The organism is Microcoleus sp. MON1_C1, from assembly GCF_036701945.1.
Classification (GTDB): Bacteria; Cyanobacteriota; Cyanobacteriia; order Cyanobacteriales; family Microcoleaceae; genus Microcoleus.
The window spans coordinates 1-40,682 of record NZ_JAUBRO010000057.1; the positions used below are offsets into that span (position 1 = coordinate 1).

Sequence of the window (40,682 nt, forward strand, 5' to 3'; positions counted from 1 at the left end):
ACCCTCATTCTCTCCTTAACGGTGGCTCTAGTTCTTCTTTTGCCACCGTTCTCATCTTTGGTTAGTCTAAACTACAGTTAGTAAGGAAGAAGCAACAACTAAACCAGCAGTAGCTATACAGGCGGTTAGTGGTTGGGCGAAGTTGGTTTTCATAAGAGTAATACCTTTTTTATATCGTTTGGGGATTGACTTTATTGATTTCTTCTGGTATCTATTTACATCATCTATCCTATAAAGGTATTTGTATATACCTTTTTGCTACCTTTACCAAAACAATATTTTGCGAGGTTTATTCTTAAAGTTTTCGTAAACTTGGTTGTATCGCAAACGCTAGGATGGCTGTTGCTTAGGAATTCCACGGCTAACTATCTGTTATTGCAACTTTCGGTATCATCGGCTGTCACAATGGGAAATTGCGTAATATCACTAAGCAGTAAGTGTGTATTTATACAAAAATTGAGAGCGGTTTGTCGATCGCACGTTCTTGAGTCCGCGCACCATTTCCAAAATTGTTGAGCGTGAAGTCGGTTTCGATCGTCGGACGCTCAAACAATTTACCAATTACCAATTACCAATTACCAATTCCCAATTCCCAATTCCCAACTTGCGTTATTTCTGTTTTAGGACTACCAACGTAATGTCGTCAAAAACTTTCTGCTTGTCAATATGTTGCCGCACATCATCAATTACTGCTTGTCGAATTTCTTCAACCTTTTTGTGGCGATGTTCTTTCGCCACTTTGCACAATCTTTCTATGCCGTAATACACTCGATTTATATTTACAGCTTCGGTAATTCCATCTGTGTAAAGCACTACTACATCCCCTGGATTAAGATGCACTTGAATTTGGGAAACAAAACCCGAAATATCTTCCTCTAATCCCAGGGGAAAACCGAGTTCCATTGTATCGATCAGTTCGATGTTACCATCAGTACGGACTACGATAACTTCTTCATGTTGACCGCTGAGGCTGAAGTTACTATCTTGATAATCTAACAAAGCCAAGGTCATGTTTTTAGACGAGTCGATGCGCTCGATATTGGCATAAAGGGTGCGGTTTAACACATCAAGAAACTTCACCGGATCGGTTTCGTTCATTTGTTGGAGAGTGCGGACGGCGGTTTGCGCCATAATCATTAATACGCCACTTTCTAAACCATGTCCCGTAACATCGCCGATGCTAATTTTTACCGTATCATTTTGGGTTAGCACGTCGTAGTAGTCGCCGCCAACTTCATCGGCAGGTTGCATATATCCAGCTATTTCTAATCCTTTAATTTTATCCAGTTCTGATTGTTTGGGCAAGATCATTTGTTGCAGTCGTTTGGTGACTTCCAACTCAGCACTGAGGCGGATGTTTTCGGCTTGAAGTTTGTTGTTGAGGGCGCTAATTTCCTGGTTTGCTTGGGCGAGTTGAGCGGTGCGCTCTTCTACTTTTTGTTCCTGCGTGTGGTAAAGGAAGGCATTTTCTAGCGAGATTGCTGCTTGAGAAGAGATCAGTTTTAAAACTTCCAGCCGCGTCGGAGTGAAAGCGCTAGTTGCCAAATTATTTTCAAAGTAAAGTAAACCCATCATTTTGCCTTGATTGATGATGGGAATACATAAGACTGACTTGGGTTGATGCGTCCTGATATAAGGGTCTGTTCTAAAAGCTCCTTCAGCCTTAGCATTATTTAAAACGACAGTTTTGAGAGTCTTTTCCACATAATAAATAACGCTTAAGGGAACAACTTGCTCTAGTTCAATCTGGGGAGATAACAACACATTAATATCGCTGTCCTCAACTTCCCCAGCGGCTGCGATCGCAAAACCTTCTGACTGATTCAAAATCAGAAATCCTTTTTGAGCGCCAGCATTATTGAGCGCAATTTTCATAAATTGTAAAATCAGTTCGCTTAAAACAATTTGCCCAGAGATGATTTTGGAAAATTTAAGCACAGAAAGTAGCTCTAATCCTTCCAAGCTACCTCCTATTGTTAATGTCGTGGTATTAAAATCAAGACCGAGATTTTTTTGAGCTGTTATTCTCCCAAATATTTTTGGATACCTTGACTCTAAATCTTGGGCTTTTGCCGTAGCTCCCCAGCGAATATAAGCGTAGTAGGATTCGTTCAGATAGAACCGACTCATATGTTCGCGATCGCAAGCAAAATGAAATTCTCCAGCCAGTTCTTTAGCAATAGCTTCATCTTCCAGGCGTTCGTACTCTATCGCTCCCGATATCGCTCTTTCGTACAAGTTAATTGCTTGCTCATTTTGTCCCAAAATCCGCGCTTTTTCTGCCTCGATCAGGTCGTACTTGTGCTGATAGTTCATCGGCGCGTCTTGCGCCCAGCCTTTCATTTTTTCCTGATGAGATTCTACCAATTCCAGATATTGCTGTTGCTCCCTCGGCGCAGCGCTGTTGTAATTAGCGAGCAGGATCAGCGAATAATAGAAGTAGTGAGCGGGAAACGTCATCATGCCGCTATCGCCTCTGAGGTGTTCGTGAGCTGCCAAAATGCAGGCAAGAGCCTGGGAATAATCTTTAAATAAATAACAGAGAAAGGCTTTGGCCTGGTAAACTAATAACAGCGTTGTTACATTTTTGGTTTCCTGCAAATATACCAGCATCGCTGCTTCATCAAAACTTTTGCCTTGCAGCAGCATTTTATCTGATGATAATCCTTGCAAATTTAAGGTCAGTTGATGCCATACCTTAATGAAATTGAGCGGAAATTCCTGTTTGATTTTATTTAAAAATTTGATATATTCGCTAATTTTTACATCGACCATTTCTAAGCGTTCGCCGCTCAATAATAGGTTGGTACAATAGTGGAGTACGCAATAGCCTGCATATTGGTAATCTCCCGTTTCCAAACCGGCTTGAATCGCCTCTTCTAACGGTGCAATACTTTCCTTAGCCTGCTCTTTCCAATGGGATATCAAACCGTAAAATGGCGCATAAACTCGACATTTGAGTTTGTTGTCAGGAAAAATATCTAGGAGTTTAATCGCCAACTGCCCGCAGTAATATCCCGCGCCCAAGTCTGCCATCGGCCCGCACAAAATTATGCCGTAATTTGCGTAAGCGATCGCTGCCAGAGCTGAATGACCCCGTTCCACACAAAGATTGACCTTCGTTAAAACGATCTGAACAAAGGTTGAAGGCGCTGAGATCGAAGCAGCTGCCGTTGCCGTTATCAAGATTCGCAGAGCTGCTAGCAAATAGGGATCGGTCATTTCGGGAAGGTTTTCTAACTCTTCTAATCTCGGCATCTGCACGGAACTGCTGCCCTCGCTGGGCAGAGGAGCTAGGGAAACTCCGAGCATCTCTACCGCTTGCAGTCCGGTTTCAAGGGCTTTGGATAGCTGGTTTTGAGCGATATAAAATTCAACTTTTAGCTCGTAAACTTTCACCTTTTCGAGCAGGGTTGTTGCCTGTTGCAGCGCTATTTCTGCCAGTGCAGCAGCTCTCTCGAAGTTGGTACACAAGTATTCTGCTTCTACAGCTTCTATATAGAGGTTGAGCGTGAGTTCGTAATTGCTTTGCCAGCTAGAAGCTGCCAGGAGTTCCATGCCCGCATTAAAATAATTGGCAGCCGCTTCGGAGGCTGTTGCTGCTTTAGCTTTCCGACCTGCGGCGAGATTCAGGGCAGCGAGTTGGTTTTTTTCTGACTGCTCGGTGATGAACTCGCTGCCGATATTCAGTTGATTGACGATCGCAAAAATGTTTTCTTCTTGCTGAGATGGGGTCGTATTTTTCAGCAGCAGTTGACCAATTTTGAGGTGAGTTAATTTTTTTTGGTCTTCGGCAATGAGAGAATAAGCTGCTTGCTGTACGCGATCGTGCAAAAACTTGTAAGGAATTTGCACAGATGCAGTTTGACGGCTGGCGATATCGTCAAGGTGCAAATTCTCTGCCAGTTCGCGGTCAAAAAAGAGCGGAATTTTGTAGGCGTCGTTCAAGGGGAGAATCAAACCTGCCTCTAGGGCAGACCACAGTTGATTTGCCGTTTCTACAGGAGATTCTTCATTGACGATCGCCAAAACATCTAAATAAAATCTGCTGCCGATACAAGCTGCTAACTGCAAAATCTTTTGACTTGCTTCCGGCAGCCTTTGAATCTGCTTTACCATTAACTCGACAACGTTATAATCCGCAATTCCTATCGCTTGAATTTCATCTATTTCCCACTCCCATTGGCCACTATTAAAATTGTAAGCTAACAGCTTTTCTTCATAAAGATATTTTAGCAGTTGATTTAAAAAGAAAGGATTGCCTTGAGTTTTGTTAAATAGCAGAGCGGATAGGCTTTGGGATTTTTGGCTTTCCTTGAGAGTGTCGGCAACTATTTGATTGACATCAGTAATACTCAAAGGTGCGAGGGTAATTGTTGTTAAATTAGCTGAATTTTCTTGAATATTTTTCAAAGTTTGCATCAAAGGATGCGTCGGACTGACTTCATTATCTCGATAAGCACCAATCATCAGTAGATATTGGCTGTCGGGGTTAGTCACCAGCAGTTGAATTAACTTGAGCGACGATAAATCAGCCCACTGCAAATCATCTAGAAAAATAACCAGCGGGTGTTCTGGTTGAGTAAAAACTTGAATAAAGCTGGCAAACACCCGATTAAATCGATTTTGAGCTTCAGTTGCTCCCACTTCTGGCACGGGCGGCTGTTCGCCAACGATCAGTTCAACTTCGGGAATAACTTCTGTAATAATTCGGCCTTGCTGGCCTAACGCGTTTAAGAGTTTTTGTTTCCAATTCTCTATCTGTTGCGGACTCTCAGTTAATAGCTGGCGCATCAGTTCCGATAAAGCTTCTATCAGAGAAGCGTAAGGAATGTTGCGCTTAAATTGGTCAAATTTACCCGCAATGAAATAGCCATGCTGCCGGACAATCGGTTTGTGAACTTCATTAACTACAGCAGTTTTCCCAATGCCTGAATAGCCAGCTACTAGCATCATTTCCGCTGTCCCATTACTGATGCGGTCGAAGGCGGCTAGGAGTGTCTGAACTTGTTCAAATCGACCGTAGAGTTTCTGCGGAATTTGCAATTGACTTGATAAATCTTCTTGACCAATTTGAAAGTTGTCAATTTTCCCTGTAGTTTCTAATTGAGTTAAACACTGTTCTAGATCGAACTTCAAACCTTCAGCACTTTGATAGCGTTCTTCAGCAGTTTTAGCCATCAATTTCATCACAATTTCAGAAATTGCTTGAGGAATCTGGCTGTTAATTTTTGCTGGTGGTACGGGTTGAATGGCAATGTGGGAGTAAACTAATTCGAGGGCGTCAGTGGTCGGAAAGGGCAGTTTCCCTGTTAGCATTTCATAAAACGTGACGCCTAAAGAGTAGAAATCCGTTCGGTAGTCGATTGCTCGATTCATCCGACCTGTTTGTTCTGGGGATAGGTAGGCAAGAGTTCCTTCTAATAAGTTGGGGTGGCTGAGGGATTGATTTTCTTTAGACAGGCGGGTGGCAATCCCAAAATCGGTAACTTTTACTTGATTTGTGGCCAAATTGACGATGATGTTTTGGGGTTTGATATCTTTGTGAATAATGCAACGATCGTGCAACTGAGCGAGGGTAGATGCTACCTGAATCGCGATCGCTAGAAAATCTCGTATTTGTGGCTGCTTAAATTGTTCGCTATCTGAGAGAGCAATTCCGCCAAAATCTTCCAAAATTAGGATAAATTTGCGGTTTCCCAATTCTTGTAATTCTAAAGGTTTAACTATACCCTCTATATTAAGGTTTTTGGAAATTTCATATTCCTGTCTTAAACGGGTGATTTCTTCTAGATTAGGATACTCGTTTTTGAGGATTTTCAATATCGCTGGCTGTCCGTCTGACTCTTTGATCCCTCGATAAATAACAGTATTAAGCCCTTGGTAAATTTGTGAAGTAATTTTATATCCGCGAATTGCTAACATAGGTGTCTTAATCTTGAAGTGATATCAGTGCCATCATATATAAAATACAATATAGCGATCGCGCCAACTGCTAGTCAGTTGAAACAGCGATCACTTTTGAGTTAGCAATCTGACTTGCGGAGCTAACTAACGCTACAGTCACCGCTGTCTTTTGGTACTCGCTTCGGATATACCCACTCGTTAAAGAACTCCTGAATTTCTTGAGGTTGCTGTTTGACTAAATATTCGTAATCTTGTTTCACCGGAATATTATAACTAGCCGTCCGTTTGCCAATCTTGGACAACCAAGTCGTGTGTACGGAAATCCCAAAATTAAGTTGTGGATGCCAGAGTTTGCATAGGGGGCCGCTCTTCAAATCCGCAGCGTCGAAAATCCAGATTTCATTGCCGTTGTCAGGTTGCTCATCTGTACCATTATAAACTACACATACAATATAGCCGTCTGTTGAGCCGCCTGTTCCGCCCGCGCGGGGGACAAATTGCGGCGAGTTGCCGAAATAACCTGTGTCAAATTCGTATGCGTCTTGAATCTGCAACCGATTTTCATTTGCTTCAAGGGTATCCAGATCTGCTATGTGCAGTCGTAACAAGTTAGATTTGATGCCTTTTTTGGTCAACTGGCGCACTTCATCGGCTGGTATTTCCCGATATTTATAGTTTTGATACATTTGGAATCCTTCTTCAGTGAAAATATCTTCCCAGCATCCAAAAAAGCTCCAGTAGATATTTTCAAAGTGTCCAGAAGGCGGATTTTCACGGTAAGCATAAAGTGCTGGTCCCCAAGTGTATTTGCAATATTCTTTACCGTTGGTCTGAGTATCCTGGCAATATTTGTTAGGCTGGTTGTCTGCATAAACTCCTGTCAAATCGCTTCTGGCAACTTTGATTTGTTTGGCATCCTTAGCATCGAGTACGTAGCATCCCATGCGACTAATATCTAATGGCCCTACTGTCATCCCAAACATATGGGGTAAGCCTCCATTGTTGTCTGAGTTGCTGAAATCGATCTCGCGAATCCATTCAGCTACATCCCAAGCGCATACGTGCGCTAAGTGCAGCGTGATTTGATCGTTCGGATTTTTATAGTCTGTGAGAAAGTGCGTGGTTTCGCGGGGAATGACAACCTGTCGCGCTACCACTTTCTTGACATCTGATTTCAGGTCAGTGCGGCGGACAATGTAGATCGTACTGTCGGGTAATTGCGGGCGATCGATTAAGTTGCTCAGCCATTTTTCTATTTCTTCATATTTTGGCTCGTTTGGCGCCGGAAGTATTTCTTCTAGTAAGAATTTAAAGGCAGTGTCCATCAGCACCACGTAGTCTTCAGTCAATCCTATCTGGTGCATACTCTGTTTAATTGCGATCGGGCAACCATTGGGGTGCGTTACCTGCCATTTATTAATCTTTTCTTTGCCATCCCAGGAAATCACATAGACAAAGTTGGCAAATATATTAAAACTTTGCAGCAGACTCCATAATAAATGAATTGTTTGTTTAAAGGCTGCTGCTAATTTTTGGAAAAAGTTTTTTTGGTCGGGAGCTTTCTGAAATCCTCGCGGGGAGGGATTTCTGATGCTGTCAATCAAACCGAATGCCCAATAGAGGACTGGACGCAATTGAGCAATAAAAGTGGAGAGCGATCGCCCGCTGTTGACAGTAAACATTTCCCCTGTGTTCTCGTCAAAACAAGGATGGGCTGAAGTCTGAACTAATTTAAACGGAAAAGGCGGTTGTAAGGGAAGCTTAGCTAATAGCGGATTAAAGGCTCTCCAATCTCGATCCCAACCCACCGGAGTGACTGCTTCCAGCGTTTTTGTATCAATTTCGTAGGGACGCCCTATATCCCAAGTTATCAGCAGTCTTTCGTTGTCTTCCTGAGAAAATTTCATGGGTAGAAATCCGGTGTTTAGCTGATTGCGAATCCCTAACTCGTCAGACATTCGCATGATGCCGCGATTTTTAAATCTCAGGTTAGGCTGGCATTTATTTGTGGCTGCGTCGGCATAGTAACAGGGGGTTTTAGCAATTCTAGTTGTGAGAAATACTCCTTCCTCAAGATTGTCAAAATCAAAGCGATAAACCATCCCGTCGCCGTTGTAAAATGGTGTGAAACCATCACGGGAAGGAAATACAATATCTTTGTTATCATCGCGATATTTGGAGTCAACAGAGCCTGTGGCTGAAATAATAAATACGTGGCCTTGCAATCCTGACGGAAGTTGTTTTCCGTCCTTAACTAGCAGTTTTAGCGGGCAATACTTGGCCTCTGGGTTATCTTCTCTTAGCCCAAACTCTACTCGACTAACTGACAATACTGATCGCGGGAAACTACTATTTTTTTCAACCTTATCGTCGTTTTCTACAGATTGGTTCATAGTTTTTATAGGGGTTAAATTAGAGATGAATTACACCTGCACTAATTGCTCTTAACTTAAGTTGCTAGTTATCTCAAACAGGCTGCTAATGGCTAATTCGAGTAAAAAACTTGATTAGCAAGCTGGCAATTAGCAACACCGCAGTTTATAACTAGAAACTTGCTTTATTAGTCACCGTAAGCGATTCAGCGAAAATCAACTCGACTTAAATAGTGAATTATAATTTTATCATATATTTTCTTCTCCCGTGTGGCTCTCTCGTACTTATGGTGATAACGTAAGCTAATAATTTAGCACGATCGAGGGTTTCAACGTTTAGTCTCAGATAGTTAGTATCATCTGCTACTTTTAACACCAAGCATCGGGGAGAGCCGAGGAAAAAATGATGTGATGATTAGATGTTTGCATCGACACTGATGTCATGAATGCTGCACTGGGGCAAGCGTAACAAGTCGCTTTAGCTGTCATATCAAAATGCGGCTGACCTAAAATGTGGTGCGCCACATTTCTGCGGCAACTGTTCAATTAATGCCATGATATAAATGTGTGGCAATGCTCATACTGACGATCGCCACCAACCAACAACCAATTTGGGCTAGAGCTACCAGAAAGTTGCCAGCCTCTGCGCTCTCAAATCGGTTCTATAAAACCGACACATAATGACGATAATTTTAACCAACGACGACGGCATCGACGCTCCAGGCATTCAGGCACTTTTGCAGGCTGTAGAAGGCAAAACAATTATGGTGGCTCCGCAGGGGCAATTGTCGGGCTGCGGGCATCAAGTGACGGCTCACAGTCCGATTCATGTCGATCGGCGATCGGAATTTGAGTATGCTGTAGGGGGAACACCGGCCGATTGCGTGCGTATTGCTCTTCATCACGTTTGTGCGAAGCCGGATTTGGTGCTTTCGGGTATTAACGCGGGCGGCAATTTGGGGGTTGACGTGTATATTTCGGGTACGGTTGCGGCTGTGCGGGAAGCAGCCATGCACGGTATTCCGGGCATCGCAATTTCCCACCGGATTAAAAGGCCGCTCGAAATAGACTGGGATGTCGCTACTCGCTGGACATCGCGGGTGTTGGCGGATTTGCTGAACCGGGAACTAAAGTCTGGGTGTTTCTGGAATGTGAATTTGCCGCATTTAGCGCCGGGAAGTGCGGAACCGGAAATTGTGTTTTGCCAGCCTTCGACGCAGCCGCTGCCGGTGGTGTACCGGATGGAGGGAGAATACTTTTATTATGCGGGAGAATATGGATCGCGCGCTCGGGCGGCGGGGACTGATGTTGACGTGTGTTTTGAGGGTAATATTGCAGTTACTGAGATATCGCTGTGATAGATTTGGGCGATCGAACTATATTTTTTTTCCACAAAGTCTAAATAGCCGATCTTAAATTCGATCAGCGACAGAATGTTTCATTTTCATAGCTAAAAACAGATTTCATTATACTTTGGGTTGAGGACTGCATATACCCTAGGTATAATAAACCTGTTTTCCTATTATCCAAAAATAGGATATTGTAATTTATTCAGAATTGATACTACTCAAACTTAAACACAATTAATCACAGTGCTGAGAGTGGCAGCTATCTCTACTTGCGGCCCTCGCTGCTACCATAATTTTTTTTGTCATCCTTCGGCTTAGCAACACCATCAGGTTGTTTCTTTGGCTTTTTGACTTCTTTGTTGCTTTTTCTTTCTTTTGACATAATCCTTCCTCAATTGTGACTCAGCATAACATAGATTGACACATTTGCCTAACTGTCCGTAGAGGGGGTGATCCTATACAGATACTACTTGCTGTTAGTTTTGTATCATCTGCAGTATATTATCTGCTAGGTTTTGAACGAATACCCTCTACCGTTAGGCATATCGATAAATTCCTCAGAAGTACCAGGTCTGAAATTACTTTTAACCCTGATCGACTCAAGGAAATATTGAAAAGCACGATCGTATAACTGCTGCGAGACAACCGAGAAAAATTCTCGCTGATTAAGCTGTTGTTCCACCTCTAATTTTTATGAAAAATGACAGTAGATAAAATATGGAGCTATGACCGTGCCAGCCTTCGGGACACCTGACGCAAACACAACTAACAAATTTGCAGTCTCCGTTTAAAAAAGCTGTTAGTCACAGTGGACAACAAGAATATTGATTTTAACTATTGATTAACAATTCGGACAGTGTTTGATAGCTTACCTACTGAGAATCACGGTTTCACGGATCTCAGTACCATCGCAACGCTTGCCGAAGCACACTAGAGATCCACGATAAATCAAGGGTTTCAGACTATGACCTCAAAAAGGTCGGGACTCTGGAAAAAGCACAAACTATAGCAATCCTCGCATCATTTGTGAATTTCTTACTCCGGAGCGAGCGGGTTCGGGGAGGGTTGGGGAGGGGTAAAAATTTACGACTCCTGCAAGGATTGCTATATATGTATAAATATAAAGTTAATTGTCAGCTTTCTTGAAAGTGCGAGCGCCTCCACTCCATTTGAGATAAAATATCTATAAAGAGTGTTTATTTCTAGATAAATTTCTGGTATTAGGAATCTGACCCGTATGGAAGTAACCGAGCTGCTCAAAGAGTACGAAAATGGAAACAGAGACTTTGCTGGCGCAAACCTCAGCGGAGCCAACCTCAGCGGAGCTATGTTGGTTGGCGTAAATTTTTCGAGGGCTAACCTGTCGGGAGCTAACCTGAGTCGGGCGCATCTCACTAAAGCAGAACTCAACGACGCAAACCTTTACAGGGCAAATCTGAGTTTTGCCAAAATGGGTCAAGCCAGACTAGCGGACGCAGATCTCACGAAGGCCAATCTCAGCGGAGCTTTCCTCGTCAAAGCAAAACTGCCCAGGGCAAAGTTGAGTGGCGCCCAACTCATAGGTAGCAACCTGGCGATCGCCATCCTCTGGAACGCCAATTTGTGTACAGCCGACCTGCAATTCATCAACCTGCGGGGCGCAAACCTCACGGGAGCAAACCTCAACTGGGCAAACTGCGGAGGGGCAAAACTCAGCGGTGCAAAGCTTTTTGGCGCTCAACTAACAGGCATCTATCTCAGCAAAGCTTACATCAATGGCATCGACCTCAGCAGGACGGATCTCAATGGCGTCAACCTGAGCGGAGCCAAACTGAACGGGGTAAACTTGGAAGGCTCGAACTTGTTAGCTGCCAATCTCAGCGGGGCTCAGTTGCGGGGCGTCAAGTTGATGGGAGCAGATTTAACCAGGGCAAATCTGGTGGGAGTTTCTTTGGTGCAGGCAAACCTTGATTGGGCTAGGCTGTGCTATGCAGACTTGAGCGAAGCCGACTTGAGCGGGGCAACATTCACGGGAACCAACTTTGAGGGTACTCAGTTAGCCGGATCGACAATGCCCCCATCTTTGAGCAATGATGTCTACTTAACGGCAGCACGTGGTGTCGCAGCTTAGGCAACGAACGCCAAAAATTAATTTCGCATCCGAGTGGACGACTCTCGCATTGGTTTAACTGTTTGATGCAGACATCATTACTTTTGTGAGAGTGTTGCACCGGCAAGAAATTTACTGATATTTGCGAGAGTTTGTAGCAGGACCATTAAGCTCACCCAATTAATTTCGCGACTCGCAAAGCAGAGGTAATGGCTCCTTCGTGCAAACCATCACCCAAATAAGCTCCTGCATGATAAGTGTTGTTTTCGCCATTAGTCTCGATAACTTCATTTCGATAGCGAAAAGACTCGACATTATATAGCGGCGTGTGATGTTTCTGAATGTGAATAATGTCTTTTTTGGCGATCGACTCCTCCAGTTGAAAAGCTAAACTGTACTCTCGTGGGGATGAGATGCCGCAAAGCTGATTCAAGCTGGCATTATATCCCCATCCCTTCTCCGTCTCGAAAAAATCAAATTCTGATAACTTGCGGATACCGTAGCGATCGTACATTGATGTATCCGAATGCAGCACAGTCGTTGCATAATTGGCTTTCCACGCCGAAAACCGCTTCATTTCCGCATCCGTCGGATCGGACAACAGCCTCATCACTTGGTCTGGTGGCATCGCAAAAACCACCTTATCAAATTCCTGACTCTCCCCATTAGAAAGCACAATTTTTACAGCATCAGCACTTCTGAAAGTCTGGGCAATCTCCACATTCAGCCGTATATCGCCCTTAAACCGCTCCAGAATCTTTTCAATGTAAGAATACACCCCGCCTTTAATCCTCACCCAGTTGACCAAGGCATAGTCGCGCAGAACAGGCAGGGCCAATTCGGCCGGAAAATTGTCGAGCGATTCAAACGGTATCGAGTAGCTGTACATCGTCAGCAACTTCAGCCAATAATTGCGGATGTTGGAGCTTTTTAAACTCTGAGAAAGCGGCACATCGTAGAAATCGTGCTGTTTAGCAAACCGCATTTTTAAAATAAATGCAGCCGATCGAGCGTAGATACTATCGAGCCGCAAATACTCGATCAGGCGTTGGATTCCGGTAAAATTTTTCCGGATAGAGACCTTAGACAAAAAGTGATCGCCATCTTTAAGAAACAGCGCGGAACCAATCTGCACGGGTTCTAATTCAACGCCTAGCTCCTGCATAAAAGCCGCGAAATTGTAAAACACAGTGGGAAATTCCAGCACCCCATTTTCTAATATTTCATTGCACTCCGATTGATTTGGCGCAACATTTTTGTTGAGCGTCCGAATGTGTCCACCTAAAATCGGCTGCTTTTCCAACACAGTGACGTGATGCCCCTGTTTATCGAGCCAGTAGGCTGCTGCCATACCGCTCGCTCCGCCCCCAACAATTGCAATTCTCATAGTTCACTCCTAGATTGATAGAAGGAATAAGAAAGAAAGAAGGAAGATGGAAGAAAGAAGGAAGATGGAAGATGGAAGATGGAATAAATTTTAGTTTCCAGGTTTTACCGGGAAACGCATTTCACTGTTGCTGTGCATCGTCATTTTTAAGAGGAGGCAGAGCCTCCTGAAATTCATTCCTTGGCAGAGCCAAGGAACGAGATAATGAGAGCAGAAACGAGAGATTTTTTAGATGAGGCAGAGCAAGAGTGAAATTCATTCCTTGGCAAAGCCAAGGAACGGGAGAAACAGGAAAATAACCTATTGCCAATTTTTCTTAGCCTAAAATCGCATCGCCGGATAACCGTTGATAAAGCAGCGCCCCCGTCCAAAATGTCGGTGCAAAGCCTGGATAGCCCGAGGAGGCGTTGCAGAAATAGAAATTGTTGAGGGATGTTTCATGATTTAGTCGATCGACCCCCATATTGCGCGGCGTCAGGCTGGAACCGTAGGAATTACCGTTAGGACACCAACAGAAGCGCTCGTTAGTCGTCGGACTTCCGGTAATATGAAAGACCATGTGTTTGCGGAAATTCGGAACATAGTGTTTTTCAACTACATCTAAAATCGAGTCCAGAATCTCTTGTTTCTTCTGTCTGTAAGCTTTGCGATCGCTATCCCAAAGTTGTTTAAAATAGCTGTAATTAGCAACAGTCAGAAATTCTACAATTTGACAATCTTCTGGACAATCCCCCCGCGCTTCCGTCAGTAAAGTTGGCGTTGTAATTGCAAAGCTGGGACGAGAAAAATCATTTTGCTCATACATTTGAGCAAAAGCTTCATTTAGATCCAGGTGTTCCGAATGAAACGTATTCCACTTGCCAAATCCATAGTCTCGGAGATCGATATCTTTGACAACGCAGTACACCATGTAGTTAGATGCAGAATACTCATAGTTGAGTTTTTGCCGCACTTTTTTAGAGAACAGTTCCTCTCCAATCATCTTGGCCGCTCTTTTCGGGTCAAGGTTGCAAATCACCGTGTCGCCCGTGAATTCATGGGTTTGATGCGTAGTCAAATCCATCGCTTCAACTCCCGTTACTGTTCTGTTTGTCACCCTAAAATTCGTGACTTCATGGTTTAGTAGAACTTTCCCCCCGTTGGATTCAATGACTTTAACTAAAGAATTGATGACATCTTCAAAATGCTGCGTCGGGTAAAATGCACCTTCTTGATAGCCTCTAAACAAGGCAATCCAAGCATAGAAAGAAAGCTGATTTGGGGGCAGCAAAAAATCCGGCCATTGCAGGGCTAATAGGGTTTGGGCGGCTTGCGGGAGTTGGAACTTGTCGAAAACGTCCTGAAGTGTACTGTTGAGGTGTTGGACGGCACAGAATACGTCACCGAAATTTTTGAGCAATTCAATTGGTTTGACGGGAGGAGCGAGTTTTCTGAGTCCGTTGCCGGTTTTCTCGACTTCGTTGACGAATTGGCGAATTCTCTCGCCCGCTTCGGGAAACAGCGCCGACAATCGCCGGATCAGTTCCTCTGGTTCCGAGGGAATATCCAGCGCATACCCAGGCATTCTCATGTGGTCGTAGCCATTCGGATCGTACCGTTCAAAGGTGACATCTCGATCGAGGCCGAGTTTTTTGAGAACTCGATTGACTGTATGTCCTTCGCCGCAGTCCCAAACGTAGTGGAATTGGGCATTAAAGGTGTATTTTTTGGCCATCGTAAAGGTGTGACCAAAGCCTCCGGGATGCTCGTGAGCTTCGAGGATGTGTACGGTTTTGCCGGAGTTTGCCATCAAAGCTCCGAAAACCAGTGCTGATAAACCACTGCCGACGATGAGGTAATCTGTTTTCATGGTAAATTTCCTCGATCGATTGAATGGGGCGATCGTTGTCTATTTAAACTAACTATCAATTCTGAGAAAATTCTGAAGTCCAGCAACAATTTTTTGAGGCGCGCTGGTTTAAGGATTGTATTAAGGTCTGAGAACGGTTGCTGTTAAGCTTAATCAAGTTGTTGCGGATAGAACTTATAGCTTCCGAGGCGGACTGGAAAGCCCGCCCCACAAGGGAAGAAATCGGGTTTATACCTTTGTTCTTAGTCTTAAGGTATAGTAGCTTACCTAATTAGCAGTATGTTAGTTAGAGGCGCGATCGCTTATTTGTGCGGGACAATCACATCAAAAAAAGCATCATCCAAATCATAACCAAACATCTGCGACATCGCCATCAACTTCGATTTACTGGGAATTCCCTGCTGATTCAACCAATCAGTCAACACAAAAATTTTGTTCATCAAAAACATTTCCAAAGCTTCAGGATTGTACTGAATACCTTGGGTGCGGTGGAACTGGTGCGGCACCAACATCGCGGCATAGCGCGCCAGTTCTCCCGCTTTCCAATCCAGCAAAAATGGCAGCCAAGGGTAACAAGCATCCAAGCGAATAAACCACAGCCGCACTTCGGGAATTTCCGAAATTTCTCGCGGATCTAACTCTTCGCGGGGATACTCAATTTCAAATTGTAGCTGTTGTTCGTTTTGGGCGATCGCTCCTTCGGCCAGCCACTTTTCAATCACAGTCCGCACCGGAGACAAATCTAAACTGTTTATGCGATCGGCATCTATCGCTATCATAATACTCATAAAATTTCAACCTTATAGCATTAAGTTTTATCTATAATACCACCAATCACCAATCACCAATTATATCAAATCCGTTAACTTCCCTACACCAGAACTATTGCACGCATTCGCCAAATATTTTAAAAAGAATCAGCATTAATCCCGGTTAATCTGCGGTTTCCGCCTTACCTCAAAGATTTATGCAAGATTTTCTACTACTCGTTGCCCAACCGTCACCCATTTTTCCCAAACTTGCTATCTTGTAAAGAATTACCAATCCCCTGGATAATTCCCCGCCCGATCAAACCAATTCCCCGCCCTATAACCTGAGTCAAAACGTAAACAACGCCAGCACCCAACAGCGAAATAACCGCGCGAACTCTAGGTGCGATCGCATCCCTGGTTTCCAGCAGCAAAGTCAAGGCTAACTGCCACCCAGAAAGCTGTGCTAACTCATGATTTCTCGGAGAATAAATAGAAATTTTCTTAATTCCCGAATCGCCCAAAACAAACAGCCAAAACCTGCTTTCAAAAATAGCTTTCGGTTCCACAAAATATCTATCCCAGCTATATCTCCACGACAAATCATTCCGGAATCTCTCAATTTCTCGCGTCGAAATCAACTTACCATCGTAAAAAATTTGCTTGATTTCTTCAATATTTGCCAAATTATTTAGTAGAGGCTGTACCACTCCGCTAGCAACTTGTATTGCCAAATTTTCCAACAAAGCTTCAGCTCGCTGCATTGCTTCCGGGCTGCCAGAAACACAAGAAATATTGTCAACTGTTAGAGGAATTTCAAATAGCAAATGTGCAAAAAAATCAACTGTCATGGGTATTTTGTCAAGGATTTCTGCTGCAACTACATCAGCATCTGCCAGCAGCATCGGCACAACTTCTACGCCGCTGCCTGCCAAGATATCAGCAGCGCTTCCCCCTTGACTTTCTGCCAGTTTCCAGCTTGTTTGACTGCCATCAAAAACCCGAGTTTCTCCCGTTTGCAGTGTATAGTATCTGCCAAAAAAATCTATGATTGTCGCCTCCCACAAATCCCCTAAAATAGCAGGCATTTTTTGCGACAATTGAGTTTGCTGCACTTGCGAAAAGCGCAATTCCTCCAGCAAATCCTTTAACTTCCGCAGGATGGAACTCATCAATTCACGCTTTTTGGGCGATCGCAAAATATCGATTTCCAAAGGCAACCCAGTCAAATTCACCAACTCAAACTGCAATTTAGCCGCCACCGAGTCAAACAAGCTACCTTGCCAATTAGTTGCAACCACCAAAGATGCAGCCGAAACTTGGGAATTCGCTAATTGCGATTGAGAATTATTTAACAGATTCTCGCTTCTAATTTCTTCTTTCTCCCCTCTGCCTTCTGCCCTCTGCCTTCTGCCTTCTGCCTTCTCCCCTTTTCCTTCAAATAATAACTGACTGACAATCCAGCGAGCTGCCAGCAATTCTCTGCGGCGCCCGCTGAGTACAACCCCATCTAAAATAGAGGGCAAATCAGTCGGATATGCGGCTCTGATATCTTGCAAATCAGCTTGGACAACCGCCAAAGTTGCATCTATTTCCCGTAGTCCAGAGTGAAAAAAATAAGCCAGCATTTTTTTGTGTACTGGCGTATCAATTGTCCGATCATCTGCATTTTTATCTGCAATTGCTGCGGAGTTTTCTACTGTTTGAACCACCGCTGCATTTAGTTCTATTTCCGAGTTAGCTGCCGCATCGGTCGCCCAATAAGTGCGACCAGATGCCACCGCGCGAATAGCTTCGATTGTCAGGGAAATATCTCTACCTTTAGCACAATAGCCATTCGCGCCCGTAGCCTGTACTTGGGCCAACAGCTCCGGTGTCAGCGGCCCGCCTAGCAGCAACAGGGGCAGGTTGGGGTACAAACTTTTGAGTTCGCGACAAAATGCCAGCGCCTCTGTTGGACCCGATCGCAAATTTAAAGCCTCAACAGCCAAAATTACCAAATCTGCGGGTTTCTTGGCTGCGACCGATTCGAGCGAGCGAGCTTCTAGAACTCGCAAAGCTTCGGTTCCCCTTGAAACCTCTGCGACAACTTGCAAGTCGGGATACTGCTCGCAAGCGACTCGCAGCCCCAGCCGGAAAATGGGGTCGCCATCGATCGTCAGCAGTTGGAAATTACTCACTTGATTTTAGATTGGAGATTTTAGAGCTCGATCGCGCGAAAACCCAATTACTCGGGGAGCAAATTACCATCAGGAGGCCCAGCCGATTCAGGAATCGAGGGCGGCGCTGGTTCCGGAGCCGGAGCCGGAGGAGGAGCTGGTTCCGGTTCCGGAGCCGGGGCCTCTTGTCTCGCGGGCGGATAGTAAGGTTCCGGCTCTGGAGCGGGCGGATAGTAAGGTTCCGGTTCCGGCTCCCGGGCGGGCGGATAGTAAGGTTCCGGCTCTGGAGCGGGCGGATAGTAAGGTTCCGGCTCTGGAGCCGGGGCCTCTTGTCTCGCGGGCGGATAGTAAGGCTCGGGAGCCGGCGCATACTCCTCCTGTTGCGGAGCTGGCGCGTACTCCTGTTGCGGAGCTGGCGCATACTCCTGTTGCGGAGCTGGCGCATACTCCTGTTCCGGAGCTGGCGCGTACTCGCGAGCGGGTTCCGGTGGCGGTGCAGTATTGGCTCTAAGTTCGGCACTCCAGCGCCCGATCGCACCTGCCGCCTCTGAATACAGCGCCCTACCGTAACCGATTTGGGAAGCCGTATCGATCGCCGCTCCTAGACTGCCTTGAGACGCCAATTCCAAAGCTCGATCCAGAATCGGTCTGTCTTGAGCAACTTGCAGTTCGCTCACCCACTGATAGACATTATCCTGAGCTTTCGCGTACAAAGTCCTACCGCTCTTAATTGCCGAAGCTTTTTCAATAGCAGCACTAAGTTTTCCTTGCTTCGCCAGGGCTATAGCTTCATCCAACAAAGGCTGATCTTGAATAACTTCTATGCGTTTCGTCCACTGAGCCAAGAGAGTTTGCGCCTCTATCCTGCGGGGGCGGTTTAGAGCGATCAGGAGTAGCTGAGCCATGCCGCCCTTGAGTCCTTCAACCGTTTGCGGTTCTGCCAACTGCTTCGCCAGAGTCAGAAAAGATTGGTCTTCGATCCGCTGAATTTCCCGACGCCAAGCAGCCACCAAAGTTTGAGCGTGAACCCGCCGCGGCTGCTTAAGTCCGATGGTTTGCGCTTGCTCGATCGCGAGTGCAAACGTCCCTATCTGACCGACACTAGCGATCGTGCTCGCCACTTGCAGACGCAGCAAATCTTGAAACTGCACCTGCAAATTTTCAATTTGAACTTGAGCTTGCTTGTACAGAGGGCGACCCGGAGCAATTTGGCTAGCAGCCCCCTGCCCTTCCAGCAAGCTAAAAATGTGTTGCGGCAGCGGAGTTGATATCGACTGGTTCCACGTCACTGCCTGAGCCCTACCCAACTGCATCAAATCTTGAGCTTCCGCAAACAGCGGCGAATCCTGCGGCACCACAGAAGCAGCCTCGATCGCCCCCGGCAGGTCTTTCGCCCCCAACCGCTTAGTAGCCATTGCCAGCAAAGTCCGGCTCCAGCCCTCAATTTCCTTCTCAGCTTTAGCGCGGGCAAAAAGCTGCGGGTCTATTTTACGAGCCAAGACGATCGCCTCAGCGAATTTTTGCGGAGTTCCCTCCGTCGCCAAATCTCTAGCCTCTTGCAAGCGCTGCCAGCCGTTTCTTTCCAAAGAAATCTGCTGGATCAGCTCGTTGTACCGTTTCTGACTCCAGAAAACATTTTCCAGCTTGAACAGAGCTTGAGCATAATCCCAAGCCTTCCTTAAATCCTCACTTTTCAAAGCTGCTAGGGCTGTATCGTAGAGTTTTTGGCCCTCCTGCCAATTTTTTTCCCAAGCAGTAACAGCCTCCTGTACCTCGGGGTAAGACGGACTGGTTTTCGGAATTTTCGCCACAATCTCCAGAGCACCCTTCAAATCGCCCCTCTCAATTTTTGCCCTGGCAAACCCCAGAATGGCTTTCGACCATTCTCCTATCAAATGTTGACCTTGCGAGTATAGCGGATGTTCTTTCGGCCAAGCCTGCACCAATGCCATTGCCGATTCTAGCTGTTCTAGCTTGCCCGACTTAGCAGCTTGTTGAGCGCAGTAAAGTCGCTCTCCGTCCGCCGCCAGCGGCGACAGTTGCTGGCAATTCGGCGGTGGCGGCATCGTCAGCAACCACAGAAATGCAGCGGCACCGGTTACTCCAAATCCCACCAGGAGACTCAGCCAGATAAGCTGCCACTGCCAAAAAGTTCTTTTTCCCTCGGTCGGCAGCGCCGTTACTGAGGAACTCGCATCGCCTGTCGCCTCTGCACTGAACTGTGCCGTCGGTTTAGGGGATGGGTTGTATTGCGGTGGTGTGTGGAATTGGTCAGATTGTCGTCTCGCCATTACTTCAGCCTGTCCTGTAATGCGCACTAGAATGTGACACTCCCACATCAAATCTATAGATTGTGATGTCGGCTTCTGACTCCTGTTAAGGAGATCGAGAACTTCCTTCAAGGTACTGGCAATCTTTCCCTCTACGGCGTTTTATAGTGAGGTTCGTGTCTGGCCCCACTGGTTGCTTCCGAGTATTTTAGGCTCTCGAAGCACGTAAATCATACCAGTTATCAAACAGTTATTGACAGATCCCGGGGCCGTTTAGCAGAAAAAACAGTATAAAGCCCCGTCAGTCCATCAATTTTAGATTTTAGATTTTAGATTTTAGATTTTAAAATTGACTCTGCAGATGAATTGTGGGAGGGATTCAACTAACCTCTCATATTAAATCCGGGTCACAAATTCCACTATCGGACTCAGCGGTTGAAACCGCAACTACACAAACTTTGCTCCGCTCCAAGCCGATTAAAAAATAAAGGGCGTATAAAGCCGGATTTGGTCTACACTTTTACCTGTAGGGGGTAGGATTGATTTTTTGGGTTTAGTCGTAAATTTTATTCCCGATCGCCAAACTTGCCGATCGAGTTTCATTTTTCTGTTTTCCTTTTTTTCTACTGTTTTTTATACTGTGCCGAATTCCGGCGGGCGACGCAAAAAAACAGATCGAGCGCAGCTAAATACTTGAATCATTTTATACGACCGACCGGCCGCTCACAAAGATCTGTTTTGCTTCCAACAGCGGCGGCTTTATCGGTTACGAAGCCTTTGGCGTATCGCTGACACTCGATGCTTGCGTAGCGGACTCGGCCGAGCGATATCCGTAGAAATCTATCCGGTAGTCTACAATTCTGACACCAGTTTGCTGTTGGATTTGCTCGATCAAGTCGATCGGCAATTCCACATGAACGTCCAGAATCTGAGCCGTATCAAGACAATTGACGTGAGAGTGAGAGTCGCTGACATTGCCGTACAAGCGTCCCTCTGAGCGTTCTATGCACTCAATAATCCCTTCTCTCGACAAAGCTTCTAGATTTTGATAGACAGAAGTATGACCTATCGAATGCGCTTGTTTGTTGAGGCGATCGTAAATTTCGCGAGCTGAGAGGTGTTCTTTTGCCTCCCACAAAAGTTCTAGAATAAATCGACGCTGGCGGCTCAAGCGCATTCCCATCGCCTGACAGCGGTTTAAAGCATCTTCTAATGAACGTATTGGTTTCACAGCTACCGCCTTATAAAGCCTGCTCGATTTTTAATTCTGGTACAATATTGCACGCCTACATATCCACTAATTCTAACGCAGGGTTGCCCAACAGTAGAAGGTAGAGGGAAAAAATCTCGAATGAGTGAATTTTCTCGAGTTGCTGCTCAACGAGCGGCTGCCAGCACCCACAAGAAAATTATCCGCCTCACAAATATTGCTTTGACTCTATCTTCTACTGCAACACCTCCTAGTTCGAGGATTTGATGGCGTTAACCAGTAATTTGGCGATTTCCGAGAGTTGCTTTTTGTTGAAAGTTTTGAGCAAAAGCTTGACTACCGCCTTCGGTTCGGCTGGAAGTGCTACTTGCTTCGACGCTGCGGCTGGGGCTGCTGCGGCGCTTGTCTCTGCTGGTTTTGGGCTTGCTGCCAAAAGTAGCAAATTTTTACTCGGAACGATCGTCTTGACTTTCCCCCCTTGTACTAAATCGCCAGCTTCCTTGAGTTCTTTGATAATCAGCGGAGCTAAGACTTTATAAGAGTTTTTGGGATTAACGATCGCTGCTCTAGCGGTTTTTACTAAATTTTGCCAAGTCTCAATTTTACCTCCCAACTTATAGAGGCGAACGCACACAGCCGTCAACTCAGAGCGACTAGCAGCCGATTCTTTCTGCTTGAACACCTGCAACATTTCTTTGAGTAAAGTCATCACTTCAACAGCAAAATTCGCCGGCACAGCGCCCGCTGTTGGAGCGGCGGGCGTACCAGACCCAGCAGCCTGCACTTTGCCCGACCCCAATTTATTGAGGTGAGTTTCCAGTTGAGCAAAAACAGGCATCACCTGCTGCACGAGTTTTTCTCCCTCCTCATTCCTCAAGCCGAAAGGCCCCTCCAGTCGCCCCAGCAAGTCCTTAAGCGTATCAACTCCCTTTAAAAATAGGGATTCTGCCGTTTGGTCAACCTGCTTGACGGGCCCGTCCTTGAGCACCTTAAAACAATCTTCCAAGCGGTGAGCGGTTGTTTTAATACTATCTAAGCCGAGCATAGCCGCCCCTCCTTTCACGGAATGGGCGGCTCGAAACATCTCTTGGACGCTTTCGGGGTCTTTCATCGTGGACTTTAAATCCACTAAACCATTTTCTAGAGTATCGAGGTGCTCCTTAGCCTCCTCTATAAACAAACGCATAATTCGGTCTTGCTGATCTGACACGACAGTCCTCCTAACAATCTCAGCACCCTCCAGAAAGCACCCTCTTCGCGGGAGAAAACGCGACTCCTGGCTAAAGTCGGAAGCTCCCATGCAAAACATTCTAGCCTGCCTCAGCTAGCAGACTCAAAATACTGGTGTCGGGGCAATCTTAGCCCTAAAACTGGTGCCGTGGAGATTGAGCCTAGAGTTCTGAGGGAGTATCTGGAGCGACTTCAATACCCATTCCTTGTTTCATCATCTGCTGAGCTGTAATCAAGTCGCTTAACTCCTTGACTTCGACGCCTATGTCTTGGCAAGCCTTTTTCAGTTCCCGCTCGAAGGTGTTGAGGTCGCCTCCGTAGCCGCAAAGGTTCGCGGCTGTGGCGATTCCTTGTTGGGCGTTAGCTTTGGCGCAGTCGATCAATTCAATGCCTTTGAGGGGTTGGGAGGATGCCATAATTTCAAGCCACAATTTATCTTTTCTCCCACTGTAGCTAGAAGGTTGAGGTCGATCGATCTATCGAAAGGCATGAAAAATCCTATCTGTACTGCGTGTTACCAATTCATACTTCTTTTTTGGGATTGCCTGCCAAGATAGCAGTAGTTGAGATTTTCTAACCCCCATATTCCCTGCAGAAACCAGGTTTTTGCGTAAGTCCTCATATTTATTGACAACACGAAGTCATAACGAGTATGATTTAACAAGAAGCAAAACAGACAGCCGCCATGAGGATCGAAGAAATACCCCTCAACCAGATTCGCCGCCCCCTGCCGCGAGTCAACGACCAAACCAAAGTAGCCACCCTCATGGAATCCATCCGCGAGGTAGGTTTAAACGAACCCATCGATGTGCTAGAAGTAGATGGTCAGTATTACGGATTTTCCGGCTGCCACCGATACGAAGCTTGCCAGCGTCTCGGTTTAGAAACTATCCGCTGTAAAGTACGCCGAGCTACCCGTGCCGTGTTGCAGATGCACCTAGCCTGAGCCTCTCAACAGAAATTCACAACAGTCAAATATTCTCTCGCCCAAACCTTTCTAAGAAGTTCGATCGACAATCACTAATAACAAGCTAAAAACCTATGACTACCAACAATCACAAACAACATCTTTACCCCACCCGCATCGATATGTCAGCCGCCACCCGCTCTCAAGTAGTCGGGCTGCTAAACGCCACGCTGGCAACGACTCTGGACTTAAAAACTCAAGTCAAGCAAGCTCACTGGAACGTTAAAGGCATGGACTTCTACCAGTTGCACTTGCTATTTGACGAAATGGCCACAGAACTCGAAGAATACATCGATTTGGTTGCCGAACGGGTAACTGCTTTGGGCGGTTTGGCTGTAGGAACAGCCCGCACAGCCGCCGCAGATTCGATCCTGCCAGAGTTTCCTTTCGACATTTTAGATGGGAAAGAATATGTGACGGCTTTGGCCGATCGCTACGCACCCTACGCCCAACACCTGCGAGTCGCGATCGACAAAACAGACGAACTCGGCGATGCCGATACAGCGGATCTGTATACCGAAATTTCGCGGGCAATTGACAAGCGTTTGTGGTTCCTAGAAGCGCATTTGCAAGGTTCTGCGACAACTGCAACAGCCGCCGCCCGGGAAAAAGTAGCCGTCAAATAGCAAGCTTTCAATAATTGAACTTGCATCGGAATAAATTGCGAAAGTCTTGTGGGGCGGGCTGTTGGGTCCGCCCCAAAAATGTATTTCGTTAATGCTCCTGACAGCTTAGGATCGAGAATATGTCCATTTATTAATTTGGATGAGTTTTTCGTGACTGCCAATATTCCCGATTATTCTCCTCAACTGCAACGCCTGATGCAACAGGCGGGGCTTTCGAGCGATCGAGAACTCAGCCAAAAAGCAGGAGTTCCCGAAATTCAGGTCATCCGCCTGCGTCGCGGCTTAGCTTTGCAAACCCGAGCCAACATCCTGCTCAAAATCAGTCAAGCTTTGGAAATTTCCTTAAATGAACTGCTCGCAACCTTGGCGCCAGACTATGTAGAGTTAGAACAGGCACCACCGACAGCCCTAGAACAAGAATATCAGCGCCTGCAAGCTGCGATCGAACAGCAGCGAGAATCTTTGCTGCAGGAATTCCAGCTCTCGTGCGTGCAAATTTTAGAATCTTGGATGTTGCAGTGGCCGACTGCTGCGAGCAAAGCTCAGGAAAATCACAACTTGCGGGCTCAGAAACTACTGCCCTTGCTGCGGCCCGTCGAGCAGTTATTGGAGCATTGGGGAGTGGAGTCGATCGCCCCAGTTGGAGCCGAGATTCCCTACAACCCCCAACAGCACCAGCTCATGGAAGGAACAGCCGAGCCCGGAGAACCCGTCAAAGTCCGCTACACAGGCTACAGACAAGGCGACAAACTGCTCTACCGCGCCAAAGTTAGCCGAGTTTGATTAATACCAGAAGGCATTCGGCAGAACCAAGATTGTCCCTATCTCAAAATTTACTCCCCGCGAAGCGCTGCGACTCCGATCGGCGTTACGATCCGCGAAGATGACCATCTTTTGCGCTCAACACTATTCTCCCGCTCTCAGGCTCTGGCGCTTTTCCCCTCTCTTATTTGGATCGGAGTCCATCTCGCAGCTATACTAGCCTAGTCTGGCTAGAAATTCTGACATTCCCACCGCAAAATATGAGTCCTGTAGTTAAAATTATTCAGCCCTCTGGCATTTTAGACGGCACCAAGGCAAGTCAATTCCGCCAAGAGATTAGCGACCTAGTGGAAGCGGGAGCCGATGTGGTATTGATAGACTTCACTGATGTGACATTTATGGATAGTTCTGGTTTAGGCGCTTTAGTCTTGGCGCTCAAAACAGTCCGGGCCGCTGGGAGTCAATTAGTTGTCTGTTCTATCAACGAGCAAATCCGCATCTTATTTGAACTCACCAGCATGGATCGAGTTTTCGAGATATTTCCGACCCGCGATGCTTTTAATAGCAAAATTCCTTCAACTAACTAAATCTTTGGGCTGCTGCCTTCTTGCTATTTGGTCGCAGATGCAATGCAAGAAGTCAGCTAGCCAAAGTTTACCTTGAGTAAAGACCAATCATCATCAAAAACTGCTTTAGCGTTCAACTTTTGAATGTAGTTCAAAACCAGCTCTAACTGGTCGGCACTTGCACCGTTGTAAGCTGCTAACAAATCTACGAAAGGGTCAAGCCCCCAGATATTGCCGTCAGGTTGGTGGATCTCGTATACCCCGTCGCTAAAGATGTAGAGAGTGCTCAAATCCTCGACATCGCAGCAATTATCGACATAGGGGGCGTCGGGGAACATCCCGACAGGCATTCCGGGGGTTTTTAATCGCTGGATTTTAGCAGTGCTCGCAGGCGACTGGGAAATCAACACGGCCGGTGGATGGCCGGCGCTGGCATAAACTAGCTGGCGAGAAATGCGGTTGTAAACGCCATACCAGATGGTGAAATACTTGTCATTTTGGTAGCTCATCTGGAAGGTGGTGTTCAGGGCGCGCAAAACGTCGCTGGGTTTGTAGTAGTCTATGTTGGGGAGCGCGCGCGATCGCAGCAAATTCAGCACTGCCACAGAAGGCAGCGCCGCCCGCAAACCGTGACCGGCTACGTCGAGCAAGTAAATCGCCAAATAATCGGCATCTAGCCAGTTGTAGTCGAAGCAATCTCCCCCCAACTGCCGGGAGGGAATGAATTTTGCCTCAATGCTGATAGGTTCCGTCATCGGATCTGGCAGCAGCGATTGCACGTACTCGGCCGCCTCGGCTAACTCTGCTTCCAGACTTTGCTTGGCTATTTTCAAATCTCGGCTGAGTTGGTGCAGCCTCAATCCCGCGCGTACTCTGGCCTGTAATTCGTTGAGTTCGATCGGCTTGGAGATAAAATCGTCGGCACCTGCATCGAGCCCTTTGACTCGATCGGCGATCGAACCCAAAGAAGTCAACAAAAAGAATTGTGTAGTTGACAGATCCGGATCTGCCTTAACTCGACGGCAGACATCGATGCCGGTCAAGCGCGGCATGATCCAATCGCAAATTATCAGGGCCGGACGCAATTTTTGCGCCTGGGCTACACCGTCTTCGCCATTGCTTGCTACTGTTACTTCGTAACCCTGTTTTTTCAGGGTTCTTCTCAGCAGTTCTTGAACAGCCGTATCATCGTCAATAACCAGAATTTGAAACATGGGCACTTAGGTACTACAAGTTTTTCAAGGTCTGGGGGTCATTTAAAATATATCCTGTCAGCGCCCTTGTCTGAGATTGAGTATAGTTTATTGGCATCGCTTTCGAGGTAATTGCTTTTGACAGCGGGTCGTTGAGTTCAATTTACGTTAAAATTTGATAGAAATTTGGCGCGATCGAACTTCACTCAGTTTATACTCAGAATATAAATTTTTATAGACTTTTATTTGCCACAGGCGCTGGTTGACAGGAAAGTGCTATTTATGGTATAGTGACTAACCGATTAGTGGATTAGAGAGCGCTCGACGGCCCACCAAAGCTAGTATCCTCAAACTACCATTCAATTTTGCCGCCGTTATACTTTGTCTCGTTGTATTTTATCTGGTTGTATTTTGTCTCGGTGTATTTTGCCCACCGGCCGATGAAGAACTTCTGTGGTGAGCGTGATTGAATTAAAGGGTTCCGAAAAGTTGCCGATGCTAAAAAAAGCGGATCTTCAAGTCAATACAGGTCTGAATGGATTAAGCTGGGTTTTGTCGTGGTTTGCACAATTGTACGACTCGCGAATTCCTACAAGTGTGTGGATAAGGTGTCAGTTGGCTTTGGCTGAGGGCTTTACGAATGCGGTGCGTCACGCCCACAAGGGCAAACCACCGGATTTGCGTGTTGACATTCAGGTGGCGGTGTTCGCTGAATCTTTAGAGATTAAAATTTGGGACTCGGGCGATCCGTTTGATTTAGAGCAAAAAATCAAAGATATTTCGGAAAAAGTCGATATTAACTCTCCCGGCGGGCGGGGTCTAAAATTGATTAAAGACATCGCAGACAGTATTAGTTATGTGAGAACGGCTGATGGACGGAACTGTTTGTCGATGGTCAAAAATTATACTCCTGTCTCAAGGCCGAACAATGAAGATGATATTTTGGAAGTGGTAGAGGAAATTTCTGATTAAGGGGTTCATCGGGTTTTAAACGCGGGACAGAGGATTAAGCCACAGCAGAATTGTCCGTTTTAATTCATTTAATTCTCGATACACTTCTTGTTTGACCCATTGCCCGATCGCGTCGAAGGGTGTAAAAATTTGACCCACAGGCCAGCTAACATCTTGCCCCAATGGCGTTTGATGGTTGCCAGTCAGAGTCTGAACTGTAATCATGTCGGGAAATCGTGCTTTTAGCAGTTTGGTCAACAGCAGGGTTTGGTCGATGTTGTCGCCGTTAAATTTGACTAAAAGATTGCGCCGGATTTGATAGCTATCTTGGACGAGGCGATTAGTCTCTTGCGGGGAAGGGGTAAACTCGACGTTAAAGACGGGGGAAATTTGCTCGACGATCGGGATTGCTTCGGATGCCGCATAATTGTTGAAAGAAATCAGAATATTGCCTGCCCTTTCTACGTCAAATACAGAACCGATGAGGAGGTGGAGTTTGCATCCCATGCTGTGTCCCATGCCGTAAACGGGGAGATAGGAAGATTTGAGCAATTTAGTGCCGCGCAGGCGATCGAGGGCATTTTCAAATTTGTTAAGGACATCGCGGGCGATCGCAATATGATCCAAAGTATTGACAAACGGCGTTGCGACTACAAGATATCCTTGGTTCCCCAAAGCTTCTAACAGCCAGCGATAGGTGAGTTGCGGTGCTGTCGCCACAAATGCACCGCCGAGAAAATGTACGATCGCGATCGGTCTTGAAGGAATTAATACCCAGTTGCCCGAAATTTCTTGCCAGTCCATAAATTCAATCTAATTCCAAATAAAAAGGCGAGCGGCCTCTGAAGGTAGAAAGCAGAATTTTTGCTAAATTTTTCCTTTTATTTTCTGCTTCAAAAAGGGGTTTGCTACCCATTTTTTCATTCAAAAAACTTGGCTCTTTACTTATATTATGATATTTAGTGTAACTGTTTTCGCAGCAAATAGCACGGTGCGGGAACGCTGCTATTTTCGCCCTGTATAGGGTTGAAGCTGGCGGTCGAATAAATCAAGGCTGACATACGATCGCCGCTTTCAAAGATTTGTATATCGTGTCCCATCGCACGGCTGCAAGCCGCTGTAGCTGGTATTGCGGGTAATTGATCCGACAGGATATTAACAGTCAAATACGGCTCAAAACCCCAATATCGCGTCTTAACCAGTCTCTGGGCGATCGGCTTCGATTCGGCTTTATTGGCAGTACCTAATTTCTTGACTAAACCCGCATATAGCAGTTCTCAATAAAGTGAGGTATGCCCTATGCCCTATGCCCTATGCCCTATATCAAGCGTGCACCTCATGTTACTGAGAAAGGCTATACAACTATAACATCCTTTAGGACAGCCCCCCGATTTCAGACGATCGCTGGGGGTTTAATTCTGGCGAATAACCAATACCTTCTGCCGTTTGATGACTCAACTTTTCGTGAGTCTTCATCCATTTCCACTTGTTGACAGTAGCTTGCGGATTGAGCACGGTGGTAGCGACACCGTAAACAATAGTAGGCAAAACCTCCCGATTTAACCAACTTTGTCCCAGCTTTCTCATGTAGTGCAGTGCCAAAACTTCTCGCAATTTGTTAAGCCTTTGCAAAAGCGGCAAATTCTTAAAACATAACTGTTCGTACTCGTGGAGTGATAACTCTTTTTCTCCCCGCAAGCGCCGCAGTTGGTTTTCCTTGACGCAATCAGAAGCTATGCGCTTTTTCAGCCAGTGCTTATCTGTGAGAGATTTCCCTCTAATTCTATAATTTCCCAAAGGTTCTGTCGCCGCTAGCAAGCCGTACTTTTGAGCAAGTTTGGTAAATAACTCTGTATCTTCTCCTACCTCCCAATCTTCTGCAAACCCGCCTTCTTTGACAAGAATGGAGCGATCGACTACAACAGAAGACGGGAAAACCCAAGGACTTTCGCCTGTCTCCTTAATCGCCTGCATTTCTGCTTTAGTTGTAGGATAGGTGGGAATATAACTCAACTTCTTTCCGTGCTTGTCTAAATATCGCAAAGCGTGAGCCACAGCTTTGACTTCGGGATTGTCTGCGAGCATCTTCAAACAAACTTCTAACTTATTGGGTTCCCAGGTATCGTCGCTATCGATAAACGCTACATACTCGCCTGTGGCGCGATATATCATTAAATTTCTCGACTTAGAAACCCCGTAATTTTGGGAATTCCTGAAGTATTTAATTCTCGAATCTTGCTCGACCAGCTTAGCAGCAACTTTGTCAGTAGCATCAGTAGAATAGTCATCAACAATTAAAATTTCTAGATTCTTGTGGGTGCCCTTGAGTACGGAGGCAACTGTCTCGGCCAGAGTGTCGGCAGCATTGAATGCAGGAATGATTACACTAACTTTTTGGCTGTTCATAACTTGCATGAGGTGTGGTTTGGTAGTTGTTCGCCGAAGTAGAGTCTGGAAGCAGACACTCTGACTCCTTTACGTGTAACTACCAGTATTCCCGAAACTTGCCTATATACTGCCAATATAACAGGCTTACCAACCTGAGTGTGATCTACCATAAGGGGGGGAAAGGCGTTAAAAGACGGAGTGCAGACTATTTGGGCGGCAATTTTTCTGACACAGGCCTCGGCTGCGAGGCATTTAGGGTTTTATCGGGGGATTGGAATTTTCCTAAAGTCGATCGCATATTTTTGGTTTAATATAACTTACCCAGAAAAACCCGGCCTCACCCAAAAATATTGGTTTGAGAACTATATATCTACTAAAAAACCGGGTCTCTAACTCAGATCGATTCCAGTTAATCGCCGATCGTAAAATTTTTTCTCCGGCGCCAGGGGCGTGCGAGTGAGGTCAAAGTGGGAGCATCTCAATGAAAGCAGCCCAGCCCCAAATTGGAGTTAGGAGCCAGGAGCCAGGAGTCAGGGGGAAAGAGTCAGAAGGAAGGAGTCAGAAGAAGTGTTTTTACACATATGAGATGCTCCCGTCAAAGTCCTCACTACAAACCTGTTTTATTGATTAACTCACCAGTCGAACAACTGCCCAAAAACTGCTCTGCTAAGTCTGCTAAGTGTTGCATTACCATAGCAATCACCTAAAAGTTTGAGTTAATTATTTTTGAGGTTTCATTTACTGGCGATGTTTAATCAGGCTGGAAAAAAAGATAATTTGATAATTCCGAAGCTTTATGAATATTGGTTTCTCTAATTTGCCTCTTTAGCATTTCATACAGTAAATCATCAACGCCATTTTTCGGCGCTTATCAGCTTTTTTGAAATCAGTATATTCTCAAAAAAAATGCTTTTTTCAACTTGTTTAATTATTAAATTGCCATAAGATGTCCCTCTTTTCTCTCTTCCTCTTGTACCGCGAGAGGTTCCCAGGGTCAAATCGTTTCCCCATCTGCCATAACAGGTAATTTATTTGCGGTTGAACTCAGTACCGCATTTAGGTTTTAGGGAAGATGCTCCTAAAAGTATACTATAAAAAATCCTCGCCTCACCCGTAAAAAATGTTGCCAAAGTTCTTGAGCAAAGTGCAAATTTATACTGGTTGCCTAACAGTCTTGGTGTTGGGCGGCTGCCAGCAGCAGCTACAGACAACCTTGCAGCAACAGCGCAGCAAACAGGGAATGGCAGTTTCAGCTCACCCTCTGGCGAGCGCTGCGGGGCTGGCCCTGCTACAACAGGGAGGAAATGCAGTGGATGCGGCGGCTGCTACGGCTTTGGCGATTTCGGTGGTGGAGCCTTTTTCGGCGGGTATCGGCGGCGGGGGTTTTTTGCTCCTGCGGCGGGCGGAAACGGGGGCTGTGCAGGCGCTGGATTTCCGGGAACGAGCTGCGAAACGTGCGGCGCGGGATATGTACCTCGACAAGCAAGGCAAGGTGCGCCAAAGGGCCAGTCTGGACGGGCATTTGGCGGCGGGTATTCCGGGCACTGTGGCTGGACTTTATACGGTGCACCGCGAGTATGGTAAGTTGCCTTGGGCCCAGGTGGTGGCGCCGGCGATCGCCCTGGCTGAAAAAGGCTTTCCGGTAAGTTCGCGGTTTACCACGGCTACCGGGCGACGACAGGATGTGCTCAACAAAAACCGGGCGGCGCGGGAGGTTTTTACTCGCGGTGGCATTTTATACCAGCCGGGTGAGCTTTTGGTGCAGCGGGATTTGGCGCGGACTTTGCGGCAGATTGCACAAAATCCGCAAAGTTTTTATACCGGGGACATTGCGCGGGCGATCGCCGCCGACATGGCTAAAAACGGCGGCATTATCACTCTGGAAGATTTGAAAAACTATACGCCGATTTGGCGGAATCCCGTTTGCGGGAACTTTCGCACTTACGAAATTTGCGCCATGTCGCCTCCTTCTTCCGGGGGCGTTCATTTGTTGCAAATCTTAAATATTCTGGGAGAGACGGATCTCAAGAGGTTGGGGAGGCCAAGTCCAGATACGCTACATTTACTGGCGGAGAGCATGAGGATTGCTTATGCTGACCGGGCACAGTATTTGGGCGACCCGGATTTTGTGAGGGTACCGGTCAAAGCTCTGACTAGCAGCAATTATGGCAAATTGAGACGATCGCAAATCCAAATGTCAAAAGCCAGACCCTCCAGCGAGGTAAAGGCTGTTGACGCTGAAACTTTGAACCGTCTCCTGTGGGAGTCTCCCGAAACTACCCACCTGACGGTAGTTGACAAAGAGCGTAATGTAGTAAGCTTAACGTTTACGGTGAATGGCGGTTTTGGGGCTGGAGTCGTGGCCGCGGGTACGGGAATTTTGCTCAACAACGAGATGGATGATTTTGCAGCGGCGCCGGGAGTGCCGAATTTGTTTGGTTTGGTGGGCGGGGAGGCAAATTCGATCGCCCCGGGGAAAACTCCTTTATCCAGCATGACGCCGGTCATCGTGACAGAAAATGGCAAATTTCGCCTCGCAGCGGGAGCTCCCGGAGGCAGCACGATTATTACTACGGTGTTGCAAATAGTGCTGAACGTGTTGGTTTACGACATGAATGTCAGCGATGCTGTGTCTGCACCTCGGATACACCACCAGTGGCAGCCCGATCGCCTGATGGTGGAACGGGGAGGTTTTGAGGCTGCGACGCTTTCGGAGTTGCGGCGGCGGGGACACCAGATTGTCGAAGGTGACGGCTGGGGCAATGCCAATGCGATCGTCCTGACTACGGATGGTTGGTTGGAGGGGGCTGCCGACCGGCGCGGCGAAGGAGAAGCAAGGGGGTTTTAGTCAACAGTCAGTCGATTAGAGATTTTAGATTTCAGACGGGGGCGAGACTTCGGCGACTCAACGATTTTAGATTTACTCCAGAGATGAATCTGCGAGGTTGAACTAGGGTCAAAAATTTTGATATCTCTACGACAGGATTGGGGGGCTGATATCCGTTTTTTGGGCGAGGTCATGAGTCATTAGTCATTAGTCATTAGTCATTTTGAATATAGCAAACGGTATTAAAACCTGGTTTCTTTTGTCTCCAGTGCGTAAGTCATGAAATTATTAGTCTGTGTACGTGTATTTTTGCCTCCCTATTTTTTCGCTGAGGTTTATAGGCGGACAAACTGCCAATAACTACCCAACAAAATAACCACCAAAAGCGTAAATTCACTTATATGTAAAGTTATTGTAAAGATGCTAGACATTAATAGTTATATAATGTAAAAATGAAGTTGTGCAGAGAATCAGGTTTGTATCTTCCAGGAAAAATTTATGATAATTAGTCACAAAATTGCTGCCTTAACAGCTACATTAACTACTGCTCTGAGTTTGTTGGCAGCGCCAGCAATGGCATTTTCGGTAGGGGCAACTAATAACACTGAGACTTTAAAAAATAATTTATTGGGGGCTAATGCAGTCGGGTTGAGTAATTTTTCTGTTTCAATTACGGGTAATTCGGCTGCTTTTGGTACTTTCACTAAGGACCCCTTCGGTTTGACATCAGGTGTTGTTCTGAGCACTGGTAGAGTCGCCGATCTACCGGGTCAGAATCGGAAAGATAACTTCACGACAAAGGACAGCGATTTAAGCACGGACTTTGGTGCTAAGGGTGAACAGGGGGATCTGACTCAGTTAAACCTCAGCTTTTTTGCTAATAGCACGGTTGAAAAGTTGTTCTTTCAATATGTATTTGCTTCTGAGGAGTTTCCTGAGTTCGGCGGTTCTAAATATAATGACGATTTTGAACTGCTGCTGAACGGCATTAATTTGGCAAAATTGAGCGACGGAAAAACAGTTACGATTAATAATCTTGTTCCCGATCCAAATAATCGCTCTAAAGATCATCGCGACTATATTGACAGCCCAAGTTTGACAGGTATTGCTGCTAACATCGTTAAGCTCGACGGTTTTACTAAAGTTTTAGGTTTTGAGGGTTTGCTCAAGCAAAATCAGACGAATGTTCTCAGTATCCGCATTAAAGATGTGGGCGATGGCAAGTTAGATTCTGCTGTATTTATTAAAGGCGGTTCTGTGGGGACGGTTCAACCTGAGCCGGTGCCCGAACCGATGACTGTGGGGGGTTTGATGGCGGGAGGCGCTATGCTGGCTGCTGGACGAAAGTTACGCAATCGCCGTGGCTGAAGTAATTAATAACGGAAGGAAGAAGGAAGAAGGAAGAAGGAAGAAGGAAGAAGTAAGAAGGAAGAAGGAAGAAGGAAGAAGGAAAAAACAGAACAGGAACCATTTTGGCGGTTGCTGTAATATGAATCTCGATTAGCCGTGTTGGAGACAGAAACGGGGTTTGATGAACGAAAAGACCTCTTGCAGTTCTTGAACCGGGTAAAAAACTCGGTTTGTGCGATCGCGATCGCGTAATCTCATGTCAAGTAATTTAACCATTATGGGTACGCAGCGAGGAATGCAAGTCCTCATACAATTCTGACGACGAACGCCCTCACTACGAACCAATTTTATTGCGGTTGTTCTAGCGGACAGAATATAAGTTTTGATCCAAAATTCGCGAAGGGCGGATTTTTTTGTATTTGGAGTTGCAGCAAATATTGCGGGTAAAACCCGCGTCTACAACGACTGACTAAAAACTAAATAATTTAGCTATGAACAGTACCGTCGGGTAAGATTGTACCTGTTAATGTAGTCCGGGTAAGTTTGACCATAACTCGATCGCCGTAACCGATTTTCGCTCCTGTTAAGTCAGCACCGCTCAAGTCAGCACCGCTCAAATCGGCTCCGATTAAGTTGCTTTCTCTCAAGTTGGCATTGATCAAACAAGCTCCTAACAAATTGGCCCTGAACAAGTTTGCTTGGTGCAAATTCGCGCCTGTGAGATTGACGTTGTGTAGAAAAGCATCACTTAAGTCGGCTTCACTCAGGTTTGCATTGCTCAAGTTTCTTCCTGAAAAATCCTTTTCTTTTAAGGAAGCTCCTTTGAAGTTGGAACCGCTCAAATCGGGAGCTTGCGGCCCAGCTTGGCGGTAAGACGGAGATGACTGAGATGGCGGCGGCTGCGATTGGTAGCGGGACGCCTCTGAATAGGGCCCTGCAGGGTTTCCCCCATAGTTTCCCGCATAATTTCCAGCATATTTTCCTGAAGAGGGTTCAGAAGAGTAGCGGGGTTCTTTTGGGTTGGCCGATGGTGGCTGGGTGTTTTGGTGCTGGGTGTTGGGATACTGACTATTTCTGTACTGATTGTTTTGGTACTGAGTGTTTTGGTACTGAGTGTTTTGGTACTGAGTATTGGGTTGCTGAGTGTTTTGGTACTGAGTATTGGGTTGCTGAGTATTGGGTTGCTGAGTATTGGGTTGCTGGGTATTTTGTTGCTGGGTATTTTGTTGCTGGGTATTTTGTTGCTGGGTGTTTCTGTACTGAGTATTTTGTTGCTGGGTATTTTGTTGCTGAGTATTTCTGTACTGGGTATTTTGTTGCTGGGTAGTTTGTTGCTGAGTGTTTCTGTACTGAGTATTTTGTTGCTGGGTGTTTTGTTGCTGAGTGTTTCTGTACTGAGCGTTTTGTTGCTGGGTGTTTTGGTGCTGGGTGTGTTTTTGCTGGGTGTTTTGGTACTGGGTGTGTTTGTGCTGAGTATGTTTTTGCTGAACGTTCTGATTCTGACCTCTTGGTTGAATCGATCGCAATTTTTCGCGAGCTTGATTAATTTCCTTAATCTTTTCTTCAGCTTTCTGTAGTAGTCTGGGATTGTCTTTGGGGATGCGATCGGGGTGCCAAATGAACGCTAAATCCTTGTAGGCTTGGCTAATTTCTTCTCTGGAAGCTCCCGGCAACAGTCCCAGCACTTTATAGTATTGGTCGAGGTCGTTCATTGTACCACCTTTCGCTTTAAGAAATTAGGAATTAAAAATTAAGATCGGAGCAAAAGCCGTTCTCAAAGCTTGCTTGTCCGATCGTACATTAGATGAACAATAACTCAGCTAAGCCGCTGCTGGCAAAAATTCTCGAATTCGCTGCAAATATGTTGCGGCATCCTCCAGCATCGGAAAGTGAGCCGTATTCGGAATTATAACAAATTCTACTTTTTTGCTGAGGGAGGCTGCTTGCTCTCCCATGACGGCGGGGATAATTTGGTCGAATTCTCCGGCCACAAGCAGTGTGGGAACACTCAGCCGCGCAAATTCTTGGGGCATTTCCTCGGCTGCTCTTTTGCTGACGGCCGTCACCATTGTACCTATAGCAGCTTGCTCGTCTGCCATTAAAAAATCCTTGAGAAACGCCAGACTGACCTCTGTGGGCAGGGAACGGCGCAAAAACCGGGCCATAAATAGCCGATCGGCAAAGGGGATCGATGCCAACCAAGACGGTCTAAATTTTACCACATAGCCACCGAATTTGTGAAAAGTTGTAAAAGATTTTTCGTCGTATTCAAAAATCCCGCTGCAAGTGAGAATTGCTTTTTCTACTTTTTCGGGGTAAAGGTTGAGAAATAAAGTAGCAATTGATGCACCTGTGGAGTGAGCATTGAGAAAGACGCGGCTTAAATTCAGAGATTCTAATAATTCCGCTAAGTCGCGGGCATAGGTTTCGAGTTCGTAGCTGGACTCAGGAGGCTCTTTTGGCAAGGGCGATCGACCAAAACCTCTCATATCGTAAAGCAAACAATCAAAATCATCAGCAATAGCCCGGGCCGTGCTTTCCCAGTAGCGCGCTGAACCCGCCCAGCCGTGCAGAAATACCATCACTGGTTTCCCGCTAGGTTGGGCCGTGTTATCTGCCGTTATCCACTCGTAATAATGTTCTACACCGCGAATTGAAATGAAAGACATGATATTGATTTGGGATTCTTAGATTTTAGATTTTAGATTTTAACTCATAATTGTTCAGTAAATGCCCAAATTCCCGACTTCTTAAAAAAAAAGTCAGGAATCTCAAGACTATATCCATCAAAAAACTCTGCGTTAACCTGCGTCAATCCGCCCACATTTGCGGTCAAAAATCACCCACATAAAAACTAATCATAGATATTAAGCAGCAGAAGCAGCCAGCCAAAATAAACCATCTACCAAAAGCGTGCTTAACACAGCTCCGCTGAAAGCGCGCCAGTGCAGTTCTCGATCGCGCAAACTCAGCAAACCGACTGTTAGCAACACAGCGATTAAAACTAGAGCGCAACCTATGCCCCAAGGAGTTTCGATTTGACCGATCGCACTTTGAAAAATCGGCATAGCTAATTCCGGTTCCGCGTGCATCACTTGCCGCCAGTAGGGCATCAACCCAGTTAAATAAAAATATAAATCAGTAATGGCAGTGCCCAAGAGCGAACCTAAATAAAAATAGCCGCCCACTTTTCCCCAAGATTTGCCCAAGCACCAAATAGCAAAAGGCAAGCCAATTGATTCTATAGGTAGATGTAAAATTGGTTCCCATCTGAACCAGCCCCAATAGATAGAACCTGCCAGCCAACATCCCGCAAATCCTAATAATAAATCTCCCCAAAGTTGTGTTTTGGGGCGGAAAATTAGAATTAAACTCACAACGAACCAGGGGATAGTTGACAGCAAACTGATGGTTGGATATAAGCGCACTAACGGTGCTTGCACGAAGACTGGAATTGAGACTAAAAATGCTGAGGCGCTAAATATTAACCACTGTTTGATGGTGTTTGTTGTGCCTGAAGCGACAGAATTGTCGAGGCGGGCGATGGTGGCAATAGGTGCGATCGCGGAGGATACTAAATTTAGATTAAACAACTGATTGGACTCCGTATTGTTTCAATAGGTGGACTAAAAATTTTGCTGCGGTTGTGGGTGCGACAGTCTCAATGCCGGCGGCGGTTTGGCTGACGTGCCAGCCTTTGGCCGTTTGGGGAGTTCGCCATAAATCCAAATGTTCGATCGCGGGATCTGCATAAAAGCTTTCTCCACCGCCACCGAGAATTGCTGAACTCCAGTGCGTAAAGCGATCGTGGCTGATTCGGTGGATGGGAAAATTGCCCCCCAGGGGTACTCCCCAACCGTCTAAGGCAAAAAAAGCCCCGACTTTGCCGCCGAGTTGCTGCCACATCCAAGCCGCCCCGATCGCCCCGGCTACTCCTGCCGAAAAGCTGACAAATACTAGACTTTCTCCTCCTAACTCTTCGCTGCACAAAAAGTGGAATATGTCAAGAGCTGAAAAAGGTGGATATTTATGAGCGGGAAAAATCTTGACACGATCGACTATTTGCTGGTTTTGGCGATCGGCTGCCACTCCCCAAAGCCCCGAAAGTCCCGCCAGGAAACAGTCGGTTAGCTTTGGTTCGTGGACTCCGGGGCAAATTACCAGTCTCATAGTTCGTCAAGAAAGTTAATATAGTTCGCAACATAACTTTATCATATGCCTACTATATCATATACTACCCCTGGGGATAGGGTGTTAAACTTATAATAGAGTCAAGTTTGAAGAGTATCCCCCCAAGTTAAAAGCTGGGAACGCTCCAAACAGCTTTAATCTGAGGCAAGGTGAGGGAGTCTTAAGAAAACATAAAACTTATCCCCCCCGACCCCATTCCCTGTCAAGCTTAGCAAAGCCTGATTCTAGTTTTAAGCAGTTCTGTATTTAGATTTAACTTTTCTGGCGGCGTCGAAGCCGACCCCACAAAAGCTTAAAGAAACAGGATTGTGAAAATTAGAGGCCTCCCAGCTTAGCTGCTACGAATTTGGGGTCACGGTCAAAAAACCCACTTAGGACTGATGCTCATCAATCCGGTTTCTAGGATAAATAAGAGGTTTGACCGGGAAGTATGGGCGCAGAAACCGGGAATCAGCCCCGCGCACGTCAGTCGTGCGATCGCAAACAATGAAAAATCTCCCATTCACCCTTCATCCTGCCTGGATCTCTTAGAATAAATAAAATTGAGGAATACAAAGTGGTTGCTTCTCCAGAAAAAATCGAGTCCAAAACATCTGCAGCACCCGCAAGTAATGATCGGGTTGCTGTATTACTGATGGGTTACGGCGAAGTCGAAAGCTACGACGATTTTGCCAACTACAACGAACAAGCTTTAAATTTGCTTACGGCCAAGTTTGCGCCAGTACCGCTTTGGATTTATCCGCCGCTAGCGAAGATTTTAGCAATCTTTGACTTGCACGAGTGGAGTCACCAACACGGTCAATTCGTTTCGCCGCACAATGCAATTTTTGAACAGCAGCGCGCCGGGATTGAAAAGAATTTACAGGAGAAATGGGGCGATAAAGTAAAAGTGTTCAAAGCTTTTAACTTTTGCGCGCCGTTTTTGCCGGAACAAGTAATCCCTCAAATTCAAGCTGAAGGATTTGACAAAATTCTGATTTATCCGCTGTTGGTAGTTGATTCTGTTTTCACCAGCGGCATTGCAGTCGAACAGGTGAATAAAGCTTTAGCACAAACCTTTGATGGCAAAGAACATTGGGTAAAAGGACAACGCTACATTCCTTCTTTTTACGATGAACCTGCTTACATCGATTTGATGGCGCGTTTGGTTGAAGAGGAAATTAAGAACGATTTAGCTGTAGCGCATTTGCCTTCTCAGATTGGGATTGTGCTGATGAATCACGGTTGTCCGCACAAGGCGAAGGGCTTTACTTCGGGAATTGTGGAAAGTCAAGCTTTGTACGATCGCGTGCGGGAACGTTTGATGTATCGCTATCCTTTGATTTCGGTAGGTTGGCTGAATCACGACACGCCGCTGATTGAGTGGACACAGCCGGATGCGACGTTGGCTGCGAAGAATTTGATCGATCTGGGTGCAACTGCGATCGTGTTTATGCCGATCGGATTTGCGACAGAAAATCACGAAACTTTGTTAGATGTAGACCACATTATTGAGTCTTTGCAGAAACAGCGTCAAGGAGTTACTTACCGCAAATTACCTTGCGTTAACGACCATCCAGAGTTTCTGAAAATGGCGGCAGAGTGGGCAAATCCGCAGATTGAAGCGTTGTTGAGTGAGACTGCGGTTGCTGTTAATCCGAGTTTGGCTTCGGCGCACCGCGAGCACGCGCATTCTCATGAAGGGCACGGGCATTCTCATGGCGAGCACGGTCATTCTCATGGTGATCACGGGCATTCTCATGGCGGGCACAGCCATTCTCACGGGCACGGGCACAGTCATTAATTAGTTGAGTTAAAAAGTCGATCGCCCTTTGCTCTTTTAGAGAAGGGGCGATTTTTTTGTTTATTTATGGTACTGTAAAACTTAATAATGATAGCCACAATCTTCTTGGGGTAAAAATGGGAACCAGTATCAGTAAGTTAATAGAGCGCTGGAAATCTCTACCAAGTAACTACTCAGAAGCCGATATGAAAGCACACTTAATTCCCCTGATATGGGAGGTTATAGGTCTTAAGTTCGAGCAGATAACGACTGGAAGTTTAGGTTCTGGAACAGGCTTAAAACCCGATTACTTAATATATGACGAATTAGACAAGCCACCTAGAATAGTTGTTGAGATTAAAAAGCGTAGTAGCTTATTTTATGACGCTCAAGAGCAAGGGTTTTCCGATTTTTGCCAGCAGCAAAAGTTGTATAAAGATGCGGTAGGCTATAATATAGCAATCCTATATGAATTGTGAAAAGGCATCAAATCTTTTCAAGTTAGGAAAATTGAAAAGATTATATTTA

The 40,682-nt window shown here is 46.0% G+C and carries 32 protein-coding genes; 13 read left to right on the forward strand and 19 right to left on the reverse strand.

Annotation, left to right across the window (positions count from 1 at the left end):
- Positions 1-445: 445 nt before the first annotated feature.
- The 3 genes from QUA62_RS24580 to QUA62_RS24590 form a co-directional block, all read right to left on the reverse strand.
- Positions 446-568 carry a hypothetical protein gene (locus QUA62_RS24580; protein WP_333283367.1) on the reverse strand — a complete coding sequence of 41 codons (123 nt, stop codon included), beginning with the start codon at positions 566-568 and terminating at the stop codon, positions 446-448.
- A gap of 41 nt (positions 569-609) precedes the next feature.
- Positions 610-5,925, reverse strand: a complete 5,316-nt coding sequence (locus QUA62_RS24585) for an AAA family ATPase (RefSeq protein WP_333407368.1) — start codon at positions 5,923-5,925, stop codon at positions 610-612.
- A 122-nt stretch (positions 5,926-6,047) separates the two neighbouring features.
- A complete protein-coding gene (locus tag QUA62_RS24590) occupies positions 6,048-8,300 on the reverse strand; it encodes a carotenoid oxygenase family protein (protein ID WP_333407370.1) in 2,253 nt (750 codons plus the stop codon).
- A gap of 659 nt (positions 8,301-8,959) precedes the next feature.
- Between QUA62_RS24590 and surE the strand changes: the two genes are divergently transcribed.
- Together surE and QUA62_RS24600 are read left to right on the forward strand one after the other, a co-directional pair.
- The gene (surE, locus tag QUA62_RS24595) at positions 8,960-9,637 is read left to right on the forward strand and encodes a 5'/3'-nucleotidase SurE (protein ID WP_333407372.1); all 678 of its coding nucleotides are present in this window, start codon (positions 8,960-8,962) and stop codon (positions 9,635-9,637) included.
- Positions 9,638-10,865: 1,228 nt separating this feature from the next.
- Entirely contained in the window at positions 10,866-11,738 is an 873-nt protein-coding gene (locus tag QUA62_RS24600) for a pentapeptide repeat-containing protein (RefSeq protein WP_190656134.1), read from the forward strand.
- A gap of 151 nt (positions 11,739-11,889) precedes the next feature.
- Here QUA62_RS24600 and QUA62_RS24605 read toward each other — a convergent pair whose 3' ends face one another.
- The 6 genes from QUA62_RS24605 to QUA62_RS24630 all read right to left on the reverse strand — a co-directional run bounded on the left by QUA62_RS24605 (position 11,890) and on the right by QUA62_RS24630 (position 21,362).
- Positions 11,890-13,104 (reverse strand): FAD-dependent oxidoreductase, encoded by a 1,215-nt coding sequence (locus QUA62_RS24605; RefSeq protein ID WP_333407374.1) that lies wholly within the window; start codon positions 13,102-13,104, stop codon positions 11,890-11,892.
- A 316-nt stretch (positions 13,105-13,420) separates the two neighbouring features.
- Positions 13,421-14,953: an NAD(P)/FAD-dependent oxidoreductase gene (locus QUA62_RS24610; protein WP_333407376.1), complete on the reverse strand. Its 1,533-nt coding sequence runs from the start codon at positions 14,951-14,953 to the stop codon at positions 13,421-13,423.
- A gap of 302 nt (positions 14,954-15,255) precedes the next feature.
- Positions 15,256-15,741 carry a CRR6 family NdhI maturation factor gene (locus QUA62_RS24615; protein ID WP_190733530.1) on the reverse strand — a complete coding sequence of 162 codons (486 nt, stop codon included), beginning with the start codon at positions 15,739-15,741 and terminating at the stop codon, positions 15,256-15,258.
- Between the two features lie 212 nt (positions 15,742-15,953).
- A complete protein-coding gene (locus QUA62_RS24620; RefSeq protein WP_333407378.1) occupies positions 15,954-17,882 on the reverse strand; it encodes a DUF3685 domain-containing protein in 1,929 nt (642 codons plus the stop codon).
- A 47-nt stretch (positions 17,883-17,929) separates the two neighbouring features.
- Positions 17,930-20,152, reverse strand: a complete 2,223-nt coding sequence (locus tag QUA62_RS24625) for a hypothetical protein (RefSeq protein WP_333407380.1) — start codon at positions 20,150-20,152, stop codon at positions 17,930-17,932.
- 745 nt (positions 20,153-20,897) lie between these two features.
- On the reverse strand, positions 20,898-21,362 hold the full coding sequence (locus QUA62_RS24630; protein WP_190656145.1) for a transcriptional repressor: 465 nt from the start codon (positions 21,360-21,362) through the stop codon (positions 20,898-20,900).
- 120 nt (positions 21,363-21,482) lie between these two features.
- On the opposite strand from QUA62_RS24630, the gene QUA62_RS24635 reads away from it, so the two are divergent.
- Positions 21,483-21,608 carry a hypothetical protein gene (locus QUA62_RS24635; RefSeq protein ID WP_333407382.1) on the forward strand — a complete coding sequence of 42 codons (126 nt, stop codon included), beginning with the start codon at positions 21,483-21,485 and terminating at the stop codon, positions 21,606-21,608.
- On the opposite strand, the gene QUA62_RS24640 is transcribed toward QUA62_RS24635, so the two are convergent.
- A complete protein-coding gene (locus tag QUA62_RS24640; RefSeq protein ID WP_333218714.1) occupies positions 21,592-22,650 on the reverse strand; it encodes an Hpt domain-containing protein in 1,059 nt (352 codons plus the stop codon). The genes QUA62_RS24635 and QUA62_RS24640 overlap by 17 nt on opposite strands.
- Positions 22,651-22,732: 82 nt before the next feature.
- Complete coding sequence (locus QUA62_RS24645; RefSeq protein ID WP_333218713.1) at positions 22,733-22,987, reverse strand: hypothetical protein; 255 nt, start codon at positions 22,985-22,987, stop codon at positions 22,733-22,735.
- Between the two features lie 269 nt (positions 22,988-23,256).
- On the opposite strand from QUA62_RS24645, the gene QUA62_RS24650 reads away from it, so the two are divergent.
- From QUA62_RS24650 to QUA62_RS24665, 4 genes are all read left to right on the forward strand, one after another.
- Positions 23,257-23,517, forward strand: coding sequence for a sulfiredoxin (locus QUA62_RS24650; protein ID WP_333095231.1), 261 nt, complete (start codon positions 23,257-23,259; stop codon positions 23,515-23,517).
- A gap of 95 nt (positions 23,518-23,612) precedes the next feature.
- Positions 23,613-24,164: a DNA starvation/stationary phase protection protein Dps gene (gene dps, locus QUA62_RS24655; protein WP_333407384.1), complete on the forward strand. Its 552-nt coding sequence runs from the start codon at positions 23,613-23,615 to the stop codon at positions 24,162-24,164.
- A 78-nt stretch (positions 24,165-24,242) separates the two neighbouring features.
- Positions 24,243-24,947: a helix-turn-helix domain-containing protein gene (locus QUA62_RS24660; RefSeq protein ID WP_333407386.1), complete on the forward strand. Its 705-nt coding sequence runs from the start codon at positions 24,243-24,245 to the stop codon at positions 24,945-24,947.
- Between the two features lie 239 nt (positions 24,948-25,186).
- Positions 25,187-25,513 (forward strand): STAS domain-containing protein, encoded by a 327-nt coding sequence (locus QUA62_RS24665; protein ID WP_006632013.1) that lies wholly within the window; start codon positions 25,187-25,189, stop codon positions 25,511-25,513.
- A 56-nt stretch (positions 25,514-25,569) separates the two neighbouring features.
- Here QUA62_RS24665 and QUA62_RS24670 read toward each other — a convergent pair whose 3' ends face one another.
- A complete protein-coding gene (locus QUA62_RS24670; RefSeq protein ID WP_333218707.1) occupies positions 25,570-26,706 on the reverse strand; it encodes a SpoIIE family protein phosphatase in 1,137 nt (378 codons plus the stop codon).
- Between the two features lie 432 nt (positions 26,707-27,138).
- Between QUA62_RS24670 and QUA62_RS24675 the strand changes: the two genes are divergently transcribed.
- The gene (locus tag QUA62_RS24675; RefSeq protein ID WP_333407388.1) at positions 27,139-27,657 is read left to right on the forward strand and encodes an anti-sigma regulatory factor; all 519 of its coding nucleotides are present in this window, start codon (positions 27,139-27,141) and stop codon (positions 27,655-27,657) included.
- 15 nt (positions 27,658-27,672) lie between these two features.
- Here the strand turns inward: QUA62_RS24675 and QUA62_RS24680 are convergent, their stop codons facing one another.
- The 3 genes from QUA62_RS24680 to QUA62_RS24690 all read right to left on the reverse strand — a co-directional run bounded on the left by QUA62_RS24680 (position 27,673) and on the right by QUA62_RS24690 (position 30,042).
- Complete coding sequence (locus tag QUA62_RS24680) at positions 27,673-28,440, reverse strand: DUF1350 family protein (protein WP_333407390.1); 768 nt, start codon at positions 28,438-28,440, stop codon at positions 27,673-27,675.
- A gap of 155 nt (positions 28,441-28,595) precedes the next feature.
- A complete protein-coding gene (locus tag QUA62_RS24685; protein WP_333407392.1) occupies positions 28,596-28,802 on the reverse strand; it encodes a hypothetical protein in 207 nt (68 codons plus the stop codon).
- Between the two features lie 208 nt (positions 28,803-29,010).
- Complete coding sequence (locus QUA62_RS24690; RefSeq protein WP_333407394.1) at positions 29,011-30,042, reverse strand: glycosyltransferase family 2 protein; 1,032 nt, start codon at positions 30,040-30,042, stop codon at positions 29,011-29,013.
- Positions 30,043-31,144: 1,102 nt separating this feature from the next.
- Between QUA62_RS24690 and ggt the strand changes: the two genes are divergently transcribed.
- The 3 genes from ggt (at position 31,145) to QUA62_RS24705 (ending at position 34,355) form a co-directional block, all read left to right on the forward strand.
- Positions 31,145-32,872 (forward strand): gamma-glutamyltransferase, encoded by a 1,728-nt coding sequence (gene ggt / locus QUA62_RS24695; RefSeq protein ID WP_333407396.1) that lies wholly within the window; start codon positions 31,145-31,147, stop codon positions 32,870-32,872.
- 477 nt (positions 32,873-33,349) lie between these two features.
- Positions 33,350-34,219, forward strand: a complete 870-nt coding sequence (locus tag QUA62_RS24700) for a choice-of-anchor L family PEP-CTERM protein (protein WP_333407398.1) — start codon at positions 33,350-33,352, stop codon at positions 34,217-34,219.
- Entirely contained in the window at positions 34,212-34,355 is a 144-nt protein-coding gene (locus tag QUA62_RS24705; RefSeq protein ID WP_333407400.1) for a hypothetical protein, read from the forward strand. The genes QUA62_RS24700 and QUA62_RS24705 overlap by 8 nt, the downstream gene beginning before the upstream one ends.
- Positions 34,356-34,686: 331 nt before the next feature.
- On the opposite strand, the gene QUA62_RS24710 is transcribed toward QUA62_RS24705, so the two are convergent.
- The 4 genes from QUA62_RS24710 to QUA62_RS24725 form a co-directional block, all read right to left on the reverse strand.
- Positions 34,687-35,913, reverse strand: a complete 1,227-nt coding sequence (locus tag QUA62_RS24710; protein ID WP_333407402.1) for a pentapeptide repeat-containing protein — start codon at positions 35,911-35,913, stop codon at positions 34,687-34,689.
- Between the two features lie 108 nt (positions 35,914-36,021).
- Entirely contained in the window at positions 36,022-36,870 is an 849-nt protein-coding gene (locus QUA62_RS24715) for an alpha/beta hydrolase (protein WP_333289031.1), read from the reverse strand.
- A gap of 198 nt (positions 36,871-37,068) precedes the next feature.
- Complete coding sequence (locus QUA62_RS24720) at positions 37,069-37,794, reverse strand: DUF3120 domain-containing protein (RefSeq protein WP_333407404.1); 726 nt, start codon at positions 37,792-37,794, stop codon at positions 37,069-37,071.
- On the reverse strand, positions 37,787-38,371 hold the full coding sequence (locus QUA62_RS24725) for a hypothetical protein (RefSeq protein WP_333407406.1): 585 nt from the start codon (positions 38,369-38,371) through the stop codon (positions 37,787-37,789). Before QUA62_RS24725 ends, QUA62_RS24720 begins: the two co-directional genes overlap by 8 nt.
- Before the next feature lie 577 nt (positions 38,372-38,948).
- Here QUA62_RS24725 and QUA62_RS24730 point away from each other — a divergent pair.
- Complete coding sequence (locus tag QUA62_RS24730) at positions 38,949-40,175, forward strand: ferrochelatase (RefSeq protein WP_333407408.1); 1,227 nt, start codon at positions 38,949-38,951, stop codon at positions 40,173-40,175.
- A 56-nt stretch (positions 40,176-40,231) separates the two neighbouring features.
- Positions 40,232-40,633, forward strand: a complete 402-nt coding sequence (locus QUA62_RS24735) for a hypothetical protein (RefSeq protein ID WP_333407410.1) — start codon at positions 40,232-40,234, stop codon at positions 40,631-40,633.
- Positions 40,634-40,682: the final 49 nt, after the last annotated feature.

Coding starts and splice junctions, on each gene's coding strand:
- QUA62_RS24710 (WP_333407402.1), bottom strand. CDS start 35,913: ATGAACGACCTCGACCAATACTATAAAGTGCTGGGACTGTTGCCGGGA.
- QUA62_RS24650 (WP_333095231.1), top strand. CDS start 23,257: ATGAGGATCGAAGAAATACCCCTCAACCAGATTCGCCGCCCCCTGCCG.
- QUA62_RS24700 (WP_333407398.1), top strand. CDS start 33,350: ATGATAATTAGTCACAAAATTGCTGCCTTAACAGCTACATTAACTACT.
- QUA62_RS24725 (WP_333407406.1), bottom strand. CDS start 38,371: ATGAGACTGGTAATTTGCCCCGGAGTCCACGAACCAAAGCTAACCGAC.
- dps (WP_333407384.1), top strand. CDS start 23,613: ATGACTACCAACAATCACAAACAACATCTTTACCCCACCCGCATCGAT.
- QUA62_RS24590 (WP_333407370.1), bottom strand. CDS start 8,300: ATGAACCAATCTGTAGAAAACGACGATAAGGTTGAAAAAAATAGTAGT.
- QUA62_RS24625 (WP_333407380.1), bottom strand. CDS start 20,152: ATGGCGAGACGACAATCTGACCAATTCCACACACCACCGCAATACAAC.
- surE (WP_333407372.1), top strand. CDS start 8,960: ATGACGATAATTTTAACCAACGACGACGGCATCGACGCTCCAGGCATT.
- QUA62_RS24585 (WP_333407368.1), bottom strand. CDS start 5,925: ATGTTAGCAATTCGCGGATATAAAATTACTTCACAAATTTACCAAGGG.
- QUA62_RS24670 (WP_333218707.1), bottom strand. CDS start 26,706: ATGTTTCAAATTCTGGTTATTGACGATGATACGGCTGTTCAAGAACTG.
- QUA62_RS24715 (WP_333289031.1), bottom strand. CDS start 36,870: ATGTCTTTCATTTCAATTCGCGGTGTAGAACATTATTACGAGTGGATA.
- QUA62_RS24605 (WP_333407374.1), bottom strand. CDS start 13,104: ATGAGAATTGCAATTGTTGGGGGCGGAGCGAGCGGTATGGCAGCAGCC.
- QUA62_RS24615 (WP_190733530.1), bottom strand. CDS start 15,741: ATGAGTATTATGATAGCGATAGATGCCGATCGCATAAACAGTTTAGAT.
- QUA62_RS24665 (WP_006632013.1), top strand. CDS start 25,187: ATGAGTCCTGTAGTTAAAATTATTCAGCCCTCTGGCATTTTAGACGGC.
- QUA62_RS24645 (WP_333218713.1), bottom strand. CDS start 22,987: ATGGCATCCTCCCAACCCCTCAAAGGCATTGAATTGATCGACTGCGCC.
- QUA62_RS24690 (WP_333407394.1), bottom strand. CDS start 30,042: ATGAACAGCCAAAAAGTTAGTGTAATCATTCCTGCATTCAATGCTGCC.
- QUA62_RS24660 (WP_333407386.1), top strand. CDS start 24,243: ATGTATTTCGTTAATGCTCCTGACAGCTTAGGATCGAGAATATGTCCA.
- QUA62_RS24610 (WP_333407376.1), bottom strand. CDS start 14,953: ATGAAAACAGATTACCTCATCGTCGGCAGTGGTTTATCAGCACTGGTT.
- QUA62_RS24680 (WP_333407390.1), bottom strand. CDS start 28,440: ATGGACTGGCAAGAAATTTCGGGCAACTGGGTATTAATTCCTTCAAGA.
- QUA62_RS24640 (WP_333218714.1), bottom strand. CDS start 22,650: ATGTTTTGCATGGGAGCTTCCGACTTTAGCCAGGAGTCGCGTTTTCTC.
- ggt (WP_333407396.1), top strand. CDS start 31,145: ATGTTGCCAAAGTTCTTGAGCAAAGTGCAAATTTATACTGGTTGCCTA.
- QUA62_RS24600 (WP_190656134.1), top strand. CDS start 10,866: ATGGAAGTAACCGAGCTGCTCAAAGAGTACGAAAATGGAAACAGAGAC.
- QUA62_RS24635 (WP_333407382.1), top strand. CDS start 21,483: ATGAGTGAATTTTCTCGAGTTGCTGCTCAACGAGCGGCTGCCAGCACC.